General features: G+C 67.0%; 41 protein-coding genes and 2 tRNA genes. 23 read left to right on the forward strand and 20 right to left on the reverse strand.

All coding sequences use genetic code 11. The features are described from left to right. Positions 1 to 21: 21 nt before the first annotated feature. Positions 22 to 1,389 carry an NAD-dependent succinate-semialdehyde dehydrogenase gene (locus B1A74_RS01515; RefSeq protein WP_077243569.1) on the reverse strand — a complete coding sequence of 456 codons (1,368 nt, stop codon included), beginning with the start codon at positions 1,387 to 1,389 and terminating at the stop codon, positions 22 to 24. Positions 1,390 to 1,505: 116 nt separating this feature from the next. Here B1A74_RS01515 and B1A74_RS01520 point away from each other — a divergent pair, with 116 nt between their 5' ends. The 12 genes from B1A74_RS01520 to B1A74_RS01570 all read left to right on the forward strand — a co-directional run bounded on the left by B1A74_RS01520 (position 1,506) and on the right by B1A74_RS01570 (position 15,054). Continuing rightward, entirely contained in the window at positions 1,506 to 2,459 is a 954-nt protein-coding gene (locus B1A74_RS01520; RefSeq protein ID WP_077243570.1) for a complex I NDUFA9 subunit family protein, read from the forward strand. Between the two features lie 16 nt (positions 2,460 to 2,475). Beyond that, a complete protein-coding gene (locus B1A74_RS01525; RefSeq protein WP_077243571.1) occupies positions 2,476 to 3,699 on the forward strand; it encodes a multifunctional CCA addition/repair protein in 1,224 nt (407 codons plus the stop codon). Between the two features lie 73 nt (positions 3,700 to 3,772). Next, the gene (locus tag B1A74_RS01530; RefSeq protein ID WP_018947105.1) at positions 3,773 to 4,429 is read left to right on the forward strand and encodes a protein-L-isoaspartate O-methyltransferase family protein; all 657 of its coding nucleotides are present in this window, start codon (positions 3,773 to 3,775) and stop codon (positions 4,427 to 4,429) included. A gap of 92 nt (positions 4,430 to 4,521) precedes the next feature. Continuing rightward, entirely contained in the window at positions 4,522 to 5,856 is a 1,335-nt protein-coding gene (locus B1A74_RS01535) for a TolC family outer membrane protein (RefSeq protein ID WP_077243572.1), read from the forward strand. Continuing rightward, complete coding sequence (locus B1A74_RS01540) at positions 5,856 to 6,437, forward strand: isochorismatase family protein (protein ID WP_077243573.1); 582 nt, start codon at positions 5,856 to 5,858, stop codon at positions 6,435 to 6,437. Before B1A74_RS01535 ends, B1A74_RS01540 begins: the two co-directional genes overlap by 1 nt. A gap of 3 nt (positions 6,438 to 6,440) precedes the next feature. Next, positions 6,441 to 6,587 carry a hypothetical protein gene (locus B1A74_RS14285; protein ID WP_018947108.1) on the forward strand — a complete coding sequence of 49 codons (147 nt, stop codon included), beginning with the start codon at positions 6,441 to 6,443 and terminating at the stop codon, positions 6,585 to 6,587. Positions 6,588 to 6,602: 15 nt separating this feature from the next. Then, positions 6,603 to 7,454, forward strand: coding sequence for a hypothetical protein (locus B1A74_RS01545; protein WP_018869054.1), 852 nt, complete (start codon positions 6,603 to 6,605; stop codon positions 7,452 to 7,454). Then, positions 7,454 to 8,524, forward strand: coding sequence for a homoserine O-succinyltransferase MetA (gene metA / locus B1A74_RS01550; RefSeq protein ID WP_018947109.1), 1,071 nt, complete (start codon positions 7,454 to 7,456; stop codon positions 8,522 to 8,524). The genes B1A74_RS01545 and metA overlap by 1 nt, the downstream gene beginning before the upstream one ends. Positions 8,525 to 8,687: 163 nt before the next feature. Then, positions 8,688 to 10,022 (forward strand): MFS transporter, encoded by a 1,335-nt coding sequence (locus B1A74_RS01555; protein WP_077243574.1) that lies wholly within the window; start codon positions 8,688 to 8,690, stop codon positions 10,020 to 10,022. A 19-nt stretch (positions 10,023 to 10,041) separates the two neighbouring features. Further along, complete coding sequence (locus B1A74_RS01560) at positions 10,042 to 11,961, forward strand: ATP-binding cassette domain-containing protein (protein ID WP_077243575.1); 1,920 nt, start codon at positions 10,042 to 10,044, stop codon at positions 11,959 to 11,961. Between the two features lie 212 nt (positions 11,962 to 12,173). Then, entirely contained in the window at positions 12,174 to 14,189 is a 2,016-nt protein-coding gene (locus B1A74_RS01565) for a methyl-accepting chemotaxis protein (protein WP_018947112.1), read from the forward strand. 112 nt (positions 14,190 to 14,301) lie between these two features. Then, positions 14,302 to 15,054, forward strand: coding sequence for a rhomboid family intramembrane serine protease (locus B1A74_RS01570; RefSeq protein ID WP_018947113.1), 753 nt, complete (start codon positions 14,302 to 14,304; stop codon positions 15,052 to 15,054). Here B1A74_RS01570 and B1A74_RS01575 read toward each other — a convergent pair. After that, a complete protein-coding gene (locus tag B1A74_RS01575; protein ID WP_244269150.1) occupies positions 15,051 to 17,180 on the reverse strand; it encodes a TonB-dependent receptor family protein in 2,130 nt (709 codons plus the stop codon). The genes B1A74_RS01570 and B1A74_RS01575 overlap by 4 nt on opposite strands. Positions 17,181 to 17,293: 113 nt before the next feature. Then, on the reverse strand, positions 17,294 to 18,163 hold the full coding sequence (locus B1A74_RS01580; RefSeq protein WP_077243576.1) for a dienelactone hydrolase family protein: 870 nt from the start codon (positions 18,161 to 18,163) through the stop codon (positions 17,294 to 17,296). Positions 18,164 to 18,336: 173 nt separating this feature from the next. On the opposite strand from B1A74_RS01580, the gene rpmB reads away from it, so the two are divergent. Beyond that, positions 18,337 to 18,573: a 50S ribosomal protein L28 gene (gene rpmB, locus B1A74_RS01585; protein WP_024329587.1), complete on the forward strand. Its 237-nt coding sequence runs from the start codon at positions 18,337 to 18,339 to the stop codon at positions 18,571 to 18,573. A gap of 12 nt (positions 18,574 to 18,585) precedes the next feature. Then, positions 18,586 to 18,759, forward strand: coding sequence for a 50S ribosomal protein L33 (rpmG, locus tag B1A74_RS01590; RefSeq protein ID WP_018869042.1), 174 nt, complete (start codon positions 18,586 to 18,588; stop codon positions 18,757 to 18,759). A gap of 78 nt (positions 18,760 to 18,837) precedes the next feature. On the opposite strand, the gene B1A74_RS01595 is transcribed toward rpmG, so the two are convergent. After that, positions 18,838 to 19,044, reverse strand: a complete 207-nt coding sequence (locus tag B1A74_RS01595) for a DUF6967 family protein (protein ID WP_018947116.1) — start codon at positions 19,042 to 19,044, stop codon at positions 18,838 to 18,840. 71 nt (positions 19,045 to 19,115) lie between these two features. Here B1A74_RS01595 and B1A74_RS01600 point away from each other — a divergent pair, with 71 nt between their 5' ends. From B1A74_RS01600 to mutM, 3 genes are read left to right on the forward strand one after another with little or no spacing between them, the layout of a single operon-like run. Next, positions 19,116 to 20,339 (forward strand): EAL and HDOD domain-containing protein, encoded by a 1,224-nt coding sequence (locus tag B1A74_RS01600; protein ID WP_018947117.1) that lies wholly within the window; start codon positions 19,116 to 19,118, stop codon positions 20,337 to 20,339. Then, positions 20,336 to 21,292, forward strand: coding sequence for a chorismate transformation FkbO/Hyg5 family protein (locus B1A74_RS01605; protein ID WP_018947118.1), 957 nt, complete (start codon positions 20,336 to 20,338; stop codon positions 21,290 to 21,292). The genes B1A74_RS01600 and B1A74_RS01605 overlap by 4 nt, the downstream gene beginning before the upstream one ends. Next, entirely contained in the window at positions 21,285 to 22,112 is an 828-nt protein-coding gene (gene mutM / locus B1A74_RS01610; protein ID WP_077243577.1) for a bifunctional DNA-formamidopyrimidine glycosylase/DNA-(apurinic or apyrimidinic site) lyase, read from the forward strand. Before B1A74_RS01605 ends, mutM begins: the two co-directional genes overlap by 8 nt. 14 nt (positions 22,113 to 22,126) lie before the next feature. On the opposite strand, the gene ggt is transcribed toward mutM, so the two are convergent. The 3 genes from ggt to coaD are packed head-to-tail and all read right to left on the reverse strand — an operon-like array spanning position 22,127 to position 24,641. After that, positions 22,127 to 23,848 (reverse strand): gamma-glutamyltransferase, encoded by a 1,722-nt coding sequence (ggt, locus tag B1A74_RS01615; RefSeq protein ID WP_077243578.1) that lies wholly within the window; start codon positions 23,846 to 23,848, stop codon positions 22,127 to 22,129. Between the two features lie 15 nt (positions 23,849 to 23,863). Then, positions 23,864 to 24,115 (reverse strand): YfhL family 4Fe-4S dicluster ferredoxin, encoded by a 252-nt coding sequence (locus tag B1A74_RS01620; protein ID WP_018869036.1) that lies wholly within the window; start codon positions 24,113 to 24,115, stop codon positions 23,864 to 23,866. A 37-nt stretch (positions 24,116 to 24,152) separates the two neighbouring features. Next, positions 24,153 to 24,641 (reverse strand): pantetheine-phosphate adenylyltransferase, encoded by a 489-nt coding sequence (gene coaD, locus B1A74_RS01625; protein WP_018869035.1) that lies wholly within the window; start codon positions 24,639 to 24,641, stop codon positions 24,153 to 24,155. 148 nt (positions 24,642 to 24,789) lie between these two features. Between coaD and B1A74_RS01630 the strand changes: the two genes are divergently transcribed. Continuing rightward, entirely contained in the window at positions 24,790 to 25,017 is a 228-nt protein-coding gene (locus B1A74_RS01630; protein WP_018947121.1) for a hypothetical protein, read from the forward strand. Between the two features lie 187 nt (positions 25,018 to 25,204). On the opposite strand, the gene B1A74_RS01635 is transcribed toward B1A74_RS01630, so the two are convergent. From B1A74_RS01635 to B1A74_RS01665, 7 genes are all read right to left on the reverse strand, one after another. Then, complete coding sequence (locus tag B1A74_RS01635; RefSeq protein ID WP_018947122.1) at positions 25,205 to 25,954, reverse strand: tRNA threonylcarbamoyladenosine dehydratase; 750 nt, start codon at positions 25,952 to 25,954, stop codon at positions 25,205 to 25,207. Next, positions 25,941 to 26,732, reverse strand: coding sequence for a TatD family hydrolase (locus B1A74_RS01640; RefSeq protein WP_077243579.1), 792 nt, complete (start codon positions 26,730 to 26,732; stop codon positions 25,941 to 25,943). The genes B1A74_RS01635 and B1A74_RS01640 overlap by 14 nt, the downstream gene beginning before the upstream one ends. Before the next feature lie 16 nt (positions 26,733 to 26,748). Next, the gene (locus B1A74_RS01645; protein WP_019590540.1) at positions 26,749 to 27,780 is read right to left on the reverse strand and encodes an NADP(H)-dependent aldo-keto reductase; all 1,032 of its coding nucleotides are present in this window, start codon (positions 27,778 to 27,780) and stop codon (positions 26,749 to 26,751) included. A 21-nt stretch (positions 27,781 to 27,801) separates the two neighbouring features. Beyond that, entirely contained in the window at positions 27,802 to 28,938 is a 1,137-nt protein-coding gene (locus B1A74_RS01650; protein ID WP_018947125.1) for an FIST signal transduction protein, read from the reverse strand. Further along, a complete protein-coding gene (locus B1A74_RS01655) occupies positions 28,935 to 29,396 on the reverse strand; it encodes a hypothetical protein (RefSeq protein ID WP_077243580.1) in 462 nt (153 codons plus the stop codon). The genes B1A74_RS01650 and B1A74_RS01655 overlap by 4 nt, the downstream gene beginning before the upstream one ends. A 164-nt stretch (positions 29,397 to 29,560) precedes the next feature. Beyond that, a complete protein-coding gene (locus B1A74_RS01660) occupies positions 29,561 to 30,451 on the reverse strand; it encodes a phosphoribulokinase (RefSeq protein ID WP_019589872.1) in 891 nt (296 codons plus the stop codon). Between the two features lie 50 nt (positions 30,452 to 30,501). Further along, on the reverse strand, positions 30,502 to 32,361 hold the full coding sequence (locus tag B1A74_RS01665; RefSeq protein ID WP_077243581.1) for an SLC13 family permease: 1,860 nt from the start codon (positions 32,359 to 32,361) through the stop codon (positions 30,502 to 30,504). Between the two features lie 259 nt (positions 32,362 to 32,620). Between B1A74_RS01665 and B1A74_RS01670 the strand changes: the two genes are divergently transcribed. Next, the gene (locus B1A74_RS01670) at positions 32,621 to 33,478 is read left to right on the forward strand and encodes a universal stress protein (RefSeq protein WP_077243582.1); all 858 of its coding nucleotides are present in this window, start codon (positions 32,621 to 32,623) and stop codon (positions 33,476 to 33,478) included. Between the two features lie 9 nt (positions 33,479 to 33,487). Here the strand turns inward: B1A74_RS01670 and trmB are convergent, their stop codons facing one another. The 3 genes from trmB to thiS are packed head-to-tail and all read right to left on the reverse strand — an operon-like array spanning position 33,488 to position 35,327. Then, entirely contained in the window at positions 33,488 to 34,249 is a 762-nt protein-coding gene (gene trmB, locus B1A74_RS01675; protein WP_024329596.1) for a tRNA (guanosine(46)-N7)-methyltransferase TrmB, read from the reverse strand. Then, positions 34,246 to 35,058, reverse strand: coding sequence for a thiazole synthase (locus B1A74_RS01680; RefSeq protein WP_018947130.1), 813 nt, complete (start codon positions 35,056 to 35,058; stop codon positions 34,246 to 34,248). Before B1A74_RS01680 ends, trmB begins: the two co-directional genes overlap by 4 nt. 59 nt (positions 35,059 to 35,117) lie before the next feature. Beyond that, positions 35,118 to 35,327, reverse strand: coding sequence for a sulfur carrier protein ThiS (gene thiS / locus B1A74_RS01685; protein ID WP_018947131.1), 210 nt, complete (start codon positions 35,325 to 35,327; stop codon positions 35,118 to 35,120). A gap of 65 nt (positions 35,328 to 35,392) precedes the next feature. Here thiS and B1A74_RS01690 point away from each other — a divergent pair. From B1A74_RS01690 to B1A74_RS01700, 3 genes are all read left to right on the forward strand, one after another. Beyond that, positions 35,393 to 35,466, forward strand: a tRNA-Gly gene (locus tag B1A74_RS01690). A gap of 126 nt (positions 35,467 to 35,592) precedes the next feature. Beyond that, positions 35,593 to 36,042, forward strand: a complete 450-nt coding sequence (locus tag B1A74_RS01695) for a Fur family transcriptional regulator (RefSeq protein ID WP_077243583.1) — start codon at positions 35,593 to 35,595, stop codon at positions 36,040 to 36,042. Positions 36,043 to 36,133: 91 nt separating this feature from the next. Further along, positions 36,134 to 36,209 (forward strand) — tRNA-Thr (locus tag B1A74_RS01700). 264 nt (positions 36,210 to 36,473) lie between these two features. Here the strand turns inward: B1A74_RS01700 and B1A74_RS01705 are convergent. The 3 genes from B1A74_RS01705 to mobH form a co-directional block, all read right to left on the reverse strand. Then, a complete protein-coding gene (locus tag B1A74_RS01705) occupies positions 36,474 to 37,412 on the reverse strand; it encodes a tyrosine-type recombinase/integrase (protein ID WP_077243584.1) in 939 nt (312 codons plus the stop codon). Between the two features lie 103 nt (positions 37,413 to 37,515). Continuing rightward, positions 37,516 to 37,827 (reverse strand): carbon storage regulator, encoded by a 312-nt coding sequence (locus B1A74_RS01710; protein ID WP_077243585.1) that lies wholly within the window; start codon positions 37,825 to 37,827, stop codon positions 37,516 to 37,518. A gap of 159 nt (positions 37,828 to 37,986) precedes the next feature. After that, entirely contained in the window at positions 37,987 to 39,819 is a 1,833-nt protein-coding gene (gene mobH / locus B1A74_RS01715; protein WP_425274667.1) for a MobH family relaxase, read from the reverse strand. Positions 39,820 to 40,248: 429 nt separating this feature from the next. Between mobH and B1A74_RS14100 the strand changes: the two genes are divergently transcribed. Beyond that, positions 40,249 to 41,166, forward strand: coding sequence for a hypothetical protein (locus B1A74_RS14100; RefSeq protein WP_143592222.1), 918 nt, complete (start codon positions 40,249 to 40,251; stop codon positions 41,164 to 41,166). The last annotated feature ends 386 nt before the right edge of the window (positions 41,167 to 41,552 follow it).

Genomic DNA, 41,552 nt, shown 5'->3' on the forward strand with positions numbered 1-41,552 from the left:
TGTCCATGACCGGGGGGTGAGTCAGGCCACCCAGATCGTCTTGGCATTCACGAACTCGCGGATCCCCAGATCGGCCAGTTCGCGCCCGTAGCCGGAATCCTTTACCCCGCCGAAAGGCAGGCGCGGGTCGCTCTTCACCACCGCGTTGACGAACGCACAGCCGCATTCCAGCTGGCGCGCCATCGCCTCGCCGCGGGCGCGGTCGGCGGTCCACACCGACCCGCCAAGGCCAAAGCGCGAACGGTTCGCCAGCTCCACCGCCGCCGCGGCATCCGCGGCCCGCGTGATCGCGGCCACCGGCCCGAAGGTCTCCTCGTCGAACGCCGCCATCCCCGGCTCGACGTAGTCCAGCACGGTCGGCGCATAGTAGAAGCCTTCGCCCTCCAGCGGCTCACCCCCGGTGCGGCACACCGCGCCGGCAGCGACACTGCGCTGCACCTGATCGTGCAGCTCGTCGCGCAGATCGCCGCGCGCAAGCGGGCCCAGATCCGTCCCGTCTTCCATCGGATCACCCGTGCAAAGGTCCGTCACCGCCCGGCTCAGGCGGTCCGCAAAGGCCTCGGCGATCGAATCCTCGACGATGAACCGCTTGGCCGCGATGCAGGTCTCGCCGTTGTTCTGGAACCGCCCGCGCAGGGCCTCGCGCACCACGGTGTCCAGGTCCGCGTCATGCAGGACGATGAAGGCGTCCGAACCGCCCAGCTCCAGCACGGAGGTCTTCAGGGCCTTGCCCGCGGCCGCGCCCACCGCGCGCCCGGCACGCTCCGAACCCGTCAGACTCACGCCCTGCACCCGCGGATCGGCGATCAGATCCTCGACCGCATCGGAGCCCACCGGCAGATTGTGGAAGACCCCCTCGGGGAACCCCGCTGCACGGAACACCTCCTCCAGCGCCTGTGCGCAGCCGGGCACATTGGAGGCATGCTTGAGCAGCACGGTGTTGCCGGCCAGGGTCGCCGGAATGGCCTGGCGGAAGGCCTGCCAGTAAGGAAAATTCCAGGGCATGACCAGCAGCACGGTGCCCAGCGGCTGCCAGGCCACGTACGAGCGGGCCGCCTCGGTGGCCACCGGCACGTCCAGAAGGAAGCCCGGCCCGTGCTCGGCGTAGTATTCGCAGGCCACCGCGCACTTCTCCAGCTCGGCAAGAGCCTCGACCCGCCGCTTGCCCATCTCGCGGGTCGCGGTCACCGCCAGCTCCTCCTGGCGCCCGCGCAGGACAGCGGCCAGCTGGCGCAGCAGGGCGGCCCGTTCATGCGCCGGCTTCAGAGCCCAGGCCGTGCGCGCGTCCACCGCGCCCTGCAGCGCGGCTTCCACGCCGGCGGCATCCATCCGCGGGTAATTCGCCAGCACCTTGCCGGTGGCCGGATTGACGGCAGTCAGTTCAGTCATCTTCGGGCCTCTCTCTCGGGACTCGCCGGGCCAGCGCCCGCCCGGGTGGATTGATCACGCGCCCACAGCCGAGTATAAGACGCACACATCCGTATTCGGTAAGGGCCTTCGCAATCATGTCGAATCTCTCGATCCGCAATGTCTGCCTGCTGGGCGGAACGGGCTTCGTCGGGCACCACATCGTGGCGCGGCTAATCGACCGTGGACTGAATGTACGCGTGGTCACGCGCCATCCGCACCGTCACCGCGAGCTCATGGTGAACCCCGAGGTGGACCTGATCGCCGGCAATATCCACGAGCCGGAAGAACTCGACCGCGTCCTGCGCGACCAGGATGCCGTGATCAACCTGGTCGGAATCCTCAACGAGCGGGGGCATGACGGTTCCGGTTTCCGCCGCGCCCATGTCGAACTGACGGAAAAGGCCCTGGCCGCCGCCGAACGCCAGGGCGTGCGCCGCTTTCTGCAGATGAGCGCGCTGAAGGCCGACATGCCGGACCCGCCCAGCCACTACCTGCGGACCAAGGGCGAAGCCGAACAGGCGGTGTTCGCAACCACGGCATTCCCGGTCACGGTGTTCCGCCCGTCGGTGATCTTCGGCCCGGAGGACAGCTTCCTCAACCGCTTCGCCACGCTGCTGCGCTTCTCGCCGGTGATGCCGCTGGCCCGCGCCGAAGCACGCTTCGCCCCGGTGTTCGTGGGCAACGTGGCCGACCACTTCGCCGAGGCACTGAACGATCCGAAGACCTTCGGCCAGGGATTCGAGCTGTGCGGCCCAAGGGAGTACAGCCTGGGCGAACTGGTGCGCTACGTCGGCCGGGTCTCCGGTCACCGGCGTCCGGTCATTGGCCTGCCGGACTGGGCGGGCCGCCTGCAGGCGAACGTGCTGGAGCACGTGCCGGGCAAGCCGCTGTCGCGCGACAACCTCGCCTCGCTGTCGATCGACAGCGTATGCACCGGGCAGACCCTGCACTGTCCCACCCGGCTGGAGAGCATCGCACCCACCTATCTGGGCAAGGGCGGCCGCGAGGCGCGCATGCAGAAACTGCGCACCAGCTACGAGCGCGACTGAGGCGCCCGCCACCGGGATGCACATCTATCTGGTCGGTGGCGCGGTCCGCGACCGGCTCCTGGGCCGCCCGGTCAACGAACGCGATTACGTAGTGGTCGGCGCCACGCCCGAGGCCATGGAAGCAGCCGGCTATCGCGCCGTGGGGCGCGACTTTCCGGTGTTCCTCCATCCGCGGACCCAGGAGGAATACGCCCTCGCCCGGACCGAGCGCAAGACCGCGCGCGGCTACCACGGCTTCCAGTTCAACGCCGCCCCCGATGTCCCGCTGGAACAGGACCTGGAACGGCGCGACCTCACCATCAACGCCATGGCCGAGGACGACGGCGGCGAGCTGATCGACCCCTTCGGCGGCCGCAATGACCTGGAAAACCGCACCCTGCGGCACGTCTCCCCGGCGTTCGCCGAAGACCCGGTACGCCTGCTGCGTCTGGCACGCTTCGCCGCCCAGCTGGCCCCCTGGGGGTTCGAGATCGCCGACGAGACCCGCGCCCTGCTGCGCGAGCTGGTCGCCTCGGGGGAAGTCGACGCCCTGGTTCCGGAACGCGTCTGGGCCGAGTGCGAAAAAGCCCTGGCCAGCCCTGCGCCGCGCCGGTTCATCGAAGTGCTGCGCGAATGCGGCGCGCTGACGGTGCTGCTGCCGGAACTGGAACACCTGTTCGGCGTACCGCAGCCGGCGAAATACCACCCCGAGATCGACACCGGCGTACACACCCTGATGGTGCTGGACCAGGCCACGCGCCTGAGCGACGCGCCCGAGGTCCGCTTCGCGGCGCTGACCCATGATCTGGGCAAGGCGGACACCCCGGAGGACATCCTGCCCGCGCACCACGGGCACGAGGAACGCAGCGTCACCCACATCAAGGCGCTCGCCGAACGCCTGCGCATTCCCCGGCGCTACCGCGACCTCGCGATTCGCGTAGCGCGTCATCACGGCCTCGCGCATCGCCTGTTCGAACTGCGCCCGAAGACCGTGATGAAACTGATCGAGGGCCTGGATGCCCTGCGCCGCCCGGAGAACGTCGAGCCCTTCCTGCTGGCGGTCGAGGCCGACTTCCGCGGGCGCACCGGCTGGGAGGAGCGCCCCTACCCCCAGGCCGACGCCCTGCGCCGCGCCGTGGAGGCCGCCGCGGCCGTCAGCCCGCAAGCCCTGATCGAGGCCGGATACCAGGGCCCGCAGCTGGGCGAGGCCCTGCGCCGCGAGCGCATCCGCGCGATCGCCGAAGCCCTGGAAGGGCACTGAACCCGGCCCCACTTGCCTGCAACGCGCAGCGGCCGTACTCTTCACGGTTCGTTGCCGCACAGAGGATCCCGCAATGGATTTCGCCAAGGCCCGGATGAACATGGTGGAACAGCAGGTACGTCCCTGGGACGTACTCGACATGCGCGTACTGGGGGTCATGGAGACGCTGCCGCGCGAGCGCTTCATGCCCGAACCCTACCAGGCCCTGGCCTATGCCGACACGGAGATCCCCCTCGGTCACGGCGAGGAAACCCTGCCGCCGCGCGTGATCGGGCGCATGCTGCAGGCCGTGGCGGCCAGGCCCACCGATACCGTGCTGGAGATCGGCACCGGGTCCGGCTATGCCACCGCCTGCCTGGCGCGCATGGGCGCCCATGTCGACAGCGTGGAACGCCACGACGACCTGCGCCTGGCCGCGCGCAACCGCCTGCACGACCTGAACATCACCAACGCGGCGCCGCGCACCGGGACGGTGACCCCCGAATGGCGTCCGCCGCGGGAGCGCTATGACGTCATCGCCGTCAACGGCGCCATGACCGAATACAACGACTTCCTGGAACAATTCCTGGCGCTGGGCGGCCGCCTGTTCGTGGTGACCGGGGAGCCTCCGATCATGGAGGCGCTGCTGGTGACCCGGACCACCGAGGACAACACCCTCCACGAGCAGCTGTTCGAGACCCGCGTGCCGCCGCTGGCCGGCTTCGAACCGCAACCGGCCTTCGAATTCTAGGCCACCGAAAGCCCTGTCCGTCCCGAGCCCGTCCGCCACTGGCGGCGGGCTTTGCTAGTATGTAAAGCCTCGCCTGTCCGGATCGAATCGCCATGAAACGACTGCACCCCCTGCTCGCCGCCGCCGGTCTCGCCCTGTTCACGGCCGCCCCCGCCCAGGGCGCGAGTCTGATGGAAGTCTACGAACAGGCCGCGCGCGAGGATGCCGAACTGCAGATCGCCGAGGCGGAATACCGCAGTGCCCTGCAGAACCGCCCGGCGGCCCGCTCCGGCCTGCTGCCTCAGCTGCGCGGCGAGATCGAGGGCGGTGCGTTCTACAACGACCCGGACGGACGCGACAGCACCGATGGCCGGCAGAGCCGTTTTGCGCTCTTGCTGGACCAGAGCATCTACGACCGGCGCAACTACGTGGAACTGAGCCAGGCCGACCTGGAGATCGCCCGGTCCGAGGCGGAACGCGATGCCGCGCGCCAGGACCTGATGCTGCGGGTGTCCGAGGCCTATTTTGACGTGCTCGTGGCCCAGGAAGGCCTGGAGTTCAGCATCGCCGAGCTGGAGGCCATCGAGCGCCAGCTGGAACAGACCGAACGCCGCTTCGACGTCGGCCTGATCGCCAGCACCGACGTAAAGGAAGCACGCGCCCAGCGCGACCTGGCCGAAGCCCAGCGCATCGCCGCCGAGAACGAACTGAACGTAGCCCGCGAACAGCTGGCGCTGATCACCAACCGCTACTGGGACGAGCTCGATACCCTCGCCCCCGATGCCGAACTGCAGCTGCCGCAGCCGCGCGACGCCGATGCCTGGGTACAGCGCGCGCTGGAAAACAACCTGGAGCTGGCGGCGCAGCGCCTCGCCACTGAAACCGCGCGGGAACAGATCGAGCGTCAGCGGGCCGAAGGCCTCCCGCGTCTTGGCCTCAATGCCTCGGTCAGCGAGAACCGCTTTCATTCGGTGGACGAACCAGCCATGCCCCCCGGCCAGAGCTCCCAGTTCAACGACTCCACCGAGGCACAGGTCGGCATCCGTCTGGAGATCCCGCTGTACACCGGCGGCCGGGTGACCGCCCTGACCCGTCAGGCGCGCGAGGACTTCCAGGCCGCGCAGCAGGGGCAGACGCAGGTCGAGCGCATGACCCGGCGCGACACCCGCAACGCCTATCTCGCCTCGGTGGCCACCGAATCCCGCGTGCGCGCACTGAACCGGGCACTGGAATCGACCCAGGCGGCGTTCGAGGCCGCCGAGGCCGGGTTCGAGGTCGGAACCCGCACCCAGGTGGACGTGCTCCTCGCCCTGCGCGAGGTATTCGGCGCCGAGCGCGACTTCGCCGAGGCGCGTTACGACTTCCTCGCCAACACCCTGCGCCTGGAACGGGCGGCGGGACAGCTCACCGAGGAAGACCTGGAATCCATCGACGCCATGCTGGACTGATGAGCACCGCCGCGCGGGCCCGCTGCGAGCGCTCCGACCGCTCGCCGCTGCTGCTGGTGGACCTGCAGGAGCGGCTGATGGCGGCAATGCCGGAGACCGAGCGCCAACGGACGGTGCGCAACGCCAGCCGGCTGGTCGAGGCCGCACGCCAGCTGGAGATCCCGGTGGAGGTGTCGCGCCAGTACCCCCGGGGGCTGGGCGACACCGTGGAGCCACTGCGCTCCGCTCTGGCCGAACTGGACGAACTCGCCACCGTTACCGACAAGACCGCCTTTTCCTGCTGCGGCGAGGCAGCCCTGGAACAGCGCCTGTCCGGCTGTCGCAGCGTGGTCCTCGGCGGAGCCGAGACCCACGTGTGCGTGACCCAGACCGCACTGGATCTGCTGGATGCCGGCGTCACGGTGTTTGTGGCGAGCGACGCGGTCTGCTCACGCAACCCCGAGCTGCGCGTCAACGGCCTCGAGCGTCTGCGCGTGGCGGGGGCGATCATCACCAACCACGAGTCCGTGCTGTTCGAATGGCTCGGCGATGCCCGCGCCGCCGAGTTCAAGTCGGTCAGCCAGTTGCTGCGGGAGGTCTGACACATGCGCGTCGTCGGCAATCTCCTGCTGGGGATCTGGCTGGTCCTGTATGGCCTGCGCGGCCTGCTCGGCCTGCAGTTTCAGTACGATCACTACGTCATGAGCGCCCTGGCACTGATCGCCGGCGTGCTCTTCATCCTGCGCCGATAGAGAGACTCCGATCGCATGCGCCTGACACCGGACGAATACCGCGAACTGGACGGCCGCCGCATCACCCTGCTGGGGATGTCGGGTGTCGGCAAGACGCGGCTGTCCAACATGCTGCGCCAGGAGGACTGGTTTCATTACTCCGGCGACTATCGCATCGGCACGCGCTACCTGAACGAACCGATCCTGGACAACATCAAGTCCCAGGCGATGCAGGTCCCGTTCCTGCGCGAGCTGCTGCGTTCGGACTCCATCCAGATCATCAACAACATCACGGTCGACAACCTGCATCCGGTCTCCAGCTTCCTCGGAAAGCTGGGCAACCCGGAGCTGGGCGGGCTGCCGCTGACCGAGTTCAAGCGCCGGCAGGCCCTGCACCACGAGGCCGAGGTGCAGGCAATGCTGGACGTGCCGGACTTCATCCACAAGGCGCGCACCCTGTTCGGTTACCCGCATTTCGTGAACGATGCCGGCGGATCGGTGTGCGAGCTGGACAGCCCCGGCGTGCTCGAGACCCTGGCCGAACACACCATCATCCTCTATATCCAGGCCACGGACGAGGACGAGCGGGAGCTGATCGAACGCGCCGAGGCCAACCCCAAGCCGCTGTACTACCGCGAGGCCTTCCTCGACCAGCAGCTGGCCGAATACATGCGCATCGAGGAACTGGAGTACGTCGCCCAGATCGACCCCAATGCCTTCGTGCGCTGGGTCTTCTCGCGCCTGTTCCGGGCGCGGCTGCCGCGCTACGAGCAGATCGCCGAAACCTGGGGCTATACCGTCAGCACCACCGAGGTGGCCCGGGTGCGCAACGCGGCCGACTTTGACGAGCTGGTCTGCATGGCCCTGGAACGCGAGAGGCGACTGTAATGCCCCTGGTTGCACATTCCGGACTCCCCACCTTCGAACGCCTGCGCAGCGAGGGCGAATCCGTTCTGCCGAACGATTTCGCCCGCCAGCAGGAGATTCGCGCGCTGCACATCGGGCTGCTGAACATGATGCCGGATGCCGCGCTGGCGGCCACCGAGCGTCAGTTCTTTCGCCTGATCGGCGAGAGCAACCAGATCGCGCAGTTCTACATCCATCCGTTCACGTTGCCGCAGCTCAAGCGCGGCCGGAAGGGGCGCGAGCACGTCGAGAACTACTACGAGGATTTCGAGCAGCTCAAGGAAGAAGGCCTGGACGCGCTGATCATCACCGGGGCCAATGTGACCCAGCCCGATCTGGCCCTGGAGCCGTTCTGGGAGCCGCTCGCCGAGGTCGTGGACTGGGCCTGGGACAACGTGACCTCCACGCTCTGCTCCTGTCTGGCGACCCATGCGGTGCTGCAGTCGCACTACGGCGAGCACCGCCAGCACATGGGCGAGAAGCTCTGGGGGGTGTTCCCGCACCGGGTGGTCGACCGCAGACACCCGCTGGTGACCGGGGTGAACACCCGCTTCGACGTACCGCATTCGCGCTACAACAAGGTCACCCGCGATCAGTTCGAGCACCACGGGCTGCGCGTTCTGGTCGAGAGCGAAGAAGCCGGCATCCACCTGGGCGCCTCGCCGGACGGCTTCCGCATGGTCTTCTTTCAGGGCCACCCGGAGTACGACTCGATCAGCCTGCTCAAGGAATACAAGCGCGAAGTGGTGCGCTACATCGAGGGCGACCGCAAGGCCTATCCGCCACTGCCGGAGAACTACCTGATGCCGCAGGCGGCCGCGATCCTCGATGAACACCGCGAGCACGTGGAGGCGGCGCTGGAACACTGCACCGAGATCCCGGCCCTGCCCGAGGCCCTGCTGCTGGACCGCCTGGACAACACCTGGCACGACACCGCGCTGGCGGTCATCAACAACTGGCTGGGCAATGTCTACCAGCTGACCAACCTCGACCGCCGCAAGCCCTTCCGCGACAGCGTCGACCCCGACGACCCGCTGGCCGGGCGGCGCTGAGCGCGGACACCGCCCGGGAGATTGCCGGGGGATTGCCGCAGGAGGCCAGCCCTCTGGCCGATTTCCCTGGGCCATCCCCCGGGCCATCCCTCCGGCCGATTCCCCCGGGACCAACGCCGGCATGCCCGACATCCGGGAGGGTTGATACAAGACAGGAGGCCCGATGGCCGAAACCGATCGCGCGAAACGCCGGCGTCCCCTCGTCAGCCTGTACGAGACCATCGCCGGGGACGAGGATGCCCGTGCCTGCAAGGACATCCCCGAGGGGGCCTGCCGCGCGCAGCCACGCAATTTCGTCGTCCATCTGGTCGCCAACACGCTGTCCAAGATCGGCGACGAGCTGGCCTCCGCGCGCCTGGTCCTGGCATGGCTGCTGAGCGCGCTGGGGGCACCGGCCACGTTTGCCGGCTTCCTGGTCCCCATCCGCGAATCGGGCTCCCTGCTGCCACAGCTGTTCGTGGCCGCCTCGATCCGCCGCCGCGCCATCCGCAAGGGGTTCTGGGTGCTGGGCAGCGCGCTCTCCGGTATCGCGGTCGCGGGCATGGCCATCACCGCCCTGACCCTGGAAGGAGCAGCCGCGGGTTGGGCGATCATCGCGCTGCTGATCGTGTTCGCCCTGTCGCGCGGCATCAACTCGGTAGCGTCCAAGGACGTGCTCGGCAAGACCATCGCCAAGCAGCGCCGCGGCACGGTGATGGGCTACGCCGCCTCGGCTGCCGGCTTCTTCACCCTCGCCCTGGGCGGGTACCTGACGCTGGCCAGCCTGGACGATGCCGGTATCGGCCTGTTCGCGGCCCTGCTGGCGGCCTCGGCCGGCGCCTGGTGGATCGCGGCGGCGGTGTTCGCCCGCCTGCACGAGGATCCGGGTGCCACCGAAGGGGGCATCAACGGGTTCGGCGAAGCCCTGCGCTCGCTGCGCCTGCTGTGGAGCGATCGTGCCTTTGGTCACTTCGTGCTGACCCGGGCGCTGCTGATGAGCACCGCGCTGGCGCTGCCGTTCTACGTGCTGCTGGCCGAGGATGCGACCGAGGGGGCGCTGGCGACCCTGGGCCTGCTGATCCTCGCCAGCGGGCTCGCCTCCGCGCTCAGTGCGCCGGTGTGGGGCCGGATGTCCGACCGTTCCTCGCGCGGGGTACTGGTGCTTTCCGGCGGGCTGGCGACGCTGCTGGGCTTCGTGGTCGCCCTGGGCAGCTGGTTCGCCCCGGCCGCCTCCGGCCTGCTGGACACGGGCTGGGTGCATGCAGTGCTGTTCTTCCTGCTGGGCATCAGCCACGCCGGCGTGCGGCTGGGGCGCAAGACCTATCTGGTCGACATGGCCACACAGGAGACCCGCGCGGCCTTCACCGCGGTCAGCAACACGGTCATTGGCGTGCTGCTGCTGGTCGGGGGCCTGTTCGGCCTGCTGGCCCAGCTGGCCGGCACCGAATTCGCCATCTTCGTGCTGGCGCTGATGAGTCTGGCCGGGGCCCTGAGCGCCTGGCGCATGAAAGAGGTCTGAACATGAGAGACGCTGAACCATGGCCCTGATCACCCTGCGCGACATCCACCTGGCCTATGGCATGGCTTCGCTGCTGGACGGCACCGGCCTGAGCCTGGAGCCGGGCGAGCGGGTGGCGATCGCCGGACGCAATGGCGAGGGCAAGTCGACCCTGCTGCGCATCCTCGCCGGCGAGGTGGAGCCGGACGCCGGCGACATCACCCGCCGTGACGGGCTGACCGTCGCGTGGCTGACCCAGGAGCTGCCGCCGGGCATCGAGGGGAGCGTGTTCGACGTGGTCGCCGAAGGCCTGGGCGAGTCCGGGCGGCTGCTGGAACGCTTTCACCACCTGAGCCAGGCGGCCGCCAGCGGCGACGCCGAGGCCCTGGAGAAGATGGGACCGGTGCAGGCGCAGCTCGACGCGATCGACGGCTGGAGCCTGCAGAACCGGGTCGAAACGACCCTGTCGCGGCTGGAGCTGGACCCCGAGGCGGAATTCGCCACCCTGTCCGGCGGGCTCCGGCGCCGGGTCTGGCTGGCCCGCGAACTGGTGCGCGACCCCGACATCCTGCTGCTGGACGAGCCCACCAACCATCTGGACGTGGCCGCGATCCGCTGGCTCGAGGGCTTTCTGACCGGCAGCCGCATGACCGTGGTGTTCATCAGCCACGACCGCCAGTTCATGGAGAACGTGGCCACCCGCATCCTCGAACTGGACCGCGGCCAGCTGCACGAGCACCCGCCGTCCATCGCCGCATTCCGCGAGCGTCAGGCCGAACGCCTGGAGGTGGAGGCCCGGCATCAGGCGGAATTCGACCGCAAGCTGGCGCAGGAAGAGGCCTGGATCCGCCAGGGCATCAAGGCCCGGCGCACACGCAACGAGGGCCGCGTGCGCGCATTGCAGCAGCTGCGTCAGAAACGCGCCGAACGCCGCGAACGCGCCGGGCAGGTGCGCATGCAGCTGAGCCCGGAACAGCGCTCCGGCAAACGGGTGATCGAGGCCGAACACGCCAGTTTCGGACACTCCGGCACGCCGGTGCTGCGCGACGTGAACCTGCTGCTGCAGCGCGGCGACACCCTGGGCGTGATCGGCCCCAACGGGGCCGGCAAGACCACCCTGCTGCGCGGCCTGCTGGGAGATCTTCCGCCACTGTCGGGCACGGTCAAGCTGGGGACCCAGCTGACCATCGCCTATTTCGACCAGACCCGCGCCCACCTGGACGAACAGACCACGGTGCAGGATGCCGTGGGCGAGGGCCGCGAACAGGTGACGGTCAACGGCGAAACGCGCCATGTGCTGAGCTATCTGGGGGATTTCCTGTTCCCGCCGGCACGCGCCCGTCAGCCCGTCTCCGCGCTGTCCGGCGGCGAACGCAACCGCCTGTTGCTGGCGAAGCTGTTCCTGCGCCCGGCCAACCTGCTGGTGCTCGACGAACCCACCAACGACCTCGACGTGGAGACCCTGGAGCTGCTGGAGTCGCTGCTGATCGAATACAAGGGCAGCGCCATCGTGGTCACCCACGACCGCGCGTTTCTCGACAACGTGGCCACCAGCACCCTGGTGGTGCCCGGCGATGGCAGCATCGAGGAGTTCGTCGGCGGCTGGTCGGATCTGCCGGAACGCGTGACGCGGCGCCTGATCGAGGGTGACCCGGCGCCGGACTCCGGGACCGCCGCGGACGCGGCGTCCCGGGCCACGACCCGGGCCACCCCGGCGCCCGAGCCCGCCGCTGCGGGCACGGGCTCGGGCAAGCTCTCCTACAAGGACGCCCGCGAACTGGAGGCCCTCCCGGGCCGCATCGAGGCGCTGGAGACGGAGCAGGACTCGATCAATCAGGCCCTCTGCGACCCCGGGACCCAGCGTGACGGCGAACGCGTGCGCGAACTGCAGGCACGCCTGGCCGAAGTGGAACGCGAACTGGAGGAAGCCTACCAGCGCTGGGAACAGCTGGAATCCTGAAGCCTTCGCCCGCGTCTTTCCTCCCTGAGCGCCGGGCCGAGGCATCCGCTGCCCGGCCCCGGCAACCGATGCCCGCCAACAAAATACTCAACTCCGGGGCACCTTTGCCGTAACAGCAGGAGAAACGACACGACCCGCGGGTCACCCTTTTCGTGTACGCCCGTACGCGGTGGTAGCAAGCGCCCGCAGAGGCGCCGGCGGAGGAGCAACTCATGCTGGACAAGTTTTCGATCCGCGGACTGCTGACGGCCGGCTTCGGCCTGGTGGTCCTGATCCTCGTCATCAACTCGGTCATGGCCCTGCATGCGCTGCAGACCGGCGCCCGGGACGTACAGAATCTGACCGGAGAAGACTACCCGGCCGTCGCCCGGGTCAACGAAGTCCAGCAGCGGCTGCAGGAAAGCGCGGCCTTCCTGGGCTTCTACCTGATGAGCGACGAGCAGGGCCACCATGACGCCTGGCTGGAATCCATGGACGCCCTGCAGACCGCGGCACGGGAGCTCAACAACGACCCGGTGGTGGCGGCCGACCGCGACATGGCCCGCTCGGCCGAAGCGGTCCGCGAACACGTCGACCGCTTTCACGGCCACGTCGACCGTCTGACCGAACTGGCCACCGACGACGCCGCCAACATGCCCGCGCTGGACATCGCCAACCAGCGGGCCAATCCCGCGACCCGCGCCATGGCGCAGCAGGCGTCCACGATGATCGACGCCGAGAACAACCTGCCGGAGTTCCAGCGTTCCTGGGAGCGTCTGGACCAGTTCCACGACCTGCGCATGAACGCGCTGCAAATCACTTCGAACCTGCGCGGTTTCCTCGCCTTCCGCGAAGACGCCTTCGTGCAGAACGTGAATCTCTATCGCGGCCAGCTGGAAAGCATCGTGGAGGATCTCGAAGGGCAATCCGCCACCCTGGACTTCGAACAGGAAATCGCGCTGGAAGATTTCGCCGGATCGCTGGAGACCCTGCGGGGCGCACTGGACGACATCTTCGAGGTCCACGGCTCGCCCGAGGCATTCCAGGATGCCGACATGATCCGCACCGAAATCGGCCCGCTGCTGATGGAAGCCCGCGGGGAACTGGAAGGGCTCAGCGAGGCCATCACCCGGCGTGCGGAGACCCGGGCCGGCGAACTGACCACCACCATGCGCAACACGCAGGTGGCGCAGATGGTGCTGGCCATCGCCGGCATCATCCTCGGACTGGCCGGCGCGGCCACCATCATCATCACCATCCGCCGGGCCATGAACCGCTCGTCCACCGCGCTGGAGGAGATCGCCGACGGCGACGGCGATCTGACCCGCCGGCTGGAGGAGCACGGGCTGAAGGAGACCGCCGCCCTGGGGCGCGCGTTCAACCGCTTCACCGACAAGATCGCCGGGGCCGTGGGCAAGGCCCGCAACAGTACCGAGACCCTGCGGACGGCGACCGAGAACCTGGGCCAGGAAGCCTACGGCGCCCGCGAAGCGGTGTCGCGCCAGCGCGACGAGACCGAACGCGTGGCCACGGCCATCAACGAGCTGCAGAGCAGCGCCGAGGAGATCGCCCGCAACACCGACGCCACCTCGAAGTCGGGTCAGGAGGCCGGTGACGCCGTCCACCAGGGCATGCAAGTCATGGAGCGCAACGTGGCCTCGATGTCCTCCCTGCTGGGCACCGTGGAACAGGCTGCCGACACGGTCTCGAACCTGGGCGAGGATTCGCGCCAGATCGGCACCATCCTCGAGGTGATCCGCGGGGTGGCCGAGCAGACCAACCTGCTGGCGCTGAACGCCGCGATCGAGGCGGCCCGCGCCGGCGAACATGGCCGCGGCTTCGCGGTGGTCGCCGACGAGGTGCGCAAGCTCGCCACCCGTACCCAGGAGTCCACCGACGAGATCGAGGGCATGATCTCGCGGCTGCAGAGCGCCACCAATAACGCGGTCTCGGTGATGAAGAAGGGCCAGGAAGAGGCCGAGACCACCATGGAGCACACCGCCGAAGTGAACGGCGCGCTGCAGCAGATCCGCCAGTCGGTGGACAACATCTCGGAGATGACGGATCAGATCGCCGTCGCGGCGCGCGAGCAGACCACGGTGGTCGAGGACATCAACCGCACCATCGTGCAGATCTCCGACGGCGCCGACCAGTCCGCCGAGACCGCCGACCGCGTCAGCGCGGCCTCCGACGAGCTCAAGCAGGTGGAAAGCGAGATCCAGCGCGCCCTGGCGCAGTTCCGTCTCTGAACGCCGGCCCCGGGGTAGCCGGGTCCGCCGCCGGGGCTGCCCGCGCGGACCCGAAACCGCTGCCCCGGGCGGTGCATTGTTCCCCGTCACGCCCCCGTGGCAGTCTTGTTCGATGCTGAACCTGCGACGCCCGGCACCCCCGACGGATCCCGCGGCCGATCGCGAACGCTTCCGGCGCGCGCTGCTGTGGCCCTTCGTCGGGGTGATGGCCCTGGTCCTGATCCACGCCCTGCAGGAACTGCTGGGCGCGGATTTCTCGCGTCTGGGCATCCTGCCGCGCGACGGCGTCGGCGCGCTGGGGATCTTCACCTCGCCCCTGATCCACGGATCCTGGGGGCACCTGATGGCCAACGCCCCCACCCTGTGGGTGCTGGGCATCCTCACGCTCTACGGCTTCCCGCAGGCCACGCGCACCGCGGTCCCGCTGATCTGGATCATGGGCGGGCTGGGGGTCTGGCTGTTCGCCCGCGAGGGCCTGCACATCGGCGCCAGCGGCCTGACCCACGGCCTGATGTTCTTTGCCGTGGTCATCGGCATCCGCCGCCGCGATGCGCTGTCCATCGCGCTGACGATCATCGTGCTGTTCCTCTACGGCAGCATGTTCTGGGGGGTGTTCCCGACCACCCCCGGGGTGTCGTTCGAGGCGCACCTGTTCGGCGGCACCGTGGGTGCGGTCTGCGGGTGGTTCCTTTATCGCCGTGACGCGTTCCCGGCGGTGCAGCGCTATGCCTGGGAAGAAGACCCCGACGACCCCACCGACGCGGAGACCCTGCGCAAGATCGAGCAGGGCCGCCTGGACGAGATCGAACCGCCCCGTCCCCGCGACGAGCACGGCCCCGACGACCCGCCCGACCGTCGGGATTAATCCCCGAAGGTCACCCGCAGACCCGCGCGCAGGGTCAGCCCCGGGGCGGGTTCGTAATGCCGTCCGAAGTTTGCGTTGATACGCACGTTGTCGATGTTGTCGGCATCCAGAAGGTTGTCCGCACCGACGAAGGTCTCGATGTTCGCGCCGTTGCGCGTCCACTCGCGCCCGGCCCGCAGGTTGACCGTGGTCTGCGAGCCGACACGCTCGTCGTTGGCGTCGTCGGCGTAACGCGCCCCGGCGTGCAGCGCATCCACGGTGACGAACCAGGGACCCTCGCGCCAGTCGGCCTCCAGGAACAGCTGTTCGCGCGGCAGTCCGGGCAGCCGATTGCCGTCGTGGCGCACGCCGTCGACGTCTTCGTATTTTCGAAAGCGGAAATGATTGAGGGTGAAGGCGCTGCTCAGGGTCCATTGCGGCGTCGCCTGCCAGTCCAGCGCCAGCTCCAGCCCGTCGCGCGCGGTGCGACCGGCATTGGTGTAGAAGTCCCGGTCCCCTTCGCCCTCGATCTGGAAGGGCGTGATCTCGTCGCGCACCCGCGTGCTCCAGAGCACCGCCTCCCAGCCGAACGCACCCTGTTCCCCGCGCCAGCCCAGTTCCAGGCTGCGAGCCTTCTGCGGTTCCAGGTCCGGGTTGAAACCGCCCCTGGAACCGTCCCCTTCGGGATTGGCAAATTCCGTGAAGGTCGGGGTCTCGAAATTGGTGGCCACGTTCACCCACGCCCGCTGTCCCGGGCGGAAATGCCACACCAGCCCCGCCATCAGGCTCTCCTCGCGGAAGGTGCGCCCATCCGAACGATCCGGCTCGCCGACCTCCTCGGAAAAGTCATCATCGATGCTGAAACGAATACGATCGTGGCGCGCCCCCAGCACCAGGTTCCAGTCCTCGCCCAGCAGGGTATCGGTATGCAGGAAGGCGCCACGCGTACGGGCACGTTCGGTCTGTTCCAGGGCAAGGTTGGTGACGGGATCATTCGGGTCCGCGGAACAACCGGGAGCCTCGTCATCTTCCTCGGGATCACGGTCGAACAGCTGTCCGGCGGAACAGCGTCGCGTCCGCTCGTCGCGCTGTTCCTCCAGATCCACGCCCGCCAGCCAGCGCGTCGGCCCGAGATCGCCCTCCAGCTGGGCATTCAGCCCGTAGAAGTCCCGCTCGTAGGCCACCCGGCTCGACCCCGGGAACGGCAGCTGCTGGTCGTAGTCGCGCTGCGTCCAGAATCCGCCGACGCGCAGATCCAGCTCACCCACCGGCTGCTCCCAGCGCAGCCCGGCGGTCAGCTGTTCGGCCTCCTGGGTCGCATCCAGCGACTCGGCGTTCGGGGCGGCCTGGCGCCGGTTCGCGCGCAGCTCGTCGCGGGTCAGCCCGCCCGGGTCGTCGGTGCGCGGGGCGTCCAGGTAGCGCAGGTGGGCACGCAGCGTGCCGTCGCCCAGTTCGCTTGCCGTATGCAGGCGCAGATAGCGCTTTTCCGCCCGCGACTGGTCCCGATAACCATCCATGCGGAAATCGTGCGCGGTCAGCGAGTAGCGGTGTTCGCCGAGATCCGCCTCGCTGGTCGCCTCCAGCCGGCGGAAACCGTGCGAGCCCGCCAGCACCCCGCCGCCATGCCCGCGGGGCTCGCTGCCGTCACGGGTGCGGATCGAGATCACCCCGCCCGAGGCATTGCCGTACAGCGCCGCGCTTGGCCCGCGCAGCACCTCGATGTCGCGGATGTTCAGCAGGTCGATCGCATCCACCTGCGACTGCCCGTCCGGCGTGGTCTCGGGGATCCCGTCCTGCAGGATGCGCAGCCCGCGCACGCCGAACGGAGCGCGGGAACCGAACCCGCGGATGGAGATGCGCACATCCTGCGCGAAGTTGTGGCGGTTCTGCGCGAACACCCCCGGAACGCGATTCAGGGCCTCGTCCAGCTGCAGCCCCTGGCGCCCCTCGGTGGCCTGACGCCCGTCCACCCGGCTGACCGAGGCCGGCAGCTCCGCCAGCGGCGTCGTCAGCCGCGGCGCCGACACCTCCACCGGATCCAGCACCGGCACATCGTCGCCGGCCGCGGCCGCCGGGACCGCCAGACCGGACACACCCAGGGCCGGCAACATCAGAAAAAACAAACGCGCCATCGGGCCGGCCCCCATGACTTCGGCGAGGCCCCGCACCGTGCTCTCCGTCATCGCCGCGCCTCCAGAATCACGCGTCAGCCACACCGACCCGGAACGCCTCTCACGGAGCAGGACATTCCCCGCTGCGCTCACTCTTTGCGCAGGTGCTCGTTGACGAAGCGGGTCACGCGGACCATGGCATCGCGCGCAGCCAGGTCATCGGCAAAGGTGCGGTTGTCGCCGTTGCGGAAGTCGAAGCCGCGACCCACACCCGGGTATTCGATCCACGTGACGTCGCCACCACGATCCTTGAGCCCGTCGGCGGCCATCTTCGCCGTACGGTGGCGCTGGTACTGCTCCTCGTCGCCGATCAGGATCATCACCGGGATCTCCAGCTGATTGAATTCGCTGGCATAGCGATACACCTGGTGGGGTTCGCCCAGGTTGGGGTCCTGCACATGCGGGTAATAGCCCGCCCAGCAGGCCACGTCGTCCACCTGGCGTTCATGGGTCACCGCGACCTTGAGGGTCTTGTACCCGCCCCGGGTGATCGACACCAGGCAGGCGCGGTCGCCGAGGATGTCTTCCCGCGCGAGCAGCTCGTCCAGACCGCGGTCCAGATCCCCTTCCAGTTCGTAGTCGTGATCCAGCGGGTGGGTCTCGATGAAACGACCGGTATAGAGGTCCGGCGCCAGCACCACGAATCCGCGTGCGGCGAGGCGTTTCACGTGCAGCTCGGCCAGATGGTCCAGCCCGCGCCGCCCGTGCGACCACAGGATGGCCGGATAGTCCTCGCCGTCGGCCGGGCGCGCGACCATCGCCGGAACGATCACGTCGTCACGCTCGTATTCCAGGCGTTCGACCTCGACCTCGTAGTTCTCGATGTCGGGATTCAGCTGGCCTTCCTGCCACCAGCCATCGTCCCACCACCACTGGCCGTCGCCGGTCTGCGCCTCGTCGGCCGCGAGCGGCCCCGCCATCATGCCGGCCAGAAACGCGCCCGCGATACCCCGTACCATCGCTCCCTTCATGCTCTTCCCCCGCTGGTTGCAGCTCATGGTTCACTTTGCATCGAAAGATAGACGCAACGGACCGCCTTCGCCGTCCATGACGCCCGACCCTTGCGCCCGGGCCCGGTATCCGCTAGTATCCGCGATCTTTCGTCCCGACCCGAACATCTGGAGTAGCCCCGATGTCCCGAGTATGTCAGGTGACGGGCAAGCGCCCGGCTACCGGTAACAATGTCTCGCATTCCCAGCGGAAGACGCGGCGTCGCTTCCTGCCGAACCTGCACACCCATCGTTTCTGGGTGGAAAGCGAAAAGCGGTTCGTGAAGCTGCGCCTGAGCAGCAAGGGCATGCGCATCATCGACAAGCGCGGCATCGAGGCAGTCCTGGCCGACTGCCGGGCCCGCGGCGAAAAGGTCTAAGGAGGCAGCACGATGGCAGCCAAGAATCAGGGGCGCGAAAAGATCCGGCTGGTCTCCAGCGCCGGCACGGGTCACTTCTACACCACGTCCAAGAACAAGCGGAACATGCCCGAAAAGATGGAGATCAAGAAGTTCGATCCCGTCATCCGCCAGCACGTGATGTACAAGGAAGCCAAGATCAAGTAAGCGCGGCCCGTCGCGCGCGCATGAAAAAAGCCCGGCCATGCCGGGCTTTTTTGTGGCCGGACTTCGGCCGGGGCGGTGTCAGCTGCCGTCGCCCTGCGCCTCCACCACGTCTTCGGCCCAGCGGGTCATCAGCTTGCCCCAGCGATGGGCCGTGGCCGGATCCAGTTCGATCTTGGTGTAGCGTTCGCCATCGCGGATAATGACCCGCAACAGGGGCATCCCGGAGTCGTGCAGGATCTGGCGCAGCTCCACGATCTCCCCGAACGGCGCGTTGATGGAATCCATGTCGCGTTTCCTCTTGTTGCGGCCCGTGTCCCGCAGGAAGGACCGATCCACATCGTTTGCAGACAATAAGCATGCAGCCAATATTTGTCGGACGGCAACCCATTTTCGATGGCGAGGAACGCATCATCGGGTTCGAACTGTTGTTCCGGGCCGGGGCCAACGCCAGCGAGGCAAACGTGGTGGACGGAGATCTGGCGACCTCCGACCTGCTGCACAGCGCCTTCATCGACATTGGCATGAAGAACCTTGTCGGGGACCATCTGGCCTTCGTCAATCTGCCGCGCGGATTTCTGGATCACGAGGTCCTGCTCAGCCTGCCGCCCGAACAGGTAGTGCTCGAGATCCTCGAGGACATCGTGGTGGACGACGAGGTGATCGCCGCGGTTCGCCGCCTGAAAGAACTCGGCTTTCGCATCGCCCTGGACGACTACCAGTTCCGCGAACAGGATTCGCCGCTGATCGAGCTGGCGGATATCGTGAAACTCGACCTGCTCGCCTTCGACGGTCCCGGCCTGCGCGCGGAGCTCGAGCGCCTGCGGCCGTTCGACGTGGAGCTGCTCGCCGAGAAGGTCGAGGATGCAGCCACCTACGAGACCTGCCGGGAACTCGGCTTCGTGTATTACCAGGGCTTTTTCCTGTCCTACCCCAACGTGGTGGAGGGCCAGCGCCTGGAGCAGCTGGAAGTCGGCCTGCTGCAACTGATCGAGAAACTGCAGGACCCGGAGATGTCGGCCGAGCAGCTGGCTGTGCAGATCAATGCCCACCCCGACCTGGCCATCCATGTGCTGCGCCAGGCCAACAGCCCGCTGCTGCGTCACCGCCGTCCGATCGAGACCCTGCGCGAGGCGATCATGCTGCTGGGGACCGACCGCGTGCGCTCGCTGGCGATGGTTGCCGCCCTGCGCACCAGCACCCCGCAGCGCCAGGGCCTGGAGCAGGTCATGATCCGGGCGCGCATGGCCGCACTGCTGGCCGCGCCCTCGGGCGTACCGAACGAGTCCGAGCGCTACTTCACCCTCGGCCTGCTGTCGGGGCTGGACCGGGTGCTGGGCATTCCGCTGCACCGGGTGCTCGGCGAACTCAACCTGAGCCCGGCAATGGAGGACGCTCTGCTGGAGCAAAGCGGCGAGCTGGGCGCCGTACCCCGGATCATCGAGACCTTCGAGGACCCGGACCGGCGGTTCCCGTTCGAGGTTTCACCGGTGTCGCCCCAGGTCGCCGGGCGACTGTACATGGAAGCGGTACGCTGGACGGAGAGCATGCTGGTGGAGATGCAGGGAGCGAGCAGCACATGACCATTGATCTGGATACACGCCTGATACCGGCGGATACCGCATCCGCAGAGCCCGCAGGCCTGAGCCTGCGGCCCGCGAACGATCCGGGTATCCGCTGCGCGGGAGCGAACGGCACGACCCTGGCGATCGACCCGGGGCTGGCCTCGCTGGATCCCGCCCCACCGGAGGAGCGCTGGTTCGCCGGGGCGGCGAGCAATGCCCCGTCCGGAGAAGGGGGCCTTTACCGGAGGGTCTGCGGCGACGTCCTGTTCATTGCGCGTGAAGGCCCCGACGACGACCTGCGCGAACGCACCCGGGACGTATACCGGGACCTGGTCGCGGCCTGCCGCGAGGCGGGTTATCCGTACCTGCTGCGCATGTGGAACTTCTTCGGCCGCATCCACGAGCCGGAGAAGGGGCTCGAACGCTATCAGGCCTTCTGCACCGGGCGCGCCGAGGCCCTGGAGGCCCTGGAGATCCCCCTGGGCGGCATGCCCGCCGCCACCGCGATCGGGTCCGACCACGCCGGCCTGTTCGTGCATGCGATCGCCGCGCGCGAACCCGGAACCCCGGTGGAGAACCCGCGCCAGGTCAGCGCGTACCACTATCCCGAACGCTACAGTCCGAAGAGCCCCAGCTTTGCCCGTGCCACCCGCATCGAGACGCCGCGCGGCCCGATGCTGCTGATCTCCGGCACCGCCAGCATCACCGGGCACGAGAGCCGGCATCCGGGTGATATCGCCGCGCAGACCCGCGAGACCCTGGCCAACCTGGACACCCTGCACGCCGAGGGCGGCGCCGATCTGCCCGGACTGCGCTGGCTGCGGGTCTACCTGCGCCACCCGGAGCATCGCGATGCCGTGGAGGCGATCCTGCGCGAGCACTACGGTGCCCGCACCCCGCCGGTGCAATGGGTACGCGGCGATGTCTGCCGCCAGGAACTGCTGATCGAGATCGAGGGCGTGCATGCCTGAGCTGCCGGAGGTGGAGACCACCCGGCGCGGCCTCGAACCCCTGCTTCGCGAACGGCGCATCCTGCAACTCGAAATTCGCGACGCGCGCCTGCGCTGGCCGGTCCCGGCGGATCTCCCGGCGCGGATCGCCGGCGCCACCGTGCGCGGCCTGCGGCGGCGGGCCAAATACCTGCTGCTGGATACCGATGCCACCGGGCTGCTGCTGCATCTGGGGATGTCCGGCAGCCTGCGCCACTGTACGCCGGACACGCCGCTACGGCGTCACGATCACCTGAGTCTGGTCCTCGACAGCGGCAGCGAGATCCGTCTGCACGATCCGCGGCGCTTCGGCTGCTGCCTGCCACTCGACCCCGCGCCGGACGGCGGCCCCGCCACCCATCCGCTGCTGGAGGGTCTGGGGCCGGAACCGCTGGAGGCGGACATGGACGGCGACTACCTGTTCCGGCGCAGCCGCGGCCGCCGCGGCCCGGTCAAGGCCTTTCTGATGGATCAGGCCACGGTGGTCGGCGTTGGCAACATCTACGCCACCGAGGCACTGTTTCTGGCGGGTGTGCGCCCCGGCCGCGCGGCCGGCCGCGTGACCCGCGCGGAATACCAGCGCCTGGCCGAACACGTAAAGGCCGTACTCGCCGCTGCCATCGAGCGTGGCGGCACGACCCTGCGCGATTTCCTGCGCGAGGATGGCAGCCACGGCTATTTCCGTCAGGAGCTGCAGGTCTACGGCCGCGCCGGGGAGCCCTGCCGGGTCTGCGGCACGCCGATCCGCACCCGCAGCGTGGGCCAGCGGGCCAGCGCCTACTGCCCGAGCTGCCAGCGCTGACCCGGCTCAGCGGCTCAGCGGCCGAAGACGCGCGCCTCGCCCTCGCCGCGCGGATCCGAAGCCGCCTCCAGCCGTCCGGCCTCGCGCTCCCACAGCACCGCCTGCATGTCGCCGAACGGGCGCACCTGCGGGGTCAGACGATGGCCGCGCTGCACCAGCTTGCCGCGCAGCTCGGTGTCGAAGGCCCCGGTCTCGAATTCGACCCGGTCGGGCAGGTACTGGTGGTGCCAGCGCGGGGCCTCCACCACCTCGTCGATCGGCTGACCGTCGACCACGCCGAGGATGCCGTGCAGCACCATGGTGATGATGCGGCTGCCCCCGGGCGTGCCGAGGATGGCCACGCGATCGCCGGTGTCCACGAAGGTGGGGCTCATGGACGACAGTGGCCGCCGCTGCGGGGCGATGGCATTGGCCTCGAAGCCGATCAGGCCGTAGGCGTTGGGCTCGCCCGGCTTGGCGGAGAAGTCATCCATCTCGTTGTTCAGCAGGACGCCGGTCCCCGGGACCACGTAGCCGGAGCCGAACGGGTAGTTCAGCGTCAGGGTCGCGGCCACGCGGTTGCCCTCGGCGTCCATCACCGAGAAATGCGTGGTCTGCGGGCTCTCCGCCGCGCCATCGGTCCCGGGACGGTTCTCCGGCTCCACCACCGGCGGCAGGCTGTCGCTGGGGGTCGCCTGGTCGGGGTGGATACCGGCGCGCAGGCCGGCGGCATAGTCACGTGACAGCAGCCGCTGCAGCGGCATGTCGACATGATCCGGATCACCCAGGTACTCGGCGCGGTCACGGTAGGCCCGGCGCATCGCCTCCAGGATCAGGTGGATGCGGGCGTCCTCCTCCATCGCGTCCAGATCGTGGAAGGACAGGATGTTGAGGATCTGGCCGATGGCCACACCCCCGGAGGACGGCGGCGCGGCGGTCACGATCTCGGTGCCGTTCCACTCCAGGCGCACCGGTTCGCGCTCCACCACCTCATAACCCGCGAGGTCCTCGGTGCTCCAGATCCCTCCGGCCTCGCGCACGCCCTCCACCAGGGTCTGCGCCAGCTCGCCGGTGTAGAAGCCGTCGCGGCCCTCGGCGGCGAGGCGCCGCAGGGTGCCGGCCAGATCCGGCTGCACCAGCTCCGTGCCGGCCTCCGGCGGCCCGCCATCGCGCAGGAAGATCCCTGCGGCATCGGCGCCGTCGCGCAGCGCCTGATGCCGGAACTCGGCCATCTGCTGATAACGCGGCCCGACGGTCACGCCTTCCTCCGCCAGGCGGATCGCCGGGGCCAGGCTGCGCTCCAGCGACAGTGCACCGTATTCCGTCGCCAGATGATCCATCCCCGCCGGCATCCCCGGGATACCCGCCGCCAGCACCCCGTCCAGCGACAGCCCGTCGATGACCTCGCCGTCCTCGTCCAGGTACATGTCGCGATCGGCCGCGGCGGGCGCGGTCTCGCGCGCATCCAGCATCAGCGTGCGGTCGCTGTGCGCCTCGTGCAGCAGAAAGAAGCCCCCGCCGCCGAGCCCGGAGCCGTAGGGCTCCGCCACGCCCAGCGCCGCAGTGATCGCCACCGCTGCGTCGAACGCATTGCCGCCGTCAGCGAGGATCGCCTCGCCGGCCGCGGTGGCCTCGGGGTGGGCGGTGACGACGGCGTGTTCGCCGGGCGTGTCCGCGGGCCCGGCAACGACCGGGGCAGCCAGCGGGGCCGCGAGCAGGCCGAGTAGCGCGGCGGCTGACAGGAGATGGCGACGCATAACGGGCCGCCCCGGCTACTTCGCCGCCATCAGGGCTTCGTATTTCGTCATCAGCTGCTCGCGGGTCTCCTTGTGATCCGGATCCAGGGGGATGCAGTCCACCGGGCAGACCTGCTGGCACTGCGGCTCGTCGTAATGCCCCACGCACTCGGTGCACAGGTTGGGATCGATCTCGTAGATCTCGTCGCCCGGGTAGATGGCCTCGTTCGGGCACTCGGGTTCGCAGACGTCACAATTGATGCATTCGTCGGTGATCATCAGGGCCATGGCTTTTCCTCCTCGGGCCAGGAAGGGGTGCGAGCGGTCAGTCGGCCACCCCGGGATCCCGGGCCAGCATGCGCGCCACCCCGGGGCTCACGAATTTTGAGACATCGCCGCCCAGGCGCGCGATTTCCCGTACCAGACTGGACGAGACAAAGCTGTATTCCTCGGCGGGTGTCAGGAACAGAGTTTCGACCTCCGGCGCCAGCTGGCGGTTCATCGCGGCCAGCTGGAATTCGTGCTCGAAGTCGGAAACCGCACGCAGGCCGCGCAGGATCACCGTGGCCTGCTGTTCGCGCACGAAATGGGCCAGCAGGGAGTCGAACCCGATCACCTCCACCCGCGGAACGTCCTTCAGCGCCTCGCGGGTCTGTTCCACGCGGGTCTCCAGCGGGAACGCCGGGCTCTTGCCGGGGTTCGCGGCCACCGCCACCACCACCCGGTCGAACAGGCAGGCGCCGCGACGCACGATGTCGGTGTGCCCGTGAGTAACGGGATCGAAGGTCCCGGGATAGATGGCGGTAATCGGCATGCGGCTCGCAGACAGTCCGGTTCGGGGGCGCCATTACACCGCAACCCGCCGCCCGAGGGAAACTCGCCGGTCGCCGGCGGGCCGACAGACGCCGGGCAAAGGGCTACACTGCGGCCCACATTCACGCCGGGCCGACCGGGAGACACGCATGACCGACGACTACCGCCCGCCGCTGGCCGACTACTGGGACGAACTGGAATCCCGTTACGGCGGCGGCTTCAACTTCCAGCAGATCAGCCGCGAGGAACTGGATCAGCTGATCGGGCACCTGCGCCAGGCCGTGAACCAGGACCCGCAGGTGACCGAGGTGGAAAAACAGAACCTCGCCCTGGTGCTCAAGCACGCCGAGGAAAGCCGCAAGCGGCGCAAGGGCTGAACACCCCGACCCCGAGGGTTCGCGTGCGAGCACGCTCCCACAGAGGGATTGATGGGGCGACGGGGTGATGCAACCGGAAAGGTAGGAGCCTGCTTGCAGGCGAACGAGGCGCGATGGGCTTCGCCGTGATCCCCACGATCTACTCGACAGGAAGGTGGGAGCCTGCTTGCAGGCGAACGAGCCAGCCTCAGCGGTCGATCAGACTGCGAATCACCTCGCCGGCTGCGGTCAGGCCGAACAGCGCCGGCAAATAGGAGATGGTGCCGTTCACCGAGCGCGGCCGCCCGCCCAGCGGCCCGTCCACCGGCCGGTGCTCGGTGCCCTTGCTCGGGTTCTCGATGGAGAACACCACCGGATAATCCAGCCGCGCATCCAGCCGGCGCAGGCGCTTGCGCATCTGCCGCGCCAGCGGGCACACCCGGGTGCCGTCCAGCGGCCCCACGCGCACCGCGCGCGGGTCGATACGGCCGCCGGCCCCCATGGCCGAGATCACCCGCACCCCGCGGGCCTGCGCGCCGGCCACCAGCGCCGCCTTGCAGGCGATGGAATCGATCGCGTCCAGCACGTAATCGGCATCCTCCGGGATCAGCTCCGCGACCGTGTCCGGGTTGAGGAATTCGCGCCGCACGGTCACCGCGATCCCCGGATCGATGTCGCGGATGCGTTCGGCCATCACGTCGGTCTTGGGATGCTGCACCGTGGAGCGCAGGGCCACCAGCTGGCGATTGAGATTGGACGGCGCGACCACATCGTGGTCGACCAGGGTCATGCGGCCGACCCCGGCACGGGCGACGGCCTCCGCGGCATAGCTGCCAACCCCGCCCAGCCCGGCAATGAAGACATGCCGGTCGCGCAGGCCGGCAGTGACATCCGCCCCCAGCAGGAGATCGGTGCGTTCGGTATAGGCGTCGTGTGGCAGTTCGTCAGTGCCGCTCATTGGTCCGGACCGTATCCAGCCGGAAAACCCGGCGTGCATTCCGGGTTGTGAGTATAGCGGTACTGACGGGGTCCGTGTTGCGCAAACGCGCCACGGCCGCGTTGACCCCGGCGATCATCGCCGGTTCGTTGCGCTCGCCGCGATGCCCGGCCAGCGGCTGGTCCGGGGCGTCGGTCTCCAGCACCAGGGCTTCCTCCGGCAGGTCGCGCACGATCCGCTGCAGGCGCCGCGCACGATCGAAGGTCACCGGCCCGCCGAACCCCAGCACGCAGCCCCGATCCACCGCCTGTCGCGCCTGCTGTTCGCTGCCGGAGAAGCTGTGCAGGATGGCGGTCACGCCCGGGTGCTGGCGCAGCCCCTTGAGAATCGCGTCCACCGCGCGCCGGCAGTGCAGGATCACCGGCAGGTCGTGGTTATGCGCGATGGCCAGCTGCGCGGTGTAGAACCGCCACTGGGTATCGAAGTCGAGCTCCGCCACGAAGCCATCAAGCCCGGTCTCGCCCACCGCCACCGCCTGTGGATCGGCATCCAGGGCGGCGTCCAGGGCGTCCAGATCCGCGTCGGCGTGCTGTTCGAGAAACACCGGATGCAGGCCGCGGGCCACATACAGCCCCGGCTCGCGGCGAGCCAGGGCATCCATGTCCGCCCAGCGGTCACGGGTCACGCCGGGCAGGACCATCTGCGTGACCCCGGCGGCGCGGGCGCGATCCAGCACCGCCGGGCGGTCCGGATCGAACGGATCCAGATCGAGATGGACGTGGGTGTCGAACAGTTCCACGCCGCCGGCCCCCGGGCTATGGGCTGGGGTAGGTGTAGCGGGCGTGGATGTCCTCGATGGCCTGCAGGATCTCGTCGGACAGGGCCACGTTCACCGAGTCGATGTTCTCGCGCAGCTGTTCCATGGTGGTCGCACCGATCAGGTTGCTGGTCACGAACGGCTGCCGGTTGACGAAGGCCAGCGCCAGCTGGGTCGGCGTCAGGCCATGGCTCTCGGCCAGCCGGGCGTATTCCTCGGTGGACGCCAGCGCCTGCGGGTTGCTGTAGCGCTGGAAGCGCTCGTACAGCGTCAGCCGCGCCCCCTCGGGCTTGCGCCCCTCGCGGTACTTGCCGGAGAGCATGCCGAAGGCCAGCGGGGAGTAGGCCAGCAGGCCCGCATCCTCGCGGATCGCCATCTCGGCGAGACCGGCCTCGAAGCTGCGGTTCAGCAGGCTGTAGGGGTTCTGGATGGAAACGATGCGCTCGGCCAGCCCGCGCTCGTGCTGGCGCAGCCATTCCATGAAACCCCAGGGCGTCTCGTTGGAGATGCCGATGTAGCGCACCCGCCCGCTGGCGACCACGTCCTTCAGCGCGGCGGCGGTCTCCTCGATCGGCGTGGCCCGGTCGTCCGGATCGTGGACGTAGCCCAGCTTGCCGAAGAAATTGGTCGAGCGCGCCGGCCAGTGCACCTGATAGAGGTCGATGCAGTCGGTCTGCAGGCGTTCGAGGCTGGCATCCACCGCCTGTTCGACGTGCTCGCGGGTCAGCTGCGTGCCGCCGCGCAGATAGTCCATGCCCGGCCCGGCGACCTTGGAGGCCAGCACCACGCGGTCGCGGCAGCCGCGCGAGCGCAGCCAGTTGCCGATGTAGCGCTCGGTCAGCCCCTGGGTCTCGGCCCGCGGCGGCACCGGGTACATCTCCGCCGCGTCAATCAGGTTGATGCCGCGCTCCAGCGCATAGTCCAGCTGCTCGAAGGCTTCAGCCTCGGTGTTCTGCTCGCCCCAGGTCATGGTGCCCAGGCCGATCAGGCTCACGTCGATGCCGGTGCGTCCCAGCTTGCGGTATTCCATGACCATCCCCCTGCGACGGATTCAAGTAAACAGTGTCAGCACGCCTGTATAGGCGTACAGACGGTTGGAAAAGATTTCACCGTTGGCGAAGAAGCCCACCAGCGGCACGCCCCCCAGGGCCCGCTGCACGGTGCCCAGCTCGACGTCCGCGTGCACGAACTGATGCCGTCCGCGCCCCAGACAGGACACGTAGATCGCCCCGCGGATCCCTTCCGGGCACTGCTCACGGATCTGCTGCAGCATGCGCTCCAGGTCCTCGTGCGCCGACTGGCCGTCGCGGCGCACGAACAGCACCCGTGACCCCTGCTCCAGGGTCTCGCCCACGGCCAGTAGCTCCTGGTCCATATCGACGCCGGTGATATTGCGCACGCGATAGTCCCCGGTATCCGATCCGGGGATGGGGAACCCGATCTGGATGTACCCCAGGGCCCGCTTCAGATCGCGCGAAAGCACGTCGCCGATGATCCGCCGGAACGCCGGCAGTGCCGGTTCGCCATTAAGGCGGACGATGATGTTGCGCCAGGTCTCGGTCAGTTCGTGCTGCCCGGGCAGCGGCGTGCAGCCCTGGGTGTGGCGGGCCACCAGCGGCACGTCGTCGCGCAGCACGAGGCCGGTGATGCCCGAGCTCATCACGCCATCGGCGATCTGGACCGCGTCGTCCGCGCCGGAGTTGATCCCGCCGGTCGCGAACCATGCGGTCTCTTCGCCGATACGGGTCAGGATCCCCTCGACGTCTTCCAGGCGCGGATCGGCGTTGAGAATCAGTCGCGCCGGCGTGGCCGGATCGACAAAGCCCTCAAGGGCCCGGGTCAGTTCATCGAAGGAGCGCACCGGATGCCGGATCAGGCGCACGGAGTCCGCCGGCAACTCCCCGACCATCAGGGTGACGGCGGGATCGTCGTAATACTCGTGCTCGCGGCCCATGACCGCGATCCCCATGCCGCCGACGAAGTGATCGATGGGGGCCTTCTTGCGCAGCTCGCGCAGCAGCAGCCGGGCGTTACGCGCGATCTCGTCGGAGATGCAGATGAAACCCACGCGCACGCGGCCGTCCGGGGCCGGCGACAGCTCGCCAAGCTGACCGGCGAGTTCGGCGGCCAGTGTCCGGGGCTCGTCGCCTGTGGCACTGGCACAGAGGAAAGGTTCGGTCGCGCTCATAGTCCGAGATGCTCCAGCATGCTGAGGGCCTCGTTGTCCTCGACCGGAATACCGACCTCCGCCCGCATGTCTTCGTTCCCGACAAACTCCAGACGTGCATGATGACGCTCGTCCAGCTCCTCCAGGAACCAGGCGATCTCCGAGGGATGGACCACATGTTCGCCACGCACCAGATGCCGCGCCAGCACCACGTCCTCGCGAATGTCCAGGAACAGCGGCTGCGGCAGGTCCAGCGGCAGGATATGGGTCTGCACCAGCCATTCCACCGGAGTCGGCCGCTGGCCGGCCGGCAGGCGCCGGCTGTCGATGCGGAAATGCCCGCCTCCTCCGGGCTGCTTGAGCAGCTCCTCCAGCCAGTCACCGGAAAAGCCCTGGTGAACGACCAGTGAACGCCCGGTGTAGCGGGCACGGAAACGCTCCATCTGGCGGGCCGGGCGCGGGCCGAATATTCCGAACACGGCGACTCCGTTATTTCGGGAACAGGCGAGCAATCCTATCCGAAACCGCCGGGGCATTGAAAAAGGGCGCCCCGGCTCCGTGCGATCCGCAGCAACAAAAAGGGCCGCGCCCCGAAGGTCGCGGCCCCTGCAACGGGCCCGCAGCCCGCGCCATGCACTCGCGATCAGCCGCGACGCGCCAGCATGTCGTGGATGATCGGGGCGAGGATGACTTCCATGGCCAGAGCCATCTTGCCGCCGGGCACCACGATGGTGTTGCGCCGGGACATGAACGAGTCCGGGATCATGTTCAGCAGGTAGGGGAAGTCCACGCCGAACTTCTTGGGATCGCTGAAGCGGATCACCACCATGCTCTCGTCCGGGGTGGGGATGTCGCGGGCGATGAACGGGTTGGAGGTATCCACCGTCGGCACGCGCTGGAAGTTGATGTCGGTACGCGAGAACTGCGGGGTGATGTAGTTCACGTAATCCGGCATGCGCCGCAGGATCGTGTCCACGGTCGCCTCGGCAGAGTAACCGCGCTCGAGGTTGTCGCGGAAGATCTTCTGGATCCACTCGAGGTTTACGATCGGCACCACGCCGATGCCCAGATCGACATGCTGCGAGGCATCGATGTTGCCGTCCGCCACCAGCCCGTGCAGGCCTTCGTAGAACATCAGGTCGGAACCCGGCTCGATCTCTTCCCACGGGGTGAACTCGCCCGGACCGAGGTTGGTGCCGAGACGCTGGTTGTGTTGCTCGGCTTCCTCGTCGGAATGCAGGTAGTAGCGCTTCTCGCCCTGGCCGGTCTCGCCGTAGGTCTTGAACAGATCCTCGATGCGGTCGAACAGGTTGGCCTCGGGGCCGAAGTGGGAGAAGTGCGGGTTCCCCTCGTCGGCCGCCTTCTGCATGGCTTCCTTCATCGCCTTGCGGTCATAGCGATGGAAGCTGTCGCCCTCGATCACCACGGGGTTGATCTGCTCACGGCGGAAGATCGACTCGAACGAGCGCTTCACGGTGGAGGTGCCGGCACCCGAAGAACCGGTGACGGCGATCACGGGATGTTTCTGGGACATGAGAGTCTCTCCTTACGCAATCAAGCGTTACAAACGTCAGCAAATCGGGGTCAGAAGACCAGATTGATCATGAACATGGCCACCACGCCGAACAGGATCGTCATGATGCTGCCGGCCTTCATGTAGTCCTTCACCCGGTAGCCGCCGGGGCCCATGATCAGGGCGTTCACCTGGTGGGTCGGGATCAGGAACGAGTTGGAGGTGGCGATGGCCACGGTGATGGCGAACACGCGCGGGTCCGCGTCCATGCCCGCGGCCTGGGCCGCGGTGGCGAAACTGATCGCCAGCGGCACCAGCAGCACGGTCGCCCCCACATTGGACATGACCAGGGTAAAGAACGTGGCCAGCGCGAAGATCGTGGCCTGCAACACCCAGGGTGGCACGGTTCCCAGCATGTCCAGGGTGTTCTGGGCGATCCAGGCAGCGGTCCCGGTATTCTCCACCGCCATGCCCAGAGGTATCAGCGAGGCCAGCAGGAACACGGTCTTCCAGCTGATGGCGTTGTAGGCGTCGTCCAGGCTCAGCACGCCGGTCAGGATCATGCCCATGGCCCCGGTGAGCAGGGCGACCGACAGCTGCAGATCGGTGAACAGGATCAGCGACACCGCCACCACAAGGAAGGTCAGCGCGTGCGGAACCTTGCTCGGGCGCAGCTCCTCGCGCGGGTAGTCCGAGGTGATCACGACGAAGTCGCGGTCCTTCTCCAGACGCGCCAGTGAAGTCCAGTTGGTGTGGACCACCAGGATGTCGCCCGGCTCCAGCGGGATGTCGCGCAGCCCCTCACGGTAGACCTCTCCGCCACGCTGCATGCGCATCACCGACAGGCCGTAGGTCTGGCGCATGGCGACTTCGGTCACCGTCTTGCCGGCCAGGTTGGACCCCGGCGAGATCGCGACCTCGGCGATCCCGGACTGGGAGGAGTCCAGGGCGCTGGCAAACACGTCCAGGTCGGTGGAGGGCCGGAACTTCAGGTTCTGGCTCAGCTCTTCCATGCGCCGCGGGCTGGCCAGCACCGCCAGGCGCGAATTGGCCTGGATCTCGTAACCGGTCCAGGGGGCGATGCGCATCTCGTCGCGCGCATGCGAGCCCACGATCGCCACGCCGGTTTCGCGCTCGACATCGGCCACGGTCCGCCCCACCAGCGGGTCGTCATCCGCCACCCGCACTTCGTGGATCTCGTAGGACAGGCCGTAGACCCGCTGGAAGTAGTCCCGGGTGCCCTCGGTCGCGGTGGGCTGAGCCCCTACCGACGGCAGCACGTAACGCCCCAGCAGCACGAAATAGACGATCACCGTGGCCAGCAGGGCCAGGCCGATGGGCGTGACATCGAACAGCTCGAAACGCTCCATGTCGTCCGGCAGCAGGTCGTTCAGCAGGATCAACGGGCTGGAACCGACCAGGGTGATGGTGCCGCCGGTGATGGCCGCGAAGCCCATCGGCATCAGCAGGCGCGAAAGCGGGATACCCAGGCGGCTGGAGATGCGGCTCATCACCGGCATGAACAGCGCCGCCGCGCCGATGTTCTGCATGAAGCTGGAGATCACGCCGACCGTGCCGGACACCGTGGGGATGATGCGTTTTTCCCCGGTGCCGCCCACGCGCATGATGAAACTGGCGACCTTGTGCATCACGCCGGTCTTGTCCAGCCCGGCACCGATGATCATCACCGCGATGATCGAGATGACCGCGTTGGAGGCAAATCCGCTGAACAGCTCGTCCTGCGCCACCAGTTCGCCCAGATCGGGCAGCAGCGGCACCACGCCGAACACCAGCGGGAGCAGCCCGATCAGAACCATTACCACGATCGCCGCCAGATCGACCCGCACGATCTCGGAGACGAACAGAAAGATGGTGAAGGCGAGCAGGCCCAGCACCACGATCATTTCGGTGGTCAGCGTCAGATTTTCCATGAACCGCCAGTCCTGAAGGAGCGAGGCCGGCGGAACCAGTCCACCGGCACGGGAAGCACGGGCGCGTCGTCCGGTCACGACACCAGGCGGAGCACCGGGCCACGCGGGCCGGGCGGAACTCCGCAGACAACACCCATTGAAAGCGCGCGATTATTCCATCCCGGCGGGCCGGACGCAAAAACGCGCCCGAGCCGAAGGCGTGCGCAGGCCGCGTCCCCTCCGGTATGCTGGGAAAATCAATCGAGAAGGAGAAACCGCCATGGCCGAAGCGGCGTCCACCGGCAACCAGCCCCAGTTTCGCACCATCGTCGTCGCCACCGACGGCTCGGAATACAGCACCGCCGCCGAGAACGTGGCCCTGGAGCTCGCCGGCCGCTGCGGGGCACGTCTGCGGATCGTGCGCATCATCCCGACCGACACCCAGCACGACGCCCTCTCTCCGCGACGCAGCCACGATGCCAGCGTGTCCGCCCAGGGCGACCTGGACGCGCTCGAGAAGCGTGCCCGAGAAGCCGGCCTGGAGGTCTCGGCCATCCTGCGCCACGGAGTCGACCGGCATCAGGAGATCGTCAGTGTGGCGGAAGAGCACGAAGCCGACCTGATCGTGATCGGCCGGCGCACCCGCGGCGAGATGGCCCGCCTGATGGTGGGCGACGCCACCGCCAAGGTGATTGGCCTCGCACCGTGCAACGTGATGGTCGTCCCGCGCGACACCGAAGCCCCGCGCCAGGGCCTGCTGGTGGGGACCGACGGTTCCGAACTGGGTGACAAGGCCGCGCGTGCGGCCGTGGAGCTCGCGCAGCACTGCAGCCTGCCGCTGACCGTGGCCTCGGTCGCCGTACCCGGACAGAGCGAGGCCCGGCGCCAGGAGGGCGTGGACGCGATCCAGCGGCTGCAGGGCGAGGCCCGCGAAGCGGGCGTGGAAACCGACGCGCTGTTCGAGGAAGGTCGCCCGGAGGTCACCCTGATCGAGATCGCGGAGCGCCAGCATCGCGACCTGATCGTACTGGGCAGCCACGGCCGCACCGGGCTCAAGCGGCTGCTGATGGGCTCGGTCTCCGAACGCGTCGTCGGTCAGGCGCGCTGCCCGGTCCTGGTGGTCAAGAAGAAGGGCTGAGCCGCCGCCTCACTCCGCCGGGGCGGGGGCCTCGGTGCGCCGGTAGACCAGATCCGCCACCGCATGCCCGCGCTGCAGCCCGCGGCGCTCGAATTTGGTCTCGGGGCGCCAGGCCGGGCGTTCCGGACGCGGCACCGGGCCATCCGGCGCGAACCATTCGGTCGCCCCGGCCATCACCTCCTGCATGTGTTCGGCGTAATCCGCCCAGTCGGTGGCCAGGTGCAGCCAGCCGCCCGGCCGGATCCAGCCCGCCAGCGCGCGCACGAACCCGGGCTGGATCAGGCGGCGCTTGTGATGGCGCTTCTTGTGCCAGGGGTCGGGGAAATACACCTGCACGGTGTCCAGACTGGCTGGCGCGAAATGCGCCTCCAGCAGCTCCACCGCGTCGCGGTCGGAGACCCGCAGGTTGGTCAGCCCCCGACGCTCGATTTCGCCCAGCAGGTGCCCCACTCCGGGGCGATGCACCTCGGTACCGATGAAGTCGCGATCCGGCGCCGCCGCGGCCTGTTCGGCCAGGCTGTCGCCGTCGCCAAAGCCGATCTCCAGGGTCACCGGCGCCTCGCGGCCGAAAACCGCCGCCAGATCCAGCATCCCGGCGTCGGGCGCCGGATCCAGGCCGAAGCGCGGCCAGAGCTCATCCAGTGCGCGCTGCTGACCCGTGGTCAGACGCCCCTCGCGGCGCACGAACGAGCGAACCCGGCGATGGTGCGCCGGGCGCCCCCCGTCCCTGTCAGCGGGCCGGTTGTCGTGCGATTCGTGCGGGGCCGTCATGAGCCGGCGAAGAACAGTCCGGTCTCCGGCGAGGAGGCCGAGGCATAGCGCCGTGCCGGCATGCGTCCGGCGCGCCAGGCCTCGCGGCCCGCCACGATCGCGTGACGCATAGCACGGGCCATGCGCACCGGATCGTCGGCCGCGGCGATGGCGGTGTTCATCAGCACGCCGTCGCAGCCCAGCTCCATCGCGATGGCCGCATCCGACGCCGTGCCCACACCCGCGTCCACCAGCACCGGTACCGACGCGTTTTCCACGATCTCGCGGATGTTGTAGCGGTTCTGGATCCCCAGACCCGAGCCGATCGGCGCGGCCAGCGGCATGATCGCGCGGCAGCCGATATCCTCCAGACGTTTCGCCAGCAGCGGATCGTCGGTGGTGTACACCATCACCTCGAAGCCGTCGTTAACCAGCGTCTCGGCGGCCTTCACCGTCTCGAACACGTCCGGGTACAGGGTCTTCTCGTCGCCCAGCACCTCCAGCTTGACCAGGTTGTGCCCGTCGAGCAGCTCGCGCGCCAGCCGGCAGGTGCGCACCGCGTCTTCCGCGGAATAGCAGCCGGCGGTATTCGGCAGCAGGGTGTAGCGATCCGGCGGAACCACGTCCAGCAGGTTCGGCTCGTCGGGGTTCTGGCCAATGTTGGTGCGGCGGATGGCCACGGTCACGATCTCGGCACCGCTGCCCTCGATCGCCTCGCGGGTCTGCTCCAGATCGCGGTACTTGCCCGTGCCCACCAGCAGACGGGACTGGAAACGGCGCTCGCCGACGTGAAACGGATCGTCGGCGGATCCGGCGGCCATCTGGCTCATGCATGCTCCTCGGTTAACGGTTGCGGATGCGGATGCGGATACGACTGCGGGCAAGAATATCAGCCACCGCCGATCGCCTGAACGACCTCGACCCGATCACCCTCCTGCAACCGCCGCTCGGCGTGCTCGCTGCGGGGCACCAGGGTCTCGTTCACCTCCACGGCCAGTCGCCGGCCGGCAAAGCCGCGCTGTTGAATCAGGTCCGCCACTGTCGGCGGCTCCTGATCCGCAGGGATTTCGCAGGTTTCTCCGTTCAATTTGATCTGCATGGGACATACCGTTGGTGATTCGGGCATTGAGCCGGGGCGCGTACGCGCATACAATTCGTGGCCAGGCGGGTGTAGTTCAATGGTAGAACATCAGCTTCCCAAGCTGAGAACGTGGGTTCGATTCCCATCACCCGCTCCATCCCTTGCTCGTTCCCGGCTTCGTTCTGTTGGCGGCATTCTATCAGCTTGCCGCGCAGGATCCCCGGATGCCCTTTTCCTAAAACAGAACTGGACTCTGTCCAATTCGCTGTTATATGTTGGAAGCATGAGCACCCGAATCCCCCAACCCGATCTGCTGGGAATCGACGAAGCGCGCGCCCTGCTGCGCGATTACCGCATTTCGCCGACCGAGCAGCGGGTGGAAATCGTACGCGTACTGTTTGCCCGCAACCAGCATCTCAGCGCCGACCACATCCTCGCGCAGCTCACGCGCCAGGAGTCGCGCGTGTCCAAGGCCACGGTGTACAACGCCCTCAAGCTGTTCGCCGAGAAGGGCCTGGTGCGCGAAGTGATCGTCGACCCGTCGCGGGTCTTCTACGACTCCAACCGCGCCCCGCACCACCACCTGTTCCACGTGGACAGCGGCCAGCTCGAGGACGTGGAACCGGCCCAGGTACAGGTGAACGACCTGCCGCCGCTGCCCGAAGGTACCGACGTGCTGAGCGTGGACGTGATCGTCCGCGTCGGCCCGGGGCAGAGTTCCGGCGAAAACTGATCCCCGAAAGCGCCCGCTATCCCGGGAGACGTCCCGTCGCCCGCCCGGGGCATTGTTGGTAACGCCCCGCTTCGCTATGATGTCGCGCTCAGCCGACGTAGCTCAGCAGGTAGAGCAATCGATTCGTAATCGATAGGTCGCAGGTTCGATTCCTGCCGTCGGCACCAAACTTGCTGTCATCGTCGGACAAGGGGACGATGACAGACCAGAGCCAGGGACAGGTCCGCCCTATTCGGACCATCGGAAGGGCGGTGTTGATGGCACCGCCCTTCTTTTTTGCGTCCCCCGCTCGAATGTCGAGGCGTACTGCCAGGTGGCACGTACTGACTGGCTACAGGCGGCATGTAGAAGCCGCCCGGTCCTTTACTATCCCATATCGGAATCCCCAGTCAAGCAAGGGTTTGCGTGTCTGCGGTGATCCTGCACGCTGCCTAGGACCGGCCCGGTTGGGGGAGGTGGTCAACCAACTGGCGCAGCTGCCCCATATCGGGTTCGACGTATTGCATCGTAGTCGATAGGTTGGTGTGTCCCAGCAAGTGCTGCAGCGCGCGAAGCGGGGGGTTCTCCTGACGCCCCACCTCGGTCCCCAGCGTATGCCGGAGACGGTGCGGCGAAATGGGCTGTCCCAGTACATCGCCTAGCTTCCGGAAAAAGCCGCTGACCTGTCCTACTCGGATGCCGTCGCCCTGGTAGCGCGTTTCGCCACGGTGCAGGCCCAGGTTGAACACTTGCGCTTGCTCAAGGCCCCGGGGGCCGCGTAGCGCAATGGTCCGGTCATAGAGTTCCCGCAACGGCTCCACCAAGGGCGCGGGGATCGGAATATCCCACTCTCGGTGGGTTTTCGATCCCGCTGCTGATAGCCGCAGCTCGCCTTCTTTCCAGCACACATCGCCCCAGGTCAGTGCCACCAGTTGCCGCCGTCGCATACCGGTGTAGTAGAAGGTGAGCAGTACCACGAGCCAGAACCACCGGGGCTCAAGGCATCGATTCTCGGAATCATCGAGCGCCGCGATCGCCTGATCCAGAAGGTCGCGCGAAACGGTCTTGATCCGCCGATCTTCAGGAGCTGCATCGACCCGTTCCAGGGGGTCATGGCTGATCCATTCCGCTTCCATGGCGAAGCGCCACATCGCGCGGAAATGGCGACGGTAGTAGTTCCAGGTCGTCGCGCGGGCGCGCTGCAGGACCTGGCTGCGCCATTCCAGCAGCGTGTCGCGCTGAATCTCGTCCAGCGTCCTGACGCCCATGTCGTTTTGAAACTGTCGGACAACCTGTTGGTAGCGGATCGCGGTATCGGGCCGCAAAATCCGCTCGCGCAGATAGATCTGCACCAGGTCGTCGAGGGTGCGGTGGGTCTCCATCGCGGGCATGCCCTCCCCTGTAACGGTTCAAGTCACGCCCCTGGCATCACTAAAGTTAGCACACGGTCTCCCTGCCAGGCGCGCGTCCTCACGAATCCAGCAGTGAAACCGCCTATTCCGTTCGCGATGGAGCCGAAATTTCCTGGGAGGATTGACGTCGTTCCCGCAATGCCTCGCGCACGATCTCCACGCTCTCGGGGGCCTCGATGCCAAGGCGCGCCTTGCGATGGTCGACGTACTCGATACGGACGGGGCCGTCCGGGTGGTGAAGGGTGATCCGGCTGCCTGCGGTATCCCACTCGACATTGAGACCGGGCGCGCACGCCGACAGCCGAAGGGGTGCTTCCTGGGTCTGCACCGCAACCACGAGGGCGCTATCCCCCACGTACAGCGCTTCCCCGTCCTTCAGGGTCAAAACCAACATTCCTTAATCCTCCTCCTCCTTGCTTCCCTGCCTGTTTTCCAGATCCCTCTGTAGTGCTTCCGAATATTCGGTCGTTATTATTCCCCTATAAGCCGTGTAGAATATCCCGGTATTCCTCCCGTGTCACATGCCCGTAACTATCCGGGCAAGACGGCTGGCTTACGCTTCGGTGGCGGGTGTCAGGTGGTCGTTGGGTGAGGGTATCCAGTCCGGGCCGAAGACAACGGAGGTGTTACGGATCAGGAGGCCGTTGATCCGGCTGGTCTGGCGTTCGCCCCGCACCACATAGCGATGGATGTTGGTGCCCTCGGAAGACTTCTCGTGCAGCTGTAACCGCTGAAAGCGCTTCTGAGCGGTGTTCCACGCGTGGCCCGTCGCGCTCGCAAAGTCACGGAAGATCCCGGGGCTGACGAGCAGTACGCCCTCGGGAACTACGTGGATCCGGGCCTCCCGCGTGTTCACCAGGAGCGACCCGTCCGCGACACCTCGTCGGATCCATTCGAGACAGGCATCCCCCGGGTCTTCAGGCAAGGGGACGTCCGCACCCGAATCGCGTGACGCCATCGACCGCGGCGGTGGCTCGGCCTTCGGCTCGTCAGTGGCTTCATCCAGGACGCCGTCGAGCCCCGGAGGGAGCGGCAGATCGTCAACACCGGCCGAAATGGCCGGGTGGGGGTTCGAGTGGCTTTCGGCCACCACGTCAGTCTGACCCGTCTGGATCGCGACGGGTTCGACGGGGGCCGGATCTGCCGCGGGGGCGGCCGCCTCTTCAGGTGAAGAGCGGCTTGGCGGTCTGTCGCCAGACTCCGTTGCCCCCTCGGCCGATGCCTCGCCAAGCGGCGTCACGGAACCCTCGAACACCATCGGCATCGCATCAGGATCGGACCAAATGCGGGCCACCGGCAGGCGGATGAGTGTCAGCTCGTGCGACCAGCCGTCGCCGGCAACCCGGGCCCTCCAGATGGCGCGGTCCCCATTGGCGGTCAGCACTCCGTGCTCCTGCAGTGTGTCAAAGATCCGGTCGTTGCTCGACGGAATACCGGGATGCCCCTCCTCACGGAGCTGTGCCCGCAGCGCGTCGGCCGCGCGCTTCGATACGAGCCACAGATCCGACTCCGTGCGCCAGCCTGCCGCGCCATTGCGGTTCAGCGGCAGATCCTCGCTGCTCAGCAGGTGCCGAAGCGATGTCATCAGCTTCTCGTGGAGCGGCTTCGTGGGCGTCGGAAGTCGGTCCGGTGATTCGCCGCCCAGGTTTCGCGCCACCGACTCCCGGTCGGCCTGCAGGATGATCTGTCCCAGCGCCCCCGCATCCTCCATGTGCCCGTGGATTGCATGGATCCACGCCTGCAGCAGTTCCTGGTGTTGAGCGATCCAGGACATGCCTTCCGGCGGCAGGACCCAATGCGCGACGAGACTGGATACCGGTTCGTGGAGTTTGTGAACACGACCGCGCCTGTACCGCACGGAATACCAGTGCGCACCCGGTCGCTCGGTCATCGGCCCGAGCCAGGGTTCCCAGCGCCCCAGGCGGTTGCCCAGGGCGTCGTACAGGACGATCTCCTGGTCAACCGCGGGCTTGCCCACGTCGTGCAGCAGAGCTGCCGAGAAGACGCCGTAGGACCACGCGTCCGCTTCATGGGAAAGCCGTTCCGGTTCTGCCCCGGGCGGCAGGACGTACCCCCGGCGGATTTGCAACGCCTTGAGCACGACTTCGAGTCCGTGGTCCAGCATGCCGCCACGGCCCGAGTGGTGGTGAACCTCGGACGCGGGCACTTCCTGGACGAACGTCGCGTACTGGCGCAGGGTCGCAGCGACGTACTGTTCGGCGCACTCCGACGGGAGCGCGAGAAGGCCGGTGATCTGGCGCAGGAGCGCTTGGCGGTGGGGTGGCTGCAGCAGTTGCTCGGCAGTCTGGACTGGAAGTAGGCCTTCGCGGGGTGGCCGCCGCGGCTTATCTTCCGCCGAGTGTTTTCTGCGGAACCATCTGGGCAACATCAGGACCGTCCCGAAACGAATAGACTGAATAGAATGCCGTTGGTAACTCGATAGAAGAGCCAAAATCCGTGATCCATCCCGACACGATTTCTTCCAGCCAGCCCTGGTCGGCTAAGGCCTCTATGGTCCACACGCCCCCCCCCGATCCGGCCTAACCGTCTTGCAGATGGTCGCCAACCGCACTTTGCTTAGGCACAATCGTCGCATGGCTACTTACGCGCAATCGCCCCAATGCCTTCATCCAGTTCCCGCAGGCGGCCTAGACGATGGACGGCATTCTCTATCGAGGTCTATCGTGGATGGTGCGTCACTTTCCAGCTTTCCAGTGTCGTACGAGAGGGTCGCCGTGAACCGGCGCGCATTGCGCACGCGAAAGTTCCTTCTCTGCGCATACTCGCCTCCTAAGCAGTCAAAGGGGCCGGTTGAGTGCTGAAAAGGACCTACAAGTATCTTTACACGCGATTGTCGAAATTCGTGCTCGGACATGGAGTTTCTGCATTTTCTGACACCATAATTATCGGTGCTTCAGGATACCTTCTGACAAAAAAAGCGTTTGATATATCTATTTCTGGATGGTTGCTGGAAAACGCTCTGCAGCAGCCTGCCGTCGACGCATATGTGTATTTATCAGGGGCTACTCTTGTAGCAGCGATCATTCTAAAGATGTCGTCGATCGTGTTCGTTCATTTCCCGGCGGTTAAGCACGCTACGGTTGAGCCTGAAGAAATTTCAGAGTGCTTGCTGGTTATGAACAAGGAAATATTTGGCCACATATCGAAATGTGATTCGAGTGATCCGCCTTGTTTGAGGGAGATAAGCGAACAGCATTCATTTGATGTGAACATAAGGATGGTGGCGGAGTCCTTGGCCGAACACATAGAGAAGTCCGTGGGTGCAATAAAGGTAAAGAGAAAAGACGTTTTCATATCTCTCTATTCATATGATGATGAAAATGGATGCTTGTCGTATGAGCTTCATCACGATTCGAGGCGCGACTCGGTTGACTCTAAGGTTCTGTGCATAGATGATGAGAAGTACGCTGAATACGAGTGCATTAAAACCATAAAATCATCTGCGAGTACTTCATATGTTATTAACAAAAAGAAATATGCAAAAGGAAATTCTAGGCGTCATAAGACTCTAGAGCAGTATATGGGGTGCAAGCTAGAGATGAACGGATGCGTCTATGGGTTTTTGAATATAGAGTTCCACAACAATCCTGTGTTCGTCGACGAAGAAGAAATGCAAGACTTTATGGAGGAGAGTATATTTCCCTTCAAATTGTTGCTCGAGTATCAATACCTAAAGAAAGATTTCTTTGATCGGTTTCATCATTTTGAATAGAATTGGAGTCTCAAATGGCCTTGAAAACGGAATCCGAAAATCGTCGGCTTTTTGAAGAGGCGCGATCGTTGAGGCAAAGTGTGCGCTCAAGCTTGCATGAAAAGGCGAAGAACACACCTGGTTCGAATCGCGAAGCCACAGGCGGTTTGGCGTTTGGGGGTGACGGTAAGGGTGAAAAGAAAGGCGTTCGCTAAAGAGAGCGTTATTGATCTACGCGTTTCCGGCCCTTGACCCGTGCACGTTTGGCGATAGTCAGGCGGTAATGGGCGGGAGTGCGGTACGCGGTCATGGTCGCGCAGGATAGGATGCCGACACGTTGGGGTGTGGTCTGACGACGCGAAAGCTGTCAAGCGCTTCTTTTCGGGGCCTGAATTCAACCAATAAGT

Origin of the sequence: Thioalkalivibrio halophilus (assembly GCF_001995255.1) — a bacterium.
Lineage (GTDB): Bacteria > Pseudomonadota > Gammaproteobacteria > Ectothiorhodospirales > Ectothiorhodospiraceae > Thioalkalivibrio > Thioalkalivibrio halophilus.

Excerpts from the sequence above, each read along its gene's own strand:
- B1A74_RS01635 (WP_018947122.1), bottom strand. The coding sequence starts at position 25,954 with ATGAGCGGCACTGACGAACTGCCACACGACGCCTATACCGAACGCACC.
- B1A74_RS01620 (WP_018869036.1), bottom strand. The coding sequence starts at position 24,115 with ATGGCCCTGATGATCACCGACGAATGCATCAATTGTGACGTCTGCGAA.
- B1A74_RS01595 (WP_018947116.1), bottom strand. The coding sequence starts at position 19,044 with ATGGATTCCATCAACGCGCCGTTCGGGGAGATCGTGGAGCTGCGCCAG.
- B1A74_RS01530 (WP_018947105.1), top strand. The coding sequence starts at position 3,773 with ATGGATTTCGCCAAGGCCCGGATGAACATGGTGGAACAGCAGGTACGT.
- B1A74_RS01660 (WP_019589872.1), bottom strand. The coding sequence starts at position 30,451 with ATGTCCCAGAAACATCCCGTGATCGCCGTCACCGGTTCTTCGGGTGCC.
- B1A74_RS01650 (WP_018947125.1), bottom strand. The coding sequence starts at position 28,938 with ATGAGCGCGACCGAACCTTTCCTCTGTGCCAGTGCCACAGGCGACGAG.
- coaD (WP_018869035.1), bottom strand. The coding sequence starts at position 24,641 with ATGCCGATTACCGCCATCTATCCCGGGACCTTCGATCCCGTTACTCAC.
- B1A74_RS01580 (WP_077243576.1), bottom strand. The coding sequence starts at position 18,163 with ATGGTACGGGGTATCGCGGGCGCGTTTCTGGCCGGCATGATGGCGGGG.
- B1A74_RS01705 (WP_077243584.1), bottom strand. The coding sequence starts at position 37,412 with ATGCCCGCGATGGAGACCCACCGCACCCTCGACGACCTGGTGCAGATC.
- ggt (WP_077243578.1), bottom strand. The coding sequence starts at position 23,848 with ATGCGTCGCCATCTCCTGTCAGCCGCCGCGCTACTCGGCCTGCTCGCG.
- B1A74_RS01630 (WP_018947121.1), top strand. The coding sequence starts at position 24,790 with ATGACCGACGACTACCGCCCGCCGCTGGCCGACTACTGGGACGAACTG.
- B1A74_RS01600 (WP_018947117.1), top strand. The coding sequence starts at position 19,116 with ATGCAGCCAATATTTGTCGGACGGCAACCCATTTTCGATGGCGAGGAA.
- B1A74_RS01570 (WP_018947113.1), top strand. The coding sequence starts at position 14,302 with ATGCTGAACCTGCGACGCCCGGCACCCCCGACGGATCCCGCGGCCGAT.
- B1A74_RS01695 (WP_077243583.1), top strand. The coding sequence starts at position 35,593 with ATGAGCACCCGAATCCCCCAACCCGATCTGCTGGGAATCGACGAAGCG.
- rpmG (WP_018869042.1), top strand. The coding sequence starts at position 18,586 with ATGGCAGCCAAGAATCAGGGGCGCGAAAAGATCCGGCTGGTCTCCAGC.
- B1A74_RS01565 (WP_018947112.1), top strand. The coding sequence starts at position 12,174 with ATGCTGGACAAGTTTTCGATCCGCGGACTGCTGACGGCCGGCTTCGGC.
- B1A74_RS01540 (WP_077243573.1), top strand. The coding sequence starts at position 5,856 with ATGAGCACCGCCGCGCGGGCCCGCTGCGAGCGCTCCGACCGCTCGCCG.
- B1A74_RS01710 (WP_077243585.1), bottom strand. The coding sequence starts at position 37,827 with ATGTTGGTTTTGACCCTGAAGGACGGGGAAGCGCTGTACGTGGGGGAT.
- B1A74_RS01535 (WP_077243572.1), top strand. The coding sequence starts at position 4,522 with ATGAAACGACTGCACCCCCTGCTCGCCGCCGCCGGTCTCGCCCTGTTC.
- B1A74_RS01515 (WP_077243569.1), bottom strand. The coding sequence starts at position 1,389 with ATGACTGAACTGACTGCCGTCAATCCGGCCACCGGCAAGGTGCTGGCG.
- metA (WP_018947109.1), top strand. The coding sequence starts at position 7,454 with ATGCCCCTGGTTGCACATTCCGGACTCCCCACCTTCGAACGCCTGCGC.
- B1A74_RS01680 (WP_018947130.1), bottom strand. The coding sequence starts at position 35,058 with ATGAGCCAGATGGCCGCCGGATCCGCCGACGATCCGTTTCACGTCGGC.
- B1A74_RS01605 (WP_018947118.1), top strand. The coding sequence starts at position 20,336 with ATGACCATTGATCTGGATACACGCCTGATACCGGCGGATACCGCATCC.
- B1A74_RS01525 (WP_077243571.1), top strand. The coding sequence starts at position 2,476 with ATGCACATCTATCTGGTCGGTGGCGCGGTCCGCGACCGGCTCCTGGGC.
- B1A74_RS01555 (WP_077243574.1), top strand. The coding sequence starts at position 8,688 with ATGGCCGAAACCGATCGCGCGAAACGCCGGCGTCCCCTCGTCAGCCTG.
- rpmB (WP_024329587.1), top strand. The coding sequence starts at position 18,337 with ATGTCCCGAGTATGTCAGGTGACGGGCAAGCGCCCGGCTACCGGTAAC.
- B1A74_RS01560 (WP_077243575.1), top strand. The coding sequence starts at position 10,042 with ATGGCCCTGATCACCCTGCGCGACATCCACCTGGCCTATGGCATGGCT.
- B1A74_RS14285 (WP_018947108.1), top strand. The coding sequence starts at position 6,441 with ATGCGCGTCGTCGGCAATCTCCTGCTGGGGATCTGGCTGGTCCTGTAT.
- thiS (WP_018947131.1), bottom strand. The coding sequence starts at position 35,327 with ATGCAGATCAAATTGAACGGAGAAACCTGCGAAATCCCTGCGGATCAG.
- B1A74_RS01575 (WP_244269150.1), bottom strand. The coding sequence starts at position 17,180 with ATGGGGGCCGGCCCGATGGCGCGTTTGTTTTTTCTGATGTTGCCGGCC.
- B1A74_RS01670 (WP_077243582.1), top strand. The coding sequence starts at position 32,621 with ATGGCCGAAGCGGCGTCCACCGGCAACCAGCCCCAGTTTCGCACCATC.
- B1A74_RS01645 (WP_019590540.1), bottom strand. The coding sequence starts at position 27,780 with ATGGAATACCGCAAGCTGGGACGCACCGGCATCGACGTGAGCCTGATC.
- mutM (WP_077243577.1), top strand. The coding sequence starts at position 21,285 with ATGCCTGAGCTGCCGGAGGTGGAGACCACCCGGCGCGGCCTCGAACCC.
- trmB (WP_024329596.1), bottom strand. The coding sequence starts at position 34,249 with ATGACGGCCCCGCACGAATCGCACGACAACCGGCCCGCTGACAGGGAC.
- B1A74_RS01665 (WP_077243581.1), bottom strand. The coding sequence starts at position 32,361 with ATGGAAAATCTGACGCTGACCACCGAAATGATCGTGGTGCTGGGCCTG.
- B1A74_RS01545 (WP_018869054.1), top strand. The coding sequence starts at position 6,603 with ATGCGCCTGACACCGGACGAATACCGCGAACTGGACGGCCGCCGCATC.
- B1A74_RS01520 (WP_077243570.1), top strand. The coding sequence starts at position 1,506 with ATGTCGAATCTCTCGATCCGCAATGTCTGCCTGCTGGGCGGAACGGGC.